The 57,671-nt window shown below is 64.9% G+C and carries 52 protein-coding genes (1 of these 52 only partly in view); 25 read left to right on the forward strand and 27 right to left on the reverse strand.

Annotated elements, in window-relative coordinates:
* Both ACIBG0_RS09805 and ACIBG0_RS09810 read right to left on the reverse strand, forming a co-directional pair.
* The coding region (locus tag ACIBG0_RS09805; protein WP_397030986.1) for a hypothetical protein at positions 1-187 on the reverse strand (187 nt) is incomplete at its 3' end.
* A 21-nt stretch (positions 188-208) separates the two neighbouring features.
* A complete protein-coding gene (locus tag ACIBG0_RS09810; RefSeq protein WP_397030988.1) occupies positions 209-355 on the reverse strand; it encodes a hypothetical protein in 147 nt (48 codons plus the stop codon).
* Between the two features lie 316 nt (positions 356-671).
* Between ACIBG0_RS09810 and ACIBG0_RS09815 the strand changes: the two genes are divergently transcribed.
* The 3 genes from ACIBG0_RS09815 (at position 672) to ACIBG0_RS09825 (ending at position 6,864) form a co-directional block, all read left to right on the forward strand.
* Positions 672-4,811: an SDR family NAD(P)-dependent oxidoreductase gene (locus tag ACIBG0_RS09815; RefSeq protein ID WP_397030989.1), complete on the forward strand. Its 4,140-nt coding sequence runs from the start codon at positions 672-674 to the stop codon at positions 4,809-4,811.
* The gene (locus tag ACIBG0_RS09820) at positions 4,808-6,493 is read left to right on the forward strand and encodes a fatty acyl-AMP ligase (RefSeq protein ID WP_397030991.1); all 1,686 of its coding nucleotides are present in this window, start codon (positions 4,808-4,810) and stop codon (positions 6,491-6,493) included. The genes ACIBG0_RS09815 and ACIBG0_RS09820 overlap by 4 nt, the downstream gene beginning before the upstream one ends.
* Positions 6,494-6,666: 173 nt before the next feature.
* Positions 6,667-6,864: a hypothetical protein gene (locus tag ACIBG0_RS09825; protein ID WP_397030993.1), complete on the forward strand. Its 198-nt coding sequence runs from the start codon at positions 6,667-6,669 to the stop codon at positions 6,862-6,864.
* A 204-nt stretch (positions 6,865-7,068) separates the two neighbouring features.
* Here ACIBG0_RS09825 and ACIBG0_RS09830 read toward each other — a convergent pair whose 3' ends face one another.
* The 3 genes from ACIBG0_RS09830 to ACIBG0_RS09840 form a co-directional block, all read right to left on the reverse strand.
* Positions 7,069-7,488 carry an RNA-binding S4 domain-containing protein gene (locus tag ACIBG0_RS09830; RefSeq protein ID WP_397031232.1) on the reverse strand — a complete coding sequence of 140 codons (420 nt, stop codon included), beginning with the start codon at positions 7,486-7,488 and terminating at the stop codon, positions 7,069-7,071.
* A 53-nt stretch (positions 7,489-7,541) separates the two neighbouring features.
* Entirely contained in the window at positions 7,542-8,210 is a 669-nt protein-coding gene (locus ACIBG0_RS09835; protein ID WP_397030995.1) for a C40 family peptidase, read from the reverse strand.
* A gap of 384 nt (positions 8,211-8,594) precedes the next feature.
* Positions 8,595-8,861 (reverse strand): hypothetical protein, encoded by a 267-nt coding sequence (locus ACIBG0_RS09840; RefSeq protein WP_397030997.1) that lies wholly within the window; start codon positions 8,859-8,861, stop codon positions 8,595-8,597.
* A 92-nt stretch (positions 8,862-8,953) separates the two neighbouring features.
* On the opposite strand from ACIBG0_RS09840, the gene ACIBG0_RS09845 reads away from it, so the two are divergent.
* The gene (locus tag ACIBG0_RS09845; protein ID WP_397030999.1) at positions 8,954-10,135 is read left to right on the forward strand and encodes an AAA family ATPase; all 1,182 of its coding nucleotides are present in this window, start codon (positions 8,954-8,956) and stop codon (positions 10,133-10,135) included.
* A 110-nt stretch (positions 10,136-10,245) separates the two neighbouring features.
* Here the strand turns inward: ACIBG0_RS09845 and ACIBG0_RS09850 are convergent, their stop codons facing one another.
* Positions 10,246-11,625: a protein kinase gene (locus ACIBG0_RS09850; RefSeq protein WP_397031001.1), complete on the reverse strand. Its 1,380-nt coding sequence runs from the start codon at positions 11,623-11,625 to the stop codon at positions 10,246-10,248.
* A 274-nt stretch (positions 11,626-11,899) separates the two neighbouring features.
* On the opposite strand from ACIBG0_RS09850, the gene ACIBG0_RS09855 reads away from it, so the two are divergent.
* From ACIBG0_RS09855 to ACIBG0_RS09880, 6 genes are all read left to right on the forward strand, one after another.
* The gene (locus ACIBG0_RS09855; RefSeq protein WP_397031003.1) at positions 11,900-13,858 is read left to right on the forward strand and encodes an acyl-CoA dehydrogenase family protein; all 1,959 of its coding nucleotides are present in this window, start codon (positions 11,900-11,902) and stop codon (positions 13,856-13,858) included.
* A gap of 410 nt (positions 13,859-14,268) precedes the next feature.
* Positions 14,269-15,267: an alpha/beta fold hydrolase gene (locus ACIBG0_RS09860; protein ID WP_397031005.1), complete on the forward strand. Its 999-nt coding sequence runs from the start codon at positions 14,269-14,271 to the stop codon at positions 15,265-15,267.
* Between the two features lie 228 nt (positions 15,268-15,495).
* Entirely contained in the window at positions 15,496-15,783 is a 288-nt protein-coding gene (locus ACIBG0_RS09865) for a hypothetical protein (RefSeq protein ID WP_397031007.1), read from the forward strand.
* Between the two features lie 366 nt (positions 15,784-16,149).
* Positions 16,150-16,980, forward strand: a complete 831-nt coding sequence (locus ACIBG0_RS09870; RefSeq protein WP_397031009.1) for a hypothetical protein — start codon at positions 16,150-16,152, stop codon at positions 16,978-16,980.
* A gap of 30 nt (positions 16,981-17,010) precedes the next feature.
* Positions 17,011-18,951: a fumarate reductase/succinate dehydrogenase flavoprotein subunit gene (locus tag ACIBG0_RS09875; RefSeq protein WP_397031011.1), complete on the forward strand. Its 1,941-nt coding sequence runs from the start codon at positions 17,011-17,013 to the stop codon at positions 18,949-18,951.
* 2 nt (positions 18,952-18,953) lie between these two features.
* Positions 18,954-19,700: a succinate dehydrogenase/fumarate reductase iron-sulfur subunit gene (locus tag ACIBG0_RS09880; RefSeq protein WP_397031012.1), complete on the forward strand. Its 747-nt coding sequence runs from the start codon at positions 18,954-18,956 to the stop codon at positions 19,698-19,700.
* A gap of 55 nt (positions 19,701-19,755) precedes the next feature.
* Here the strand turns inward: ACIBG0_RS09880 and ACIBG0_RS09885 are convergent, their stop codons facing one another.
* The 4 genes from ACIBG0_RS09885 to ACIBG0_RS09900 all read right to left on the reverse strand — a co-directional run bounded on the left by ACIBG0_RS09885 (position 19,756) and on the right by ACIBG0_RS09900 (position 21,479).
* Complete coding sequence (locus tag ACIBG0_RS09885) at positions 19,756-19,878, reverse strand: hypothetical protein (protein WP_397031013.1); 123 nt, start codon at positions 19,876-19,878, stop codon at positions 19,756-19,758.
* Between the two features lie 237 nt (positions 19,879-20,115).
* Entirely contained in the window at positions 20,116-20,343 is a 228-nt protein-coding gene (locus tag ACIBG0_RS09890) for a DUF397 domain-containing protein (protein WP_397031014.1), read from the reverse strand.
* A gap of 12 nt (positions 20,344-20,355) precedes the next feature.
* Positions 20,356-20,553 carry a DUF397 domain-containing protein gene (locus ACIBG0_RS09895; protein ID WP_397031016.1) on the reverse strand — a complete coding sequence of 66 codons (198 nt, stop codon included), beginning with the start codon at positions 20,551-20,553 and terminating at the stop codon, positions 20,356-20,358.
* A complete protein-coding gene (locus tag ACIBG0_RS09900) occupies positions 20,550-21,479 on the reverse strand; it encodes a helix-turn-helix domain-containing protein (protein WP_397031018.1) in 930 nt (309 codons plus the stop codon). Before ACIBG0_RS09900 ends, ACIBG0_RS09895 begins: the two co-directional genes overlap by 4 nt.
* 408 nt (positions 21,480-21,887) lie before the next feature.
* On the opposite strand from ACIBG0_RS09900, the gene ACIBG0_RS09905 reads away from it, so the two are divergent.
* Both ACIBG0_RS09905 and ACIBG0_RS09910 read left to right on the forward strand, forming a co-directional pair.
* A complete protein-coding gene (locus ACIBG0_RS09905) occupies positions 21,888-22,178 on the forward strand; it encodes a hypothetical protein (protein WP_397031019.1) in 291 nt (96 codons plus the stop codon).
* Positions 22,178-22,384, forward strand: a complete 207-nt coding sequence (locus tag ACIBG0_RS09910) for a hypothetical protein (protein WP_397031021.1) — start codon at positions 22,178-22,180, stop codon at positions 22,382-22,384. Before ACIBG0_RS09905 ends, ACIBG0_RS09910 begins: the two co-directional genes overlap by 1 nt.
* Positions 22,385-22,536: 152 nt before the next feature.
* Here ACIBG0_RS09910 and ACIBG0_RS09915 read toward each other — a convergent pair whose 3' ends face one another.
* Together ACIBG0_RS09915 and ACIBG0_RS09920 are read right to left on the reverse strand one after the other, a co-directional pair.
* Entirely contained in the window at positions 22,537-23,484 is a 948-nt protein-coding gene (locus ACIBG0_RS09915) for a DNA-3-methyladenine glycosylase family protein (RefSeq protein ID WP_397031023.1), read from the reverse strand.
* Between the two features lie 313 nt (positions 23,485-23,797).
* A complete protein-coding gene (locus tag ACIBG0_RS09920; RefSeq protein ID WP_397031234.1) occupies positions 23,798-26,560 on the reverse strand; it encodes an FAD-binding and (Fe-S)-binding domain-containing protein in 2,763 nt (920 codons plus the stop codon).
* Between the two features lie 280 nt (positions 26,561-26,840).
* Between ACIBG0_RS09920 and ACIBG0_RS09925 the strand changes: the two genes are divergently transcribed.
* The gene (locus tag ACIBG0_RS09925; RefSeq protein ID WP_397031025.1) at positions 26,841-28,721 is read left to right on the forward strand and encodes an ABC transporter ATP-binding protein; all 1,881 of its coding nucleotides are present in this window, start codon (positions 26,841-26,843) and stop codon (positions 28,719-28,721) included.
* A 42-nt stretch (positions 28,722-28,763) separates the two neighbouring features.
* On the opposite strand, the gene ACIBG0_RS09930 is transcribed toward ACIBG0_RS09925, so the two are convergent.
* Positions 28,764-29,759 carry an oxidoreductase gene (locus tag ACIBG0_RS09930; RefSeq protein WP_397031027.1) on the reverse strand — a complete coding sequence of 332 codons (996 nt, stop codon included), beginning with the start codon at positions 29,757-29,759 and terminating at the stop codon, positions 28,764-28,766.
* A 57-nt stretch (positions 29,760-29,816) separates the two neighbouring features.
* Positions 29,817-30,887 carry a DNA polymerase IV gene (locus tag ACIBG0_RS09935; RefSeq protein ID WP_397031029.1) on the reverse strand — a complete coding sequence of 357 codons (1,071 nt, stop codon included), beginning with the start codon at positions 30,885-30,887 and terminating at the stop codon, positions 29,817-29,819.
* 212 nt (positions 30,888-31,099) lie between these two features.
* On the opposite strand from ACIBG0_RS09935, the gene ACIBG0_RS09940 reads away from it, so the two are divergent.
* The 3 genes from ACIBG0_RS09940 to ACIBG0_RS09950 are packed head-to-tail and all read left to right on the forward strand — an operon-like array spanning position 31,100 to position 32,776.
* Complete coding sequence (locus tag ACIBG0_RS09940; RefSeq protein WP_397031030.1) at positions 31,100-31,699, forward strand: DUF1707 domain-containing protein; 600 nt, start codon at positions 31,100-31,102, stop codon at positions 31,697-31,699.
* Between the two features lie 60 nt (positions 31,700-31,759).
* Entirely contained in the window at positions 31,760-32,320 is a 561-nt protein-coding gene (locus ACIBG0_RS09945; protein ID WP_397031032.1) for a TetR/AcrR family transcriptional regulator, read from the forward strand.
* Positions 32,321-32,332: 12 nt separating this feature from the next.
* Positions 32,333-32,776, forward strand: a complete 444-nt coding sequence (locus tag ACIBG0_RS09950; RefSeq protein WP_397031033.1) for a PaaI family thioesterase — start codon at positions 32,333-32,335, stop codon at positions 32,774-32,776.
* 47 nt (positions 32,777-32,823) lie between these two features.
* Here ACIBG0_RS09950 and ACIBG0_RS09955 read toward each other — a convergent pair whose 3' ends face one another.
* Together ACIBG0_RS09955 and lon are read right to left on the reverse strand one after the other, a co-directional pair.
* Positions 32,824-34,443, reverse strand: a complete 1,620-nt coding sequence (locus tag ACIBG0_RS09955) for an FAD-dependent monooxygenase (protein WP_397031035.1) — start codon at positions 34,441-34,443, stop codon at positions 32,824-32,826.
* Between the two features lie 107 nt (positions 34,444-34,550).
* Entirely contained in the window at positions 34,551-36,884 is a 2,334-nt protein-coding gene (gene lon, locus ACIBG0_RS09960) for an endopeptidase La (protein ID WP_397031236.1), read from the reverse strand.
* Positions 36,885-37,123: 239 nt separating this feature from the next.
* Between lon and ACIBG0_RS09965 the strand changes: the two genes are divergently transcribed.
* From ACIBG0_RS09965 to ACIBG0_RS09990, 6 genes are all read left to right on the forward strand, one after another.
* Complete coding sequence (locus tag ACIBG0_RS09965; protein ID WP_397031037.1) at positions 37,124-38,479, forward strand: hypothetical protein; 1,356 nt, start codon at positions 37,124-37,126, stop codon at positions 38,477-38,479.
* 130 nt (positions 38,480-38,609) lie between these two features.
* Positions 38,610-39,395: a TIGR03084 family metal-binding protein gene (locus tag ACIBG0_RS09970; protein ID WP_397031039.1), complete on the forward strand. Its 786-nt coding sequence runs from the start codon at positions 38,610-38,612 to the stop codon at positions 39,393-39,395.
* Positions 39,396-39,733: 338 nt separating this feature from the next.
* Positions 39,734-40,444, forward strand: a complete 711-nt coding sequence (locus tag ACIBG0_RS09975; protein WP_397031041.1) for a hypothetical protein — start codon at positions 39,734-39,736, stop codon at positions 40,442-40,444.
* An 18-nt stretch (positions 40,445-40,462) separates the two neighbouring features.
* Entirely contained in the window at positions 40,463-41,641 is a 1,179-nt protein-coding gene (lhgO, locus tag ACIBG0_RS09980; RefSeq protein WP_397031042.1) for an L-2-hydroxyglutarate oxidase, read from the forward strand.
* A 151-nt stretch (positions 41,642-41,792) separates the two neighbouring features.
* A complete protein-coding gene (locus tag ACIBG0_RS09985) occupies positions 41,793-42,263 on the forward strand; it encodes an SRPBCC family protein (protein WP_397031044.1) in 471 nt (156 codons plus the stop codon).
* A 10-nt stretch (positions 42,264-42,273) separates the two neighbouring features.
* A complete protein-coding gene (locus tag ACIBG0_RS09990; protein WP_397031046.1) occupies positions 42,274-42,852 on the forward strand; it encodes a ribonuclease H in 579 nt (192 codons plus the stop codon).
* Between the two features lie 101 nt (positions 42,853-42,953).
* Here the strand turns inward: ACIBG0_RS09990 and ACIBG0_RS09995 are convergent, their stop codons facing one another.
* From ACIBG0_RS09995 to ACIBG0_RS10035, 9 genes are all read right to left on the reverse strand, one after another.
* Complete coding sequence (locus tag ACIBG0_RS09995; protein ID WP_397031048.1) at positions 42,954-43,688, reverse strand: hypothetical protein; 735 nt, start codon at positions 43,686-43,688, stop codon at positions 42,954-42,956.
* Positions 43,689-43,871: 183 nt separating this feature from the next.
* Positions 43,872-45,050 (reverse strand): MlaD family protein, encoded by a 1,179-nt coding sequence (locus ACIBG0_RS10000; RefSeq protein ID WP_397031049.1) that lies wholly within the window; start codon positions 45,048-45,050, stop codon positions 43,872-43,874.
* 73 nt (positions 45,051-45,123) lie between these two features.
* Positions 45,124-46,230 (reverse strand): MCE family protein, encoded by a 1,107-nt coding sequence (locus ACIBG0_RS10005; protein WP_397031050.1) that lies wholly within the window; start codon positions 46,228-46,230, stop codon positions 45,124-45,126.
* Positions 46,227-47,333 carry an MlaD family protein gene (locus tag ACIBG0_RS10010; RefSeq protein WP_397031052.1) on the reverse strand — a complete coding sequence of 369 codons (1,107 nt, stop codon included), beginning with the start codon at positions 47,331-47,333 and terminating at the stop codon, positions 46,227-46,229. Before ACIBG0_RS10010 ends, ACIBG0_RS10005 begins: the two co-directional genes overlap by 4 nt.
* Positions 47,330-48,325, reverse strand: coding sequence for an MCE family protein (locus ACIBG0_RS10015; protein WP_397031238.1), 996 nt, complete (start codon positions 48,323-48,325; stop codon positions 47,330-47,332). The genes ACIBG0_RS10010 and ACIBG0_RS10015 overlap by 4 nt, the downstream gene beginning before the upstream one ends.
* Positions 48,325-49,368, reverse strand: coding sequence for an MCE family protein (locus ACIBG0_RS10020; RefSeq protein ID WP_397031054.1), 1,044 nt, complete (start codon positions 49,366-49,368; stop codon positions 48,325-48,327). The genes ACIBG0_RS10015 and ACIBG0_RS10020 overlap by 1 nt, the downstream gene beginning before the upstream one ends.
* Positions 49,365-50,864 carry an MCE family protein gene (locus ACIBG0_RS10025; RefSeq protein WP_397031055.1) on the reverse strand — a complete coding sequence of 500 codons (1,500 nt, stop codon included), beginning with the start codon at positions 50,862-50,864 and terminating at the stop codon, positions 49,365-49,367. The genes ACIBG0_RS10020 and ACIBG0_RS10025 overlap by 4 nt, the downstream gene beginning before the upstream one ends.
* A gap of 6 nt (positions 50,865-50,870) precedes the next feature.
* Positions 50,871-51,734, reverse strand: coding sequence for an ABC transporter permease (locus ACIBG0_RS10030; RefSeq protein WP_397031057.1), 864 nt, complete (start codon positions 51,732-51,734; stop codon positions 50,871-50,873).
* A 4-nt stretch (positions 51,735-51,738) separates the two neighbouring features.
* Positions 51,739-52,557, reverse strand: coding sequence for an MlaE family ABC transporter permease (locus ACIBG0_RS10035; RefSeq protein WP_397031059.1), 819 nt, complete (start codon positions 52,555-52,557; stop codon positions 51,739-51,741).
* A gap of 598 nt (positions 52,558-53,155) precedes the next feature.
* On the opposite strand from ACIBG0_RS10035, the gene ACIBG0_RS10040 reads away from it, so the two are divergent.
* Complete coding sequence (locus ACIBG0_RS10040; RefSeq protein ID WP_397031061.1) at positions 53,156-53,830, forward strand: serine protease; 675 nt, start codon at positions 53,156-53,158, stop codon at positions 53,828-53,830.
* Positions 53,831-53,875: 45 nt separating this feature from the next.
* On the opposite strand, the gene ACIBG0_RS10045 is transcribed toward ACIBG0_RS10040, so the two are convergent.
* Both ACIBG0_RS10045 and ACIBG0_RS10050 read right to left on the reverse strand, forming a co-directional pair.
* On the reverse strand, positions 53,876-55,396 hold the full coding sequence (locus ACIBG0_RS10045; protein ID WP_397031063.1) for an MFS transporter: 1,521 nt from the start codon (positions 55,394-55,396) through the stop codon (positions 53,876-53,878).
* Positions 55,397-55,435: 39 nt separating this feature from the next.
* Entirely contained in the window at positions 55,436-56,089 is a 654-nt protein-coding gene (locus ACIBG0_RS10050) for a hypothetical protein (RefSeq protein WP_397031065.1), read from the reverse strand.
* A 258-nt stretch (positions 56,090-56,347) separates the two neighbouring features.
* Here ACIBG0_RS10050 and ACIBG0_RS10055 point away from each other — a divergent pair, with 258 nt between their 5' ends.
* On the forward strand, positions 56,348-56,902 hold the full coding sequence (locus ACIBG0_RS10055; protein ID WP_397031067.1) for a DUF6764 family protein: 555 nt from the start codon (positions 56,348-56,350) through the stop codon (positions 56,900-56,902).
* Between the two features lie 84 nt (positions 56,903-56,986).
* Positions 56,987-57,671, forward strand: the 5' portion of a protein-coding gene (locus ACIBG0_RS10060) for a serine hydrolase domain-containing protein (RefSeq protein ID WP_397031240.1). 539 nt of this gene lie beyond the right edge of the window; the window shows 685 of its 1,224 coding nt (coding positions 1-685); the start codon lies at positions 56,987-56,989; its stop codon lies beyond the right edge, outside the window.

Below are 57,671 nucleotides of genomic sequence, written 5' to 3' on the forward strand. Positions count from 1 at the left end.
ACATGAACACCGCGCCGCACACCAAGCTCAACAGCGCCGCACACCAAGGCATGAACACCGCGCCGCACACCAAGCTCAACAGCGCCGCACACCAAGGCATGAACACCGCGCCGCACACCAAGCTCAACAGCGCCGCACACCAAGGCGTAAACACCGCGCCGCCCAACAGCGCCGCACGCGAAGACATGAGTAGCGCCGCGCGCAACAATTACAGCGAACCCTCCGCCGCCAGCAAGATCACCGCTTCGGATAATGACACCGGCTGGACATCGCACGAAAACATCAGCAACAGTTCGGACAACGCCGCGAGCAGCGCCTCGCGAGACGGCACCGGCAACGCTCGATGGGAGGGCATCAGTCGTGTTTCGCGCGAGGGCACAAGCGAAGCGGACGAGGACACGAGCGACGATTCACGCAGCCGGCCCAACAGCGCCGGGCACGATCGCATGAACACCGTTTCGGGTATCAGCGCAAGCAGCTCCGCACCTGACAAAACCGGTAACCGCCGGGGTGAGGTCACTTGTCGCACTGTGCACAATCGCATGAGCGACTCGCGCGACGGCACAAGCGGTGGTTCCCGCGAGGGCCCTAGCAGCCAGTCATGTGAGGGCTCTAGCGAGCGCACAACCAGCGGCTCACACGAGCGCGCAACCAGCCCCTCGCGCGAAGGCATGGGCGCGACCGAGGCGATTGTGGCGAGCTACTTGGGCGCAGGGAATGGCAGTCGTGAAATCCTTCGGCAATTCGCGGCGGCCGCGGCGCGGTTGATACCCGAGAATGCCCGGGCGGCGGTGGTCGCGCGGGATCTGGGTGATGCGGTGGATCGGTTGCGGGCGTTAGCGCGTGGGGAATCCGGGGGCGGGGTGATCGGCGCTGGTTCGGTGCGGCGGCGGGGAGGTGTGCTGTTCCTGTTCTCTGGCCAGGGCGGGCAGTATTCCAAGATGGGGCGGGGTCTGGCGGCTCGCTATCCGGTCTTCGCGAATGCGGTGACCGCTGCCGCGGATGCGGTTGCGGCGGCCGGTGGCGGACGAGTGTGGACACCGCGCAATGGGTTCGCACTCAGCAGTTCGGCGAGCAACAGCGCGACTGAGCTCGTGCAACCCTCGATCTTCGCCTTCCAGGTCGCCATTGCCGAACTGCTCGCGTCGTGGGGCATCGAACCGGATGCGGTGGTAGGCCACAGTCTCGGCGAAGTGGCCGCGGCCGCGGTGAGCGGTGCGTTATCACTTTCGGATGCGGGCCGAGTCGTGGTGCAGCGCAGCCGAATTCTGGCGCGGCTCGACGGGCACGGTGCGATGGCGCTGCTGGAGGCGACAGCGGATGAGGTCGCGCGGCTGGTCGAGCCACTGCACGCGACAGTAGCGATCGCCGCTGTCAATGGACCGCGTTCGGTGGTGATCTCCGGCGCGCCACGTTACATCGACGCGCTTGTCCGCCGGGCCAAGCGCAGGCAGATATTCGCGCAGCGGATCGCCGTCGACTTCGCCGCACACAGCCCACAGGTCGGCGCACTGCTCCCCCAATTCGTCGACACGCTCGACGGACTCACCCCCCAGGTGCCGCGCGTTCCGGTGTACTCCACGGCACGTCGCCGCGAAACGATAACCACGGCCGCGATGGACGCCGACTACTGGGCCGAAAATGCCTCGAAACCTGTCGAACTGGCCGCCGCATTGCAACAATCCGCTGACGATGGATTCGCGACGGTCCTGGAACTCGCACCCCATCCGGTACTGACACCCGCGATCCGCGAGTTCCCCGAATTCGCCGACGCCACCCACCCGGTCACGACCCGCGACAACGAGGCCGAAACCTTCCTGACCTGCCTCGGCAAACTCTACTTCGAAGGCCGCCCACTGAATTGGGCCGCCAACGGCCCCTTCACCACCCCTCCCCCACCCCGCCAATGGCTCCACCGGCGGTTCCCACTGATCACCACCCTCGACCCCGACACCACCCGCAGCACTGTCACCGAATCCGACACCATCCGGGACGCCGCCACGGAGCCTGGCACCTCGTCCGTCGCGGCGACAGAGTCGCGCACCGCCCGCGACACTGCCACCGAATCCGATACCATCCCCGACACCACAATCCACGTCACAGCGTCCGGAACCAGCCATCGCAGTGCCACCGAACCCGCCATCAACGGCCGCGCTATCGACGACTCCTCGGTCTCCGACTTCGGCGCAGGCATCGGAGTTGATGGCGTCCGCAGTCGAAATGCCCACGACCCGGACACGACCGGACACGACGTCATTCACGGTCGAGATACGCGCGACCCGAATAAGACCGCCCAGCTCGATACCCGTCGCGGCCGAAACGCCCAGGACACGAACACAGCCACCGGGCCCAGCATCAGCCGCAGACGGGATGCCGCCGATACGAGCGCATCCGGAGTCTTCGAATCCGAGTTCCCCGCCGACGATCTCCATGATCACGTCGTGCAGGGCGTGCCGACCGTCCCCGCGGTCTTTTGGCTGCTCAGGCTGCTCGGTCTGGCTGAAAACGGGCCGGCTATCGCCGATTTCGTGGTGCACGAGCGGACCGGGCTCGGCGCGCTGTCCGCTGTTACCTATCGCACCGATGGTGCTGGAAGGTTGCAGGCGGAGGTCACAGGCGCCGGGACGCTGGCTTCGGCACGGTTGGCCGGTGACCCCACACCCGGGGATATCGTCGCATGGATGCGGGTGGTCGATGCAAATCGGGCCGCGCGTCGGCGGATGCGAGTGCTCACGCCAGGTGTTTTCTACGACTCGTTGCGCGCACGGCAACTCGACTACGGTCCCGGTTTCCGCGTGCTGCGCGATATCGAGGCCGGGTCCGATTGTGCGGTCGGATTGTTCGATTCGGCACCGCTACAGCGCTCGGCGACCCTCGATGGCTGTCTGCATCTGCTTGCCGCCGCGAGCTGGGACCATCTGCCCGCCGATGCCATTCCCCTGCCGATCGGCATCGAATCGGCCTGGCTGTCCACGGAACCGGACCTGGTGCTGCTGGAAGCCCATGCGCTGGTGCGTGATCGATCGACGACCGAACTGACCGGTGACATCATCGGCACCGATCAGCACGGCGTCCCGGTGCTGGCGCTGTCGGGTGTCCGCATCCGTTTCGTCACGGTCGAATCCACAACGCAGTTCCGCCCCTTCCGCCATGAAACGTGGATACCGTTCCGGCACAGTCCCCAGCGCAACGGAAGCACGCACCTGCGGCGCGCGTTGGTTATCGGCGAATCCCAACTCGCCATCCGGCTGGCCAGCGAACTCGACCGCACGCTGCCGACCGAACGCGTCGCCCGCGAACCGGATGCCGCCGGTCCGATCGTCTCCGCCGTACTCGCCGGACGCACCGGCACCGCGAATACGGCAGTCGTCGTGATCTGGCCCGCCGAATCCGGCGCGACGCACCACGAGACCGAGCCCGCGAATAGTGTCATCGCCACCACCGGACGTGTGCTCGATCTTCTGCAACGCGTCCAATCCGAAGCGGCCACAGCATCCTTGACGATCGTCCTGCCATCCCCCAGCGCCACCGACCGCCAACGGTCCGCTAGGAGCCGACAGGAAATACCGATGGCAATCGCTGGTCTGGTGCGATCGATGCAGCTCGAATCGGGCCGCGAAGTGCGACTCGTGTGGACCGATACATCACCGACCGTGGTGTCGCGACTGCAAGAACTCATCACTACCCCACTCCCCGATGAGTTGCGAATCTCAGTCGATACCACTACCACCCGCCGTTTCGTGCACTGTCGCCCCCGATCAACCACCCCGACGCGGATCGACCCCAACGGCACCTATGTGGTCACCGGCGGTCTGGGTGCGCTCGGCTCGGTCGCGGTGCGCTGGCTGCTCGATGCAGGTGCACACGATGTCGTTGTGCTCACCCGTGCACCGAGGCCAGTTCCCGCACTCCTGGACGGACTCGAAGACCGCATAGTCGTAGTGCGTTGTGATGCCGCAGACCGCGATGATCTCGCCAACGCGCTCGACGATGTTCGCGAATGCGGTTCCACCATCCGCGGTGTCGTGCACGCCGCGGGCGCACTCGAAGACGCCGCCTTCGAAGCAGTAACCACCCGCCAACTCGCCCGCATGTTCGCACCGAAAGTCATCGCCGCGGGCAATCTCATCGATCTCACCGCCACCGATCCAACCGACTTCGTGCTGCTGTTCTCCTCCGCCACCGGCACGCTCGGCGCACCAGGACAGGCCGCCTACGCCAGCGCGAATGCCGCGATGGACGCACTCGCCCACGCCCACCCGGGGCGGCGTGTGTCGAGTATCGGTTGGGGTGTCTGGGATGCGGGCCTCACCGAGGGCGCGGGCGGCGCGAAACATCTACGACGCGCCGGAATTTCCGCATTCGATATCCCACGCGGCGCCGAGTTACTGGCCCAGACCATGTATTACCACGAGCCCTACCTGCTCGTCTTGAACTACACGCCGACCACTGATCCCGATCCGATCGCCACCCGCCTGCGAAGTCTGCTCACCGACCAACGGGCGACAGCAGACCCCACACCGCCGAATCCGGCACCCCAGCAGCACGGTCCGACCGAGCCGCTCACCACGACCATCCGCACCGCCCTCGCCGCCACCCTCGACCTGAGTTCCGACCATCTCGATCCGGAAGCCGATTTCAACGAATTGGGCCTGAGTTCACTGCTCGGTATAGAAATGCGCCGCTACCTCGAAACCCGTCTCAATATCCGCATCTCGACCACCGAACTGTTCCAGCACCCGACCATCACCGCACTCGGCGCCGCCTTGGCCGAGCGAGTCGCTGCCGTCAGACCCGACGCAGTGCTGTGACTTCGCCGAATACGACACTGCGGACCAACGTTCTGGCCGAGCGGGTTGCCGAATGGGCGCGGACCAAACCCAACGACAGCGCGTACACCGAGTTGCGTTATCACGGACGGGATTGCGTTGCTGTCACGCTGACCTATGAACGACTACATCACGCAGCAGGCGCACAGGCCCAAAGACTCAGGGCAACAACCGATCCGGGCGACCGCGTGGCGATTCTATGCACGCACGGAATCGACTACGTCATAGCCTTTCTCGCCTGTCTCTACAGCAATCGCATCGCAGTCCCGTTATTTCCGCCGACGAGCAATAGAAATCGTCCCAGGCTCGATGGTGTACTCGCCGACGCCCGACCCGCGTTGAGCCTGATCTCTCCGACCGACACCACCACTACCGGCAAGATCCTCGGCCCGGAACTGGGCCGAGTGCTGAAACTCCCATCGCACACCACCACCCTGGCAACCGATCCGATCATCGAACGAACCGAGACGGCCTATCTCCAGTACACCTCCGGATCGACCAAGACCCCGGCAGGAGTCGAAGTAACCCACGCCAACCTCGCTGCGGCACTGGATCAACTGTGGACTGCTGTGCCAGCGGTGCGCACCGAACCCATCGTTTCCTGGCTCCCGTTCTTCCACGATATGGGCCTGATCCTGACCCTTTCATTGCCGCTCTACTCCGGTGTACACGGAATCACCATGGCGCCAGCCGAATTCGTAAAACGTCCCATTCGCTGGCTGCGCGCCCTCAGCGACTATCGCGCGGGAACCACCGGCAGCCCAAATTTCGGCTTGGCCCTGGCTGTCTCGGCAACCACTCCCGTAGAACGCGCCGGCCTGGACCTATCCCCCCTCGACGCACTCCTCAACGGTGCCGAACCGATCCGCGCCGAGGCCCTGACCGCCTTCACCGAAACTTTCGCCCCCTACGGACTCCGACACCGCGCCCACACACCTGGCTTCGGTCTGGCCGAGGCCACACTCTCGGTCACCGTCTGTGGTGTACGAGACGAGCCAGCCACACATCGCTTCGACCGTATGGCCTTGGCCCAGGGACGCGCACAGCCCGCACCGCGAGGTGTTCCACTCGTCGGCTGCGGCATACCCGTAGGTCAACAGGTTGCGGTGGTGGATCCCGATGAGCACACCGAAGTCGCAGCGGGCACCGTCGGCGAGATCTGGGTATGCGGTCCCAATGTCTGCGCCGGCTACTACAACAATCCAATCGCCACCGCGGCGACATTCCGGGCCACCCTGGACGGAAGTGAGGAATCCTGGCTGCGCACCGGTGATCTCGGCTTCTGGCACGAAGATCAGCTCTACATCGCGGGCAGACTCAAAGATCTCATCGTCATCGACGGCCGCAACCACTACCCGGCCGATATCGAATCCACGGTCTCGGACTGCGCGCCCGAAGTACGCGTCGGCCACGTAACCGCATTCGGCCACGATGACGGCCACCGCGAGGATCTGGTTGTCGTCGCCGAACTCGCCGACGCGGCGGCCACCGGATCAGCGGAATTGGCCCGCCGCATCCGCAATGCCATCGCAGCCGCCCACGAGGTGACACCGGGAGCCGTCGTCCTGGTCCAGCCGGGCCGGATCCCCAAGACCTCCAGCGGCAAACTGCGCCGCGGCGAATGCCGAGCGCTCTACCGCGCGGGCCACCTGACCCAGCCATAGCGGAAACGCCCGCCGACCTCCCCCTGCTCGTCCGCACCAGGCGCGATGATGTGCCAATGGCGACCGCAAGCATCCCGCGATGAGCTTCGCAACCCTCGCCCTGGTCATCGCGCTCGGACTGTGCGGACCGCTGCTCGCGCTGCGCGAGAACTTGCACATACCAGTGATCCTGTGTGGACAGCCGATCGCCTTCGGCACCCTCGCGGCGGCCCAAGTCGGGGGTGCCGGTCGCGGCCGTCACCGTCGGCGCAGAACTCCACGTCCTGGTACCCGGCGAAGCATCCGCGATGATGCTCGGCGCCCTGTGCACCATCGCCGCCGCCGCACTCGCGGCCAGTCGAATCGCAACCGTCGGCGCACACACCCGATAAGCACCCAGCCAGAAAGATCAGCCGTATCGAGCAATGGTTCGGACGGTTCCGATGGTGGTCGCCCACGCATGTATCGACCGCCGTTTCACTACGGCTCGGCGAGCAGCCGGAGCGGGTGGCGCAGCGAGCTAGCTGGACGCGGCACTAGCCGGGGCGACAATTGACTTCGCAAGTGCATGGGTGACTCGGCGGGCACGCCCGAATTCAGCCAGGACCCCAACGGTCAGCCCGCGACGGCGGCTGCTCGGCACCGACGACCGGCAAAATATTCGGGGAGGTCGGGGAGCGTAGGCGATCCGTCTCGCGACGTTCCCGTTTGGTGGGTCGACCGGAACCGCGATCGCGCCGCGGCATGGATAGGACAAGCTCGCGCGGCGGCGGTGGCGGGCTGTGGTCGATCAAGCACTGCGCGGCGATCGAAGGGCCGACACGCTTGGTGATGACGCGCTCCACGATAACGATGCGTTCGACGCCACCCGCCCGGACCCGTACCTCGTCACCGGGGCGAACCTGCTGGGCCGGTTTGGCCGCAACACCATTCACGCGGACGTGTCCGCCGCGGCACGCCTCCGCGGCCGCGGACCTGGTCTTGAAAAGACGCACCGCCCACGTCCAGGAGTCCACGCGGGCCTGGGTCGGGGCGGTGTCTTTGGTCGTCGGTTGGGCGGATGCCACCCTTAAACCATACGGCGTGCCGTCACAACCATGTCGGGGCGCAGGGGGGTGTAGGAGACCGGCTGACCGGACTGGACCGCATTGAGCAGCTTGCCGTCGCCCGCGTACAGGCCGACGTGGCCGCCGCCGTTGGTCACCACGATATCGCCGGGCTGCAGGTCCTCGAATGCGACCGGCGCGCCGACGTGCGACTGCTCGAAGCTGGTGCGCGGCAGTTCGATTCCGGCCTGCTTGTAGGCCCACTGGACCAGACCCGAGCAGTCGAAGCTGAACGGTCCGGAGGCACCCCAGGAGTACTGCGCGCCGATCTTGCTCTTGGCGGCGTCCAGTGCGATGTCATTGGCGGTGTTCTGGTGGAACATCTGCGGCATGGCGGGGGCGAACAAGCCGGGGAGCGACGGCGCGGCCTGCGGGGCAGCGGCCTCCGGGGCAGGCGCGGCTGGCATCGAGGCGAGTGCTTGGGTGAGCTGCTTACCCAGATCCTGGGCCTGCTGATCGAATTCCGGCGGAACCGGGACATCGAAATCGCCGATTCCCGGGACGTTGATAGTCGCTGCCATCGCGGGGATCGCGGGCATCGCACCCGTAGTTGCGGCGACCGCGCCCATGACGAGCGCACCCTTGACGGAATTCGGTAGCCGCGATTCCCGCTGCAAGCTGTGTTTACCCACCGAGCCGAGTCTCCGATCTTTCTGCTCTCCCGCCGACCGGGTCAGCTGTCGGTTCGGACCGGCAGAACGGCCCCAACTCCCAGTTGAATCTCTGGGTCCCGGTACGGCAGCCGGAATGGTGGTCCCGACAGCCGTTTTGGCGGTAACTCAGTGGCGCCGCTTCTCTTCCGAACCGACAGACTCCACTGGGTCACGAAGAGATTACGGCCAGGACGCGGTGTTGTCCAGCGCACAGACCAGGTGCTTCGTGGATGATCGAAAAATCCGAGGCCGAGCGGCGCAATTGCGACACGCCTACTTGGTCACGACACGGTATCGATGTCACGCCGCGCGTTATCGAACCGAGGTCCCGGCCGGAAAGTGACATCGGGTCCACCGGATTCGCTACCCGTCGGATCCGGCACCGCGCTGACCGAGTGCCCGCTCCAGTTCGTCGATCCGCCGCCGCGCATCGGCCAGGCCGACTTCCAGCCGACCGAGCGCCACCACCAGCGGCCCTACCGCGATATCCGCGACGAGTTGCGGATCATCGAGACCGCTCTCGATCGCCTCCAGGATGTTGGACCGAATGTGGCCGGCCACAGGGGCTTCGGCGGGAACTTTCCAGGATTCGACCAACTCGGCGAGGGTGGGAAGTGGTTCCGTGGGCATGCCCTCAGCATGCGACAGTTTGCTAGCAATATCTAGGACTCGCCGTATATATAGCCAGATTCGGCTCACGAAACGCGCTACGGTTTGTGGGCATGGACCCCGTGCGGAATCCGTATGCTCCCGGAGCCGGACAGCGCCCACCCGAATTGGCCGGGCGCGATAAGCAACTCACGGCATTCGACATTGTGCTGGAGCGGATCGCGCGTGGTCGGCCGGAACGCAGCGTCATGCTCACCGGATTGCGCGGTGTCGGAAAGACCGTTCTGCTCAATCAACTTCGCTCCGCCGCTGGCTCACGCGGTTGGGGCACCGGCAAAATCGAGGCCCGCCCGGATCAGGAACTGCGCCGCCCGCTGTCGTCCGCACTGCATATGGCCGTGCGCGCCATCGCGATGGCGCACCGCAACCAGGAGCGTGTCGACGACTTCCTCGGCATACTCAAGGCTTTCGCACTGCGCTCCACCGCGGACAAGGGCATGCGCGAGCGTTGGCAGCCCGGTATCGACGTGCCAGCTGTCACCGGTCGCGCCGATTCCGGCGATATCGAAATCGATCTGATCGAACTGCTCAAGGAGGCGGCCGCACTCGCCAGCGATATCGGCGTCGGCATCGCGGTCTTCATCGACGAGATGCAGGATCTCGGTCCCGCCGATATCTCCGCGATCTGCGGCGCCTGCCACGAATTGAGCCAGGACACCGCGCCTTTGATCGTGGTCGGCGCCGGACTGCCGCACCTGCCCGCGGTGCTGTCCGCCTCGAAAAGCTACTCCGAGCGACTGTTCAGCTACCACCGCATCGACCGGCTGGACCGCGAATCGGCCGATCGAGCCCTCATCGCACCGGCCGAGCGCGAAGAGGTGAAGTTCACCGAGGAAGCGCTGGATGCCCTGTACCAGCGGGCGGATGGCTATCCCTACTTCGTGCAGGCCTACGGCAAGGCCGCCTGGGATCAGGCGCCGGAGAGCCCGATCACCGCCGAGGATGTCGAGGTGGCGGCACCGAGCGCCGAAGAGGAACTCGCCGTGGGATTCTTCGGTTCCCGGTACGAGCGAGCCACCCCCGCCGAACGCGAATATATGCGCGCCATGGCCGATTTGGCGGGCGATGACGGTCCGGTGCCGACCGCGGCGGTGGCCAATGAACTCGGCCGCAAACCCGCTTCACTCTCCCCGGCGCGCGACGGTTTGATCAAGAAGGGCCTGATCTATTCGGCCGAGCGCGGCACCATCGGATTCACGGTGCCGCACTTCGGTCGCTATTTGCGCAGCGTGTAGCCCAAGGCTCAGAACGGCAGAGGATAGCGGTAGTCGCAATTCCCCTGCCACGTGCTCGAATTCCGCGGCGACGGCCGAGTGGCGGGACCGACCACGCCGTCATCGTAAATTCACGGCGCCGGGGCGCATCGGCCGTCGTAGCTGCCGTCCTCGACCCGGTATACCGGCCACAACGTGGCTTTTGCCCGGGTCTCCGGTCCGAAGATGCCGTCGACCAGTGCATCGTGATCGGCCTGCAGATGCCGGATCGCACGCTTCATCGCCAGGTCGTAGGCGGCCGACGGTGCGAGTTCGATGCCGTGGCACAGCGTCAGCGCCTGGCGCAGCGCGGTCACCGAATCACCCTGATCACCTTCATTGAGTATGCAGCGGGAATCGTCGTGATCGGCTGCGCCGCTGGGTAATTCGAGGAAGTTTCCGGTGCCGAGCGGTACCCGAACACGCCAATAGCAACGCCGTGTCGGTGGCGTCGCGGTAGTACCGGTCGTCTGCGGCACATGCGCTGATACCGCTCCATCGGACCGTTGCGGAACGAGCCAGAATACGACCGCGAGTGCCGCGATAGCCAAGGCCGCCACCGCGGTCGAAGCGGCAAGACGACGGCGCGGGGCCGCTCGTACCACTCGTGCCAACCCCCACCGGTGCGGCCAGCGCGCGGTATCGCTGACCGCCGACTCGACCGCCCGCGCGAATTCCAGACAGGTCCGATACCGCAGTTCCGGCTCCGCCGCCATGGCCCGTGCGATGACCTCCTCCAGCGGCGGCGGAACATCCGGACGTACCCGAGTCGGCGCGAGGGTGTCGCGCACCGTCTCGGTGCCGCCGGGCGACGGTGTTCCCCCATTCGGATTCGCCCCGGTGAGCAGTGCCAACAGGGTCGCCCCGAGGGAATAGACATCCGCGCGTCGATCGACCGCTAGACCGCGCAACACCTCCGGCGCGGCGAAAGCGGGAGTGCAAGCGCGCCAACCTGTTTCGGTGACCGTCGCGGCATCCTCGATGGTGCGGGCCAGTCCGAAATCGGCGACCAGCACACGCTCACTGTCGACACCGTCGGCGACCAGGATGTTCGACGGTTTGACATCGCGGTGCAGCAGATTCTGCTCATGCGCATGATGCAGCCCCTTCGCGGCCTCGCACACGATGCGCGCCGCCCGCTTCGGCTCCAATCCGCCAGGCTCCGAGTGCATGAGCTCACCCGCATCGGTGCCATCCACATACTGCATCGCCATCCACAGGGCCGTACCCTCCTCGCCCCGGTTGTAGACCGAAACGACATTCGGATGGTCCAGACGGCAGACCAGATCGGCCTCACGCCGGAAGATACTGCGATAACGATGATTGGCGCCGAGATTCTTGGCTAGTACCTTGAGTGCAACCTGCCTCGGCAGCGCCGGATCATCGGCCAGATAGACCGCCCCCATCCCGCCGGAACCGAGGGGCCGCACAATCGAATACCCTGCGAATACCTGCCCGGGCCGCAATGACATCCCCACCCTCCAAGGGAACTCGGACCACGTTCTCTGGCGCGTTCGAGCCCACTACCCCACATCCGAAGCTCGGTGTCAAGGCAACTCCCGCCCCGGGCGCACGGCAGGCGTCAGCTGACCTTTCGAGCGATCTGCGAGCAACCGTCACAGCGCATTTGCCTATCTATCAAGATCATTAGAGGTTGATAGATAACGCTCTACCTGAACATCTACCGGTCGGTAACAAACCCTCCTACACTCTTATGTGATCCTGATCACGTCCGAGGAGGACATCATGGCGACTACCGCGAAAGTCGACGCCACCGAAGAACAGGCCCGCGCACTGGTCGAGGAATCACGCGAAACCAGTTGGGCGAAACCATCGTTCGCCAAGGAGATGTTTCTAGGACGATTCCGGCTCGATCTGATCCACCCCTATCCCCAGCCCAGCGACGAGGACGCCGCGCGCACCGAGGCTTATCTGGCCCGGCTGCGGCCGTTCTGCGAATCGCTGGACGGCAGCGTCATCGAGGCGGAATCCAAGATTCCGGACGAGTACGTCAAGGGTCTGGCCGAACTCGGCTGCTTCGGCCTGAAAATCCCACAAGAGTACGGCGGCCAGGGCCTGTCCCAGGTCGGTTACAACCGGGCCCTGATGCTGGTCGGCTCCGCGCACCCCAGTCTCGGCGTCCTGCTTTCGGCGCACCAGTCGATCGGCGTGCCCGAACCGCTCAAGCTGGCAGGCACCCCAGAACAGAAGGCCGAATTCCTGCCGCGCTGCGCGGCGGGAGCGGTCAGCGCATTCCTGCTCACCGAACCCGATGTGGGCTCCGATCCGGCCCGCATGGCCAGCACCGCCACCCCTACCGCGGACGGCGAGGCCTACGAGATCAACGGCGTGAAGCTGTGGACCACCAACGGCGTGGTCGCCGAATTGCTGGTGGTCATGGCCCGGATTCCCAAGAGCGAGGGGCACCGGGGCGGCATCTCGGCCTTCATCGTCGAGGCCGATTCGCCCGGCATCACGGTCGAGCGGCGCAATTCGTTCATGGGATTGCGCGGTATCGAGAACGGGGTCACACGACTGCACAACGTCCGTGTGCCGAAGCGCAATCTGGTCGGTCGCGAGGGCGACGGCCTGAAAATCGCGCTGACCACGCTTAATGCTGGCCGCCTCGCCATCCCGGCGCTGTGTACGGCCGCCTCGAAGTGGTCGCTGAAGATCGCCAGGCAGTGGTGCACCCAGCGGGTGCAGTGGGGTCGGCCGGTCGGCGAGCACGCGGCAGTGGGGGAGAAGATCTCCTTCATCGCGGCCACCACCTACGCACTCGAGGCCGCACTAGACCTTTCGGCCACCATGTGCGACGAGGCCCGCAACGATATCCGCATCGAGGCGGCTCTGGCCAAGCTCTGGGCGAGCGAAATGAGCTGCCAGATCGCCGACGAACTCGTGCAGATCCGCGGCGGGCGCGGTTACGAGACGGCGGCCTCGCTGCGCGCCCGCGGTGAGCGCGCGGTCGGTGCCGAACAGCTGGTCCGTGATCTGCGGATCAACCGGATCTTCGAAGGTTCGAGCGAAATCATGCGGCTGCTGATCGCCAGGGAGATGGCCGATGCCCATATGGCCGCCGCCGGTGCGTTGGTCGATCGGAATGCGGAGCTCAAGGACAAGGCCAAGGCAGCGGTCGGCGCGGGTGGTTTCTATGCCAAGTGGTTCCCGCAGCTTGCGGTCGGCGCGGGTACGGTGCCCGCGACCTATGCCGAATTCGGGCCGCTGGCACGGCATTTGCGTTTCGTCGAGCGCAGTGCCCGCAAGCAGGCCAGATCGCTGATGTACGCGATGGCGCGCTGGCAGGCGGGCCTGGAGTACCGGCAGAACTTCCTCGGACGCATCGTCGATATCGGCGCCGAACTGTTCGCGATCTCGGCCGCCTGCGTGCGCGCGCAGGCGCTGGGTTCCGCGGGCGCGCCGGAGGCCAAGGCCGCCGAGGAACTGGCCGACGCCTTCAGCAGGCAGTCCCGGATTCGGGTGAAGCAGTTGTTCGACGCGCTGTGGGACAACACCGACGACGACGATCGCACCCTCACCCGCAACGTCCTCGACGGCCGCTACGACTGGCTGGAGGAGGGCATCTTCGATCCGAGCGAGGGCACCGGACCGTGGATCGCGGAATGGCAGATGGGTCCGTCGACCGAGACCAATCTGCTACGGCCGTTCCTGCCGTCGACCCGTGGTAGCCACGCGGGTACATAGGCGCGAAGCCGCGACGAGCCGTCACCCATCAGTGGGTGACGGCTCGTTTCGTGACGAGTATTTACCTATCTCCGAAATTTTCTAGATATAGACATACTCTCGATACTCCACGTATGGTTACGGTCACATAACAATTTCTAGCGGACTCTAGGAGATCCGATCGATTACCCGATAGACGGCAATGCCGCGGGGTCGATCACGGACGTCTACCCGGAATCTAGCGCCTGAGCTATCCATTCATAGATTCACCGATCCAAGGGCCCACGTGCCGGATCAGGTCGATCAGCGGCGTCATTTGGACAACGCGTACATAACGGACGGTATGGCGCGCTAACGAGGCGGGAATTCCGCTCGACAACCGGGCAAGAACGCTCCGAACCGGGTGTCCTACCAGACACAGGAGAATCGTCATGTCCACGACGACTGCCCGCCGAGCCGCCGACCACGACGGCCACCGGATCACGGTATCGGCCGACGACGGCACCCCGATCGCCGTCCGCACCTTCGGCGCCGATGATGCGCAATTGACCGTCGTCTTCGCGCACGGTCACTGCCTGCGCACCGAGTCCTGGTCTTTCCTGCGCGATCAACTGCAGCGGCACTGGGGCACGGCAACCGGCGGGGCGGGTGAGTACAGCGGTTCGGATGTACGGATGGTCTTCTACGACCACCGCGGGCATGGTGAATCGGGCGTCGCCCACCCATCGACCTACACCATCGATCAACTCGGCCACGACCTCGATGCCGTACTTCGCTCGGTCGTGCCGACCGGCCCGATCGTGCTCATCGGACACTCCATGGGTGCGATGGTCACTCTCGCCTACTCCCGCCTGTTCCCGGCGACCATCGGCACCCGGGTGGTCGGACTCTGCCTGATCGCCGGGGCTGCTAATGGCATCACCGAGGTCGGGCTCGGCCGTTTCCTGAATCGGCGCGCGGTGAACTCGTTGCAGTTCGCGGTGCTGCGGGCGCCCCGGCTCATGCAGGCCTCCAAGCGCCTGTCGCGCCGGATCTTGGAGCCGATCACCCGCGAGGCGAATATGGGCACCAGGCGAACCAATCCGCGCATGGTCGCGGTGGCCGCGGCGATGATGAACGACACCCCGCTGCTCACCATGTCGAGCTTCCTGACCTCGATGATCGCCTTCGACGAGAGCGCGTCGCTGCAACAACTCGGCAGCATTCCGGCACTGGTGCTGGCCGGTTCGGCCGACATCGTGGTGCCCTTCGCGCATTCGGTGGTACTCGCCTCGCAACTGGCGGGCTCGCAGTTGGTCCGGCTCGAGGGCGCGGGGCACAGTGTGCATCTGGAGCGGGCCGAGGAGGTGGCGTCATCCATCGTCGCCCTGGTCGATCGGGTCATCGGCGCCATAGACGGTCACGGCCCCGGGTACGCCACCGCCAGCTGACCGGCGTTCGTCGAAACTCACAACAGCCGGGTCGCCCACGCTGGGCGATATTCGGGCGAACCACCGAAATTGTGGGCTCCACGAGCCAAAACGTGAATTCTCACGTACTGTGTGAAAGATCACGTTGTGTGGTGAGTCACACGACTCGGTAGAGCGCGTTCCCGGGCAGACCACGGAACCAACCAGCCATCGAGTTCGTCTGTCCGCCAAGGAATACAGGAGGTATCGATGACACGCAGCGACATAGCGGAACTGCGTTACGCGGTCGGCCAGCTCCGGCAATCCATCGGCGCACTGCGCTCCCACTACGGCGACGCCAATTCGGTGCGACGACTGGAAAACGATCTCGAGCGACTCGTCATCGATGCCGATGAACTCGAGCAGTCGCCCCCGCAGGAGATCGTGCGCCGCCCGCAGGAGACCATCTACGTACCGGACAGCAAATCCGACGAAGCGGCATGGATGGGCGCACAGGACGAGGGCCTCGGCTTCCACTCCCGCCCGCGCACAAAGTAATTCGGTTCGCGGTCCCGACGCTCCCGCGCCTTTCGTCGGTCGTAAGCGCGTGGGAGTTCGCCGCCGCGGCCGGCGGTGGAGTACGTGGCGCCCCCTTGGGCGTGCCCGCCGAATTACCCATGTCCTCGTGAAATCAGTTGTTGCGTCGAGCGCGGTTGCGACCTGACCTGCGCAAAGGTCGAGTTGACGAACCGGTGTTGCGACCAAACCTGGATCGAATGTGGCACAAATCACGGCCCGCTGGGCGGGCCGGCTTTGTCAGGACCCCGTTGAGCGATAGCGGGGGTGTCGTATGGTGCTCAGCATCACATTCGACTGCGGAGGTCGCGGGACCATCCGCACAGCAGATCAGCGAGGCATCCACCTGTGAGTGCCGCACCGACCGCCGCCCCGGAAACGGGCACCGGCGTCTTCAACAAGACCAGGGCCGCCATCTCCGCGCGCACACTGCGTACCGACCGGTGGTGGGTCCCACCACTGGTGACGGCCGTCGGACTAGCCGCGTTCGTCATCTACGCGACGATCAGATCGTATGTGCGAACGGCATATTGGGTCCCGGAGTACCACTACCTGACCCCGTTCTACTCACCTTGTGTGAGCAGCGACTGCGTCGAGGGTTCCAGCCATTTCGGCGCATGGTTCGGCCATATCCCGGCCATCCTGCCGCTGGGCTTCCTGGTGCTGCCGTTCCTGCTCGGCTTCCGGCTCACCTGCTACTACTACCGCAAGGCCTACTACCGCGCGGTGTGGTTCTCCCCGCCCGCGTGCGCGGTCGCCGAACCGCACGCCAAGTACACCGGCGAGACCAAACTGCCGCTGATCATCCAGAACGTGCACCGCTACTTCTTCTATGTGGCCGTGCTGGTTTCGCTGATCAACACCTATGACGCGATCACCGCGTTCCATGGCAAGACCGGCGGCTTCGGCTTCGGTCTCGGCAACATCGTGCTGGTCGGCAATGTGGTGCTGCTGTGGGCCTACACGGTGTCGTGCCATTCCTGCCGGCACATCATGGGCGGCAAGCTCAAGCACTTCTCCGCCCACCCGGTGCGGTACTGGTTCTGGACCCAGGTCTCCAAGCTCAATACTCGGCATATGGCGCTGGCCTGGACCACCCTCGGCACGCTGGTGCTGACCGACTTCTACGTCATGTTGGTTGCCAGCGACACGATTTCGGATCTGCGGTTCATCAACTAACCGCCCTCACAAACCAGGAGTTTCGCGGCCATGCCAGAAGTGGAACGGCACAAGTACGACGTCGTCGTCATCGGTGCCGGGGGCGCCGGACTGCGCGCGGTGATCGAAGCACGCGAACACGGTCTTTCCGTCGCGGTGGTGTGCAAGTCGTTGTTCGGCAAGGCACACACCGTGATGGCCGAGGGGGGATGCGCCGCCTCGATGGGTAATGCCAATGAAAAAGACAACTGGCAAACCCATTTCAAGGACACCATGCGCGGTGGCAAGTTCCTCAACAACTGGCGCATGGCCGAATTGCATGCCCAGGAGGCGCCCGACCGGGTGTGGGAACTGGAAACTTATGGGGCGCTGTTCGATCGGACCGCCGACGGCCGGATCAGCCAGCGCAACTTCGGTGGCCACACCTACCCGCGGTTGGCCCACGTCGGCGACCGCACCGGACTCGAGATCATCCGCACCATGCAGCAGAAGATCGTTTCGCTGCAGCAGGAGGATTTCGCGGAGACCGGCGACTACGAGTCGCGCATCAAGGTTTTCGCCGAATGCACCATCACCGAATTGCTCAAAGACGGCGACCGGATCGCCGGTGCGTTCGGATACTGGCGCGAGTCCGGCCGGTTCGTGCTGTTCGAGGCGCCGGCGGTGGTCGTCGCGACCGGTGGCATCGGCAAGTCCTACAAGGTCACCTCGAACTCGTGGGAGTACACCGGTGACGGCCACGCGCTGGCACTGCGGGCCGGTGCGACGCTGATCAATATGGAATTCCTGCAGTTCCATCCGACCGGCATGGTCTGGCCGCCCAGTGTGAAGGGCATCCTGGTCACCGAGGGCGTGCGCGGTGACGGCGGGGTGCTCAAGAACACCGAAGGCAAGCGGTTCATGTTCGAGTACATTCCGCCGGTCTTCAAGGGGCAGTATGCCGAGACCGAGGAAGAGGCCGATCAGTGGTTGCGCGATAACGACTCCGCCCGCCGCACACCGGATCTGCTGCCACGCGACGAAGTGGCCCGGGCCATCAACTCGGAGGTCAAGGCGGGACGCGGCACCGAACACGGTGGCGTGTACCTGGATATCGCCTCGCGCCTGCCCGCCGAGGAGATCCGGCGGCGGCTGCCCTCGATGCACCATCAGTTCAAAGAGCTCGCGGACGTGGACATTACGAAGGAGCCGATGGAGGTCGGCCCGACGTGTCACTACGTGATGGGTGGCATCGAGGTCGATCCGGATACCGGTGCGGCGACCGTGCCCGGTTTGTTCGCGGCGGGCGAGTGTTCCGGCGGTATGCACGGCTCGAACCGACTCGGCGGCAATTCGCTGTCCGATCTGCTGGTATTCGGTCGGCGGGCCGGACTCGGCGCCGCGACCTACGTCGAACAACTGTCCGCGCGCCCCGCAGTGGCCGATGCCGATATCGACGCGGCCGCGAAAGCCGCGGTGGCGCCGTTCGATCCGCCGACCGAAGGGACCGGGGAGAACCCCTACACCCTGCACACCGATCTGCAGCAGGCCATGAACGATCTGGTCGGCATCATCCGCAAAGAGCACGAGTTGCAGGAGGCCATCGAGCGCCTCGCCGAACTGCGGACCCGCTTCAACAGCGTGACGGTGGAGGGCCATCGGCAGTTCAATCCGGGCTGGCATCTCGCCCTCGACCTGCGCAATATGCTGCTGATCAGCGAATGTGTCGCGCAGGCGGCACTTTTGCGAACCGAAAGTCGCGGCGGACACACCCGCGATGATTTCCCCGCAATGGATCCGGAGTGGCGCAACAGGTTGCTGGTGTGCGCGATCGATCCCGCCGATGCGGACGGACCGGTGCCCGGCGTGCGGGTCACCCCGGAGGACCAGATCCCGATGCGGGCCGATCTGCTCGCGCTCTTCGATCTGGGTGAGCTCGAAAAGTATTACAACCCAGCCGAACTCGCCTCCCATCCGGCAGGTTCGGTTTCAGCCACGGAAGGCGAGGCGTAGGAATGGGTTACGACGCCAAATTCCGCGTGTGGCGCGGTGATATCGACGGCGGGGAATTGCAAGACTTCACCGTGCAGGTGAACGAGGGTGAGGTGGTGCTCGACATCATCCACCGCCTGCAGGCCACCCAGGCCCCGGATCTCGCGGTGCGATGGAATTGTAAAGCGGGTAAATGCGGTTCGTGTTCGGCCGAGGTGAACGGTCGGCCACGGCTGCTGTGCATGACCCGGATGTCGACCTTCCAGCCGGACGAGTTGATCACCGTCACGCCGATGCGCACCTTCCCGGTGATCCGGGATTTGGTGACCGATGTGTCATTCAACTACCAGAAGGCCAGGGAGATACCGTCTTTCACGCCGCCGGTGGATCTGAAGCCGGGCGACTACCGGATGCAGCAGGTCGATGTGGAGCGCTCCCAGGAGTTCCGCAAGTGCATCGAATGCTTCCTGTGCCAGAACACCTGTCACGTGGTCCGCGACCACGAAGAGAACAAGGAGGCGTTCGCCGGACCGCGGTTCCTGATGCGGATCGCCGAATTGGAAATGCATCCGCTCGATGTGGCCGACCGTCGCGAGCTGGCGCAGGAAGAACAGGGGCTCGGACTCTGCAATATCACCAAATGCTGTACCGAGGTCTGCCCGGAACATATCAAGATCACCGATAATGCCCTGATTCCGATGAAGGAACGGGTGGCGGACAAGAAGTACGATCCGCTGGTCTGGTTGGGCAACAAGCTCTTCCGGCGCTGATCAACCGAATCGGAGCACCGGCCGGGGTAGGAATACCCGGCCGGTCGGCGCACCCTTATATCAACGCGACAACACTCACGGCGACGACCCACACAAGCACGCCGACGAAAAGTGCCGACAGGAACGACCCGGTCAGGACGAATACCCCGACCGCGGACACCGCGAAAAGCAATGCCACGATCAGCCATTCAATCCAATCGCCCGGCCGCAGTTTCTTGTACCGCGGATGGGAACTCTTGAGCCCACGGTCCACAAGAAGTGGGCTACCCGTAATAGCCTTCGGCAAACGCAATTTCGTTGTCGAATCTGCGCTATTTCGTGATCTTCGGCGAGCACATCCGATCAAATACAGCGGGGCTCGATCCGCCGTCACACGACCGGACCCGGCGGGCAGGGCACCGCCGGGTCGATCGCCCTACGACTTGGGCCGGTCGAACTCACCATCGTGCACACCCGCCGTGAAGGCGGCCCACTCACCGGGAGTGAAGACCAGAACCGGCCCGTCCGGATCCTTACCGTCGCGCAGCGCGACGTGCCCGGCATCCAATAGCGCCACCTCGACGCTATCTTTACCCGCGCCCTCCCCGGCCTTACGCCAGACCGCGCCGGTCAAATCTACTTTCGCGCCCTCATTGATGCTCACGCCCGCAACTCCTCAGAACTCGCCGCCCGCAACACCTGCGGTGAAAGCGTCCCATGCGCCCCTGTCGAAGACCAGGGCAGGTCCGCCGGGATTTTTGCTGTCACGCACGCCGACCCCGCCGCCCGCTAGAAAGGCGACCTCGACGCAGTCCTTGCCGGCACCGCTGCGGGTGCTCTTGAACCACTGCGCGCCAACCAAATCCGAACTCATGCCACATACTCCTTCGCTATCTGCCGGAGCAGATGTCTACTGGGTTGAATATCCAGCGCATAGCGCTGGAGGCACTCGTGCGCACGATCGTACCGCCGAACATCAGCATGTCTTTCGAGGTAGAGATCCCCCGTAAAACCCTCCGCGTACACCACCGGCGGCTCGATCGGCTGGCCCTTGCCATCGATACCGAATTCGAGAATCGTGAACGGTCCGGTGGACACTCCGAGCGGAACACCGGCCGCGAACGGCAGGATACGCAGGGAGATATTGGGTTGGGTGCTGATATCGGCAAGATGACGTAGCTGCGCCGCCATCACTTTGGCGCCACCGACCACGCGATGCAAAACCGACTCGTGCAGGATCACATTCACCGTCGCCGGTGCGACCTTGCGGGTGATCAACGCTTGGCGCTGCATCCGCAATTGGACCCGGCGCTCGATCTCGATTTCCGAATCATCGGGATAACCAAGACGATTGAGGGCTCTGGCGTAGTCGGCGATCTGCAGCAGGCCGAGTACGATTTCGGACTGGTAGGAGGTGAGCTTCTGCGCCGACGCCTCCAAACCGACATAGACATCGAAGTTTTCGGGGATGAGATCGCCGTAGGCATGCCACCAGCTCTTGACGGCGGCTTGCTGGGCCAGGCCCTTCAGACCGTCGGACAATTCGTCCGGTATGCCGTAGATGCGACACAGTTCTTGGATATCGATGGTTCGGATGCGGTCGGCCTGGCCTTTTTCCAAGCGCTGCAACGTGCTTGCGCCCCACTCCATCAACCTGGACGCTTCCGCGATGGTGAGACCCGACTGGGTGCGCCAGTCTCGGAGGTACCTGCCGAGCTGGCGCCTGGGTAGAGTGGAGGCGGCGTTCTCTGAGGTTGGCCGATCCGGGGTTTCCGACGCTCTTGCCGAATTCGCTGACACAGCACGCTCCGTTCTGTATGCAACTGCGACTACTCGGGTCCCTGGCGTGGTAACGCAGGCTCCCACCTCCTGGCCCGCCGCTCACGTCGCGGGCGCGGATGCAAACCCAGCGGTTGCTCCGGGGTGACCCCACAAGCTCGGTTCCCCGTCACTTCGCTTGGGCAGAGGGCTCTTTCGTCCACTATGGAGAATCCTCCCTTCCGTGCTGGGTTTTGTGCTGGGAATTCGCCTCAAATCTTTGGATATCCACGAAGGACGCTGTTCGCGACCCGCCGCGATGGTGTGCTGGGAGTGTGCCCGGAGCGGAACAGGCGCCTTTCCCTCCTCCTGTGAAACCTCCGGGCACGCATCAGGAATCGCACGTAGGAACGAGGAGTCATGGCTGTAAGTGTCATAGCGTCGTCCTTGATGACCAGCGATTTGACCCCACATCGCGCCCGCAGCGTCGGGCACGAGAGCTGGGTGGTTTCCTATTTGCCCGGACGCACGCTGACCTGCGACCAGGCGGTCGCCGCACTGAAGGTTGCTGAGGTGGTGCCATCGCTGTTCGCCGCGGTCGGCGATCTCGCGGACGAGGTCGGCCTGACCGTACTCGAGGCGTTGGGGATGGCGATTCGACAGGCACCCTGGGATCAGGGACCGATCTCCCGGTACACCCGACAAGTCCGGGCGGTGCGCCGCCGGGCGGAGGTCGCCTGATGCAACTCACCAACCTGCACCTGCCCGTCGCATCCCTATTGGCCTGCGGAAACGACCCCGGCGTGCTGACCAACCAACAAGCCCACGCCGCAATGCAGTTACATATCGACTGCACCGTCGACCGATGCCTGGTCCGCCGTGCGGCGCGGACCACGCTGGTCGAGGCGGGCAGATGTGTGCTGGACGAGCGCGCCCTGCCGTTATGAGGCCCGTTGCCGAGCCACCGGGCATACCCGAGGTGCTCGCCGACTGCCTTCGCGTGCTGCGCTGGGTGACCGCCGAATCCCTGGCACATCGACGTAACACTGTCGCGCGGACGAAATACGGCCTGCCGAAACGAGTGGTCCGGCGGATCCGTTCAGTGCCAGGTGTGATCGGTGAGCGGGGTGCGCGGACCGAACTTCGGCTTGTGCGCGTAACCGCTGATCTCCAGCAGGCGGACAGCCCGATAGCGATGTGGCCGTAGCGGTTCCAGATATTCGATCATGGCGTCGTCGTCGATGGGCTCGCCGAGCAGCGTCCAGCCGACGATGGCAGCCAAGTGGTAGTCGCCGACCGAGAGGGCATCCGCGTCGCCGAAGGCGCGCTGCCCGATCTCGGCGGCGGTCCACACCCCGATACCGGGCACCGTGCGCAGGCGACGGGCGGCTTCGGCCGGACTTTCGGCCGCCGCCCGTTCCAGCGCGTCCGCCACCCGGGCCGCGCGCACGATCGTCTGCGCGCGCTGTGGTCCGACATTGGCGCGATGCCAGGTCCAGGACGGGATCTTGCGCCAGGTGTCGGCATCAGGTGGCAACAGCAGTCCGGCGGGTGCCGGGCCGGGCGCGGGAGATCCGAACTGTCGCACCAGCTTTCGCCAGGACGCACGGGCGGAGACGGTGTGCACCTTCTGTTCCAGCACGGCAGGTACCAAGGCTTCGAATACCAGGCCGGTGCGTAGCATGCGTAGTCCGGGGAAACGGCGGTGCGCGTCGACGAGCTTCGGATGTTCGGGGGCGAAGTCGGAGACATCCTCGTCCAGGCACAGCATGTGGTCCAGACCGTCGAGGAATTCGGCCGCACCCGGACCCCAGGCGCGGGCGTCGACGGTGTGGCGATCGCCCTGGGTCAGGCGGTAGGTGACCGGGCCAGCGGGCATCCGGGAGGCGTGCCAGTGCGCGCCATCGTGGGTGACCTGGTGACATGGGTCGCCGTGGCCGCGGGAAAGGGGCGCTAGGGTGGACGCGAGATCGATCGGCCGTTCGGCCGTGATCGTCCTGGTCAGGCTGGTCGGGCTCAGGTCCGGCGCGGCCGTCTGATTGCGCACCGCCTCATTGTGCCCCGGAGGGTGCGCGGCGAGCACGCCGGCCTGCAATGTTGCCCGGCTCACAATTGTTTCGGCCCGAATGTGCGATTTTCCATACAGATTCGGCATAATCGCAGATAGCCGCCATTTTGTAACGCGCCGAATAAGTGCGGCGATATTGTTGCGTTCGGCAAACAGCTGGCAGTCGCCATAACGGAGGTATGAAATGATCACCAACGTGCTCAACTGGTTGCTCAATGCCTGGGGCGGGGTTTCCGCGGGCAGCTCGGGCTACCAGATTCCGCCCGGCACGCTGCCGTTCGGCAGCTGAGTCTCATTCGCCGAGCAGGAATTGCGCGAGGTGTAGTCCTCGGCGGCCGCTCAGCTGCATGGCCTGGGTTCGGCACGAGAACCCATCGGCTATCAAGATCGAATCGCCGTCGGCATTCCGCAATGCCGGGAGCAAGCCATTCTCGGCAACCGCGACCGAAATGTCGTAATGGCCGGATTGCATTCCGAAGTTTCCGGCCAGACCGCAGCATCCGGTGACCTCAGTCACATTTATCCGCATGCTAGCTAATATTCGGCGATCTTCGTCGAAGCCGAGTACGGCATGGTGATGGCAATGCGGTTGGACGACTACCGACTGTCCCGGTCGCGCTGGCGGCCGCCAGTTCGGCTGTTCGGCAAGGAATTCGGCGAGGGTGCGCACGGCGGCGGCGGTCGCGGTCGCGCGTGGGTCCTCCGGTAGCAGTTCCGGCAGATCCACGCGCAGCACCGCGGTGCAGGACGGCTCGAGGCCGACGATAATGCCGCCGCCGCGCACATGTTCGTCCAGTTCGGCCAATGTCGCGCGCAGCCGGGCCCGAGCGCCATCGAGTTGTCCAGTACTGATCCAGGTGAGGCCGCAGCACACGCGTCGCCGTGGTATTCGGACTCGGTAGCCGAGGGATTCCATCAGTTGTACTGCGGCCTGGGCTACCTCGGGGTCGAAGGCATCGGTGAAGGTATCGATCCACAGCAGCACTTCGGGGGCCCCGGCCGACTCGCCCCGGGCCTGCCAGATCCTGCGGAAACTGCGGTCGGCGAGTCGCGGTAGGTCACGTCTCGGATCAATTCCGCCCACGCGCAAGCCGATTCGACGCAACCATCCGATTTCGGCCAGCGCGTTCGCGGCTCGCGGCATGCGACCCGCGACACCGAGCCAGCGCGGCAGCCATCCCAGTGCGTAGTGATCGATGGGCCGCGGCCGGTGCCGGTAGCGGCGGTGGAGTACCTCGGATTTATAGGTCGCCATATCGACCCCGGCCGGGCAGTCGGAGCGACACGCCTTGCAGGACAGGCACAGATCGAGCGATTCGGCGACCGCATCCGACGACCACGGGAGTGCGCCGCGCACCACCTCCTGCAGCACGCGCGCGCGGCCGCGGGTGCTGTCCTTCTCGTCGGCGGTGGCCAGATACGACGGGCACATGAAACCACCGGACGCGCGGGTGTCGGCGCGGCATTTGCCGATACCGACGCAGCGATGCACGGCGGTGGCGATATCGGCATTGTCGTGCGGAAATGCGAAACCACGCCCACCGACCGGCCGCACTCCGACGAGCCGCAGATCGGCATCGATGGGCCGCGCAGCGACCAGGACGCCGGGGTTCAGCGCATCGTCCGGATCGAAAAGCGCCTTGTAACCCGCGAATACGTCGAGTGCGTCCTGGGAGTACATGAGCGAGAGCAACTCCGAGCGGGCCCGGCCGTCGCCGTGCTCGCCGGACAGCGAACCGCCGTAGCGGACCACGAGCTCGGCCGCATCGTGGATGAAGTTCCGAAAGCGTTGCGGCGCATTCGCGATCGGCAGATCGAGGCGGACGTGGATGCAGCCGTCGCCGACGTGACCGTAGAGCAGTCCGTCCACGCCGTGGTCTTTTGTCAGCGCGGCGAAGTCACGCAGATACGCACCGAGATGCTCCGGCGGGACGGCCGCATCCTCCCAGCCCGGCCAGGCCGGATGACCCGCCGGAGTGCGACCCGCCAGTCCGGCGCCCTCCGCCCTGATTCGCCACAGTGCCGCGGCGACACCGGGATCGGTGACGATCCTGGAGTCCAGCGCATCGACGCTCCGGCAGAGCTTCTCGGCCGCGGCATACGCCTCGGCGGGCGTATCACCGGCGGACTCGACGAACAGCCAACCGCTACCGCGCGGCAGTTGCGGCACACCGCTGGTGGCCCCGCGATGTACGCGCACGATATCGACGAGTCGCGCATCGATGCCCTCCACGGCAATCGGATCGCAGGCCATTACCGCCGCGACATCGTCTGCGGCCGTGGCGATATCGGGATAGCCGAGCACGGTGAGGACGGTTGCCCGCGGTAGCGGGACCAGATCTACCGTCGCTTCGAGCAGCAAACCGCAGGTCCCCTCGGTGCCGACGAATGACTTCGCGACCGCCGAACCACGTTCCGGCAGTAGATGTTCCAGCCCATAGCCGGAGGCCTGCCGATCGAATCGGCCGAGTTCGGTGCGGATCACCGCGAGACTCGACCTGGTGAATTCGGGTAGGCCCGGAATTTCGGACAGGTCGCCCGCAAGCGTCCGCTCGGCTCCCGTCCCATCGAGAACGCGCAGCTCACGCACATTATCCGAGGTGCGCCCCCACGCCACAGCATGCGGTCCGCACGCATTGTTGCCGATCATCCCGCCCAGCGTGCAGCGATTCTGCGTCGACGGATCGGGCCCGAACCGCAGCCCGTGCACCCCCGCCTTGCGCTGCAATTCGGCAAGGACGACACCGGGCTGGACGCGCGCGAGGCGCCGTTGCGGATCCAGCTCACCGATGCCATTCATATACCGACTGAAGTCCACCACGATCCCTGGCCCGACAGCATTACCCGCGACCGAAGTCCCCGCACCCCGCGCGGTAACCGTCAGACCATTACCGCGAGCGAATTCGAGCGTGCGCGCCACATCCTCGCCACCCCGCGGAAAGACGACCGCGACCGGGAGCACCCGATAGTTCGACGCATCGGAGGAGTACTCGGCACGCCGACGCAATGACGTGTCGACCTCACCCGCGATCTTGCGACGCAACGCATCGGACATCTGGTCCTCGCTCACCCCACCAGCCTATGCACGCACATCCGCGACCACGCGCCGCATCCGGCCCCTTTGTCCCGAGCCGTACTCTGCTCCGAATCGGCACTCATGTCCGGATCCGGACACCCTTGCCGGATCCGCACCCTGTGGCGGGTGCCGGGGACCGGGTGCGGTGGTTTCGCTGTACGCGGAATTCGGATGGAAACAGCTTGCACTCAACCATGGTTGAGGTCTTAGTGTCGGTGGCCAGGTGTTCGATGGGTGGGGAGCGAGAGGGAGCAGCACGGTGAGTATCGAATCGGTGGCCTGGAGCCAGATGTATCGGCGGGCGAACGCGCCGCAGGAGCAGCGGCCGTTCCGGCTCGCGACGGCGCGGCGCATTCTGCGGTTCGCGCGGCCGCACCGCCGCCGAATCGGCGCGTTCTTGCTGTTCAGCGTGGTGTCCGCACTGCTCGCGGTGGCGACGCCGGTGCTGGCCGGTCGGGTGGTCAACGACATCGTCGGCGGCGCGGCGCCGCGCGTCGTGGTGACCCTCGCGATTCTGATCGCCGGGCTCGCGGTGATCGATGCCGCGCTCGGGGTGATCATCCGCTGGCTGTCCTCGCGGATCGGTGAGGGGCTGATTCTGGATCTGCGCACGGCCGTGTTCGATCATGTGCAGAAAATGCCCGTCGCGTTCTTCACCCGGACCCGCACCGGCGCGCTGGTCAGCCGCCTGAACAGCGATGTGATCGGAGCGCAGCGCGCGTTCAGCGACACACTCTCCGGTGTCGTCACGAATCTGGTCACCCTCGCGCTCACCCTTGCCGTGATGGTCCGCATCTCCTGGCAGATCACACTGCTCGCGCTGGTGCTGCTGCCGGTTTTCGTGGTTCCGGTGCGACGGATGGGCAATCGCCTGGCCGCATTGCAGCGGGAAGCCGCTGGCCTCAATGCGGCCATGAGTACCCAGATGACCGAACGCTTCTCCGCACCCGGCGCGACGCTGGTGAAGCTGTTCGGACGACCGCAGCAGGAGTCGGACGAATTCGCGCTGCGGGCGCGTCGAGTGCGCGATATCGGAGTGCGCACGGCCATGCTGCAGACGGTTTTCGTCACCTCGCTGACCCTGGTCTCGGCGCTGGCGCTGGCACTGGTCTACGGCCTCGGCGGATGGTACGCGCTACGAGACCAGCTGGATGCCGGTGCGGTGGTGTCGCTTTCACTGCTGCTGACCCGCCTCTACACGCCGCTTACCGCATTGGCCAGCGCGCGGATGGAAATCATGTCCGCGCTGGTGAGCTTCGAGCGGGTCTTCGAGGTACTGGATCTGAAGCCACTGATCGAGGACGCACCGGATGCCGTCACGGTGCCCGAAGGCCCGGTCGCCGTGGAACTGGATAACGTCACCTTCGGCTACCCGTCGGCCGATAAAGTGTCGCTCGCCTCGCTGGAGGATGTCGCGACACTGGATACCCGCGGCGGGGTCGAGGTGCTGCACAATGTGTCGCTACGGGCCGAGCCCGGTCAGCTCGTCGCGCTGGTCGGTTCCTCTGGTGCCGGGAAATCCACTGTGGCCCAACTCGTTTCCCGCCTCTACGACGTAGATGGGGGAGCGGTGCGGTTGAACGGTACCGACGTGCGCGACCTGACCACTACCTCGATCCGAGACACCGTCGGCCTGGTCACCCAGGACGGCCACCTGTTCCACGACACCATCCGCGCCAATCTGCTGCTGGCCCGACCGGATGCGACCGAGGCCGAGCTGTGGGATGCGTTGCAGCGGGCCCGGTTACGTGAGCTGGTGACGTCACTGCAAGACGGCCTGGATACCGTCGTCGGCGAACGCGGCTACCGCCTCTCCGGCGGTGAACGCCAGCGACTGACCATTGCCAGGCTACTGCTCAAGCAGCCACGCGTGGTGATCCTCGACGAAGCGACCGCCTCACTGGACTCGACCTCGGAAGCCGCTGTCCAAGAGGCGCTTTCCGAGGCGCTGGATGGCCGGACCGCACTCGTCATCGCACATCGCCTCTCCACCATTCGCGCCGCCGACCAGATCCTGGTGCTCGAGGACGGCCGGATCGTGGAACGCGGCACGCACACCCAACTGCTCGCCGCCGACGGACGCTATGCCGAGCTCTACCGCACGCAGTTCGCGGACGAACCGGTCGAAGTCGCGGCCTGAACACATCGAAGCCCGGCTCGAGCCGGGCTTCGATGTGTACTGTCAGAATTCCCCGGCGACGCCGAATACGGTGCGGCCTGAGTGACCGCCATGCTGAATGGCGTGCAGGACCTTTTCGGCCTCGGTGATCGGAGCGAAGTTCTCGATGGTCGAAAGGTGTTGGGGTCGTAGCTCATCGGCGAGTCGAGCCCACAGCGCACGCCGCTTGTCGATCGGGACGTACGCGGAGTCGATGCCGAGCAGCGATACGCCACGGAGGATGAACGGCAGGACGGTGGTCGGCAGATCCGAGCCGCCGGTAAGCCCGCTGACCGCGACCGCACCGCCGTAGCCGATCGCGCTGAGGATATAGGCGAGGGATTTGCCGCCGACGCTGTCCACCGCACCGGCCCAGGTGGCTTTCGACAGTGGCCGCAGTTTCGCATCCGGATCCTCGGGCAGCCGGCCGATCACCTCGTTCGCGCCGAGTTCGGCCAGTCGATCACCCGCATCGGTCTTCCCGGTCGAGGCGATCACCTCGAAGCCGAGGCCGGACAGGATATCGATGGCCACGCTGCCGACACCGCCCGTCGCCCCGGTGACCAGCACCGCGCCGGTCTCCGGAGTGAGTTCGTGATCGAGCAGACCCTGCACGCTGAGCGCGGCGGTGAAACCGGCGGTGCCGAGTGCGGCAGCGTCACGGGTGCTGAGACCGTCGAGCTTGACCACCCAGTCGGCGGGCACCCTGGCGTATTCGGCGAAGCCGCCGTGATGCGAAACGCCGATGTCGTAGCCGTGTGCCACCACCTGGTCACCGGGCGCGAAATCGTCGACCTCGGACGTGACGACCTCACCGGTGATATCTATGCCCGGGATGATCGGATAGTTCCGGACCACGCCACCGCCCGCGGTGATCGCCAGCCCGTCCTTGTAGTTCGCGCTCGAGTAGTGCACCTTGATCGTGACCTCACCCGGCCCGAGGAAGTCCTCGTTGACCTGCCGTCGCGTGAGCACGATCCCACTGTCCGATTCTTGTGCCACCATCGCCCAGAACTCCATGCCGACGAGCATACGAGCGTCGGCGGCCGCCGGGGTGGATCTTCGCCTCGGCCTCGGCTATTGCGGTAGGAGTTCGAGGCGGACGCCGAGCAGCCGGACCGGACGATCGATGTCGAATCGGTCGATGATGCGCAAAGCGGTTTCCACAATGGCCGCGATATCGGTGGTCGGCTCGGGGAGTTTCTCCTGTTTGCTGCGGGTGTAGAAGGTATTGCTGCGGACGGTCACCGAGACGCGCAGCGGGATGCGGCCCGCGGCGGCCATCTCCTCGCCCACCTCGGTGGCCAGTCTCGCCACCTGTGTGCGGATCTCCTCGGGGTCGGTCAGGTCGTGTGGGAAGGTCTCGGATTTGCTGCGGCCCACCGGAACTCGAGGTTCGGTGGTGACATCGGTATCGCCCTTACCGTGGCCGAGCACCCAGAAGTACGGGCCGGTATTCGGACCGAATTCGGCGGCGAGGCGCTGGCGGTCGGCAGCCATCAGGTCGGCGACGGTTTCGATGCCGAGTTCGGACATTCGCGCGGCGATCCGGTTTCCGATGCCCCATAGTGCGTTCGTCGGACGATGCGCCATTACCTCGACCCAGTTCGCGGCGGTGAGCCGGAAAATGCCCGCCGCCGCACCATCGGTATCCGCGGGTGCGGCCGAGGATTTGCCAGCGGATTTGGCGAAGCCGGTCGCCAGCTTGGCGGTGAGCTTGTTGTCGCCGATGCCGATCGCACATGTCAGCTCCAATTGCGCAATGGCGCTGCGGATTTCGCGCGCGAGCTGCTCCGGATCGTCGGTATCGGCGGCGAGGAAGGCCTCGTCCCAACCCCACACCTCGACGCGGCCGGGAAAGGTCCGCAGCAGCGCCATCACCTCTTCGGAGGCCTCCTCATAGGTGGCCATATCCAGCGGCAGGAAGATCCCGTCGCGACATTTGCGTTTGGCCGAGCGCAAAGCCATCCCGGCGCGTACTCCGAATGCCCGAGCCGGATACGACGCGCAGGTCACCACCTTGCGCGGTTCGTCGGGATCACCATTGCCGCCGACGATGACCGGCAGGCCGCGCAGCTCCGGATGGCGGCGGAATTCCACCGCCGCCTGGAACTGGTCGAGATCGACGTGCAGCAGCCACCTGGGCATGAACTAGGGCTTCCCTTTGTTCGGCTGCTGCGATCGTACGACGGGTGTATCGTCCAAACTCGACAACGCAAGAACTGATTTCGCACGGACATGGGTAACTCGTCGGGAACGTCCAAAACTGGGCCCAGCGACCAACCGGCGGCCCGCGACGTGATTTCGGATGCATCCCACGGCCGGCATAAGGCGCGGGGAGGCGGAGGAGCGCGTGTCGCATGACCGACGCACCGGACAACCTGCCCGCGGTTCGGGTCGGCGATATCGATCGCGAGGTCGTGGCCAAGCAGCTGCAACTCGCTGTCGACGAGGGGCAACTCGATCTGCTCGAACTGGATAAACGGCTGGTAGCGGTCTATTCGGCGCAGACGGCACAGGAACTCGTCGCCATCACCGCCGATCTGCCGGTGATCGCCGCTGCACGCGAACCCATCGAACTGCGCACCAGCAGTGGGGCGCGGGCGAAGGTCGGCGCGTGGATCGTCCCGGCCGAGATCACAGCTGAATGCAGCTCCGGCAGCATCAAAATCGACTTCACACAGGCACTGTGCCCACATCGCGAGGTCGTGGTGCATGTCGCCGTGGGTTCCGGCAGGGTCCAATTGATCGTGCCGCGCGGCTGGCGGGTCGACCTCGATCGGGTGCAGGCCAGCAGCGGCACCGTCAAGAACAAAGCGACCGAGGGCAGTCTGCCCGGATCGCCGCTGCTCCGAGTCGACGGGGCGATCGGCTCTGGGGCCGTGGTGGCGAAGTATCCGCGCCCGCCGCGGCGATCGTTCCTGGCCTGGCTGTTGCGCCGGCCCCGTCCGACCGTCTGACCGTTCCGCGCTGACCGGCCTGGCATTGCGCCGCCCACAAAACAGAACTAAATTCTGGTCATGAAGATTCGAGATCGGTTGCTGTTGGCGGCCGAGCGACAGTTCGCGGAACGGGGGACGCTGGAGACCACGCTGACCCAGATCCGCGATGCGGCGGGGGCCAGTGTCGGTGCGCTCTACCACCACTTTCCGGATAAGGCGGAGCTATATCGCGAGGTGTGGACGCATGCGCTCGCCGACTATCAGGAGCACTTCTGGGTGGTTGTCGGCGAAAGCACCGATGCACGCGCGGGGGTCAGCGCGGGCGTCACCGAACATCTGCGGTGGGTTACCGAAAATCAGTACCGAGCCAAGGTTCTCACCTCGGCTCGGCCGCCCGGCGTCCGCGATAGCGACAGCAACCGCGAATTCCTGCGCAATGTATTGCGCTGGTGGCGTACCCACGCCCGCTACGGCGCGGTGCGCGATCTCGAGTTCGACCTTGTCTACGCACTGTGGCTCGGCCCGGCGCAGGAGTACTCGCGACACTGGCTCGGCGGTGACATCCGCACCGCCCCAACCGATGTCGCGCGCGAACTAGCCGATGCCGCCTGGCAGGCGCTGGGCACAACCAACGACTGAACGGAGTCATCCATGCCAACGATCACCCTCGACCTGGAACTCGCGAAGCAGGTGCTCGCCGCGCAGCCGTTCGCGCAGTTGGTCGGCACCGAGATCACCGCATTCGGCGACGGCGCGGCGACCCTCATCATTCCCGTCCGTCCCGAGCTGGGCCAGCAATTCGGCTTCGTACACGGCGGTGTGGTGTCCTACGCGGCCGACAACGCCCTCACCTTCGCCGCGGGCACGGTGCTCGGCGCCAATGTGCTGACCGGCGGCTTCACTATCACCTACCTGCGGCCTGCCGCCGGTACCCGGCTGCGCGCCGAAGCCACCGTCACCGGGTCTACGCGGCGGCAGGCCGTCGTCGTGTGCGAAATCTATGCCGAGACTGCGGACGCCGAACCAGTGCTGTGCGCGGTCGCCCAGGGCAATGCACGCTCCGTCGAGCGCGAACTAGGGGCCGACGGCAGCTGAGGTCCATTGCGGATCACTGTGCGGCACACCGGAAACGCCCCTCAGGATCAAGCCGTCGCCTTGGTGTCCAGCACCGACGCCGACCAGCCCATGAGCGACCGTAACGTCGCGACCAGCGACCTGGGATACAGGCCCTGATCCGAACGTGCCGCCACATGCCCGTCCGGACGCACCAGCAGCGCCCCACCCTCCGGCAGATCGGTGCAGGCACCCCATTCGGCGCCCAAGCCGTGCACCGCGATCTCGATACCGGTCTCGCGCTGCGCATCGGCCGCGGCATCGCGCCAGGCAGCCGAGTTCCCGGCGATCAGTATCGCGTAACCGGGTCCACAGAGATCCAAGGTCGAGGTGGTGTGCTCGGCGTCGAGCCACAGGTGCGGCAGTCGCGTTCCGACCTGTCCGGTCAGCCGATCGACGTGCGGTTCGACCCATTCGATGCAATCCGCTGGCTTACGCGATACCGCGCTCGACGCGTACCGGAAGCGCGACATTACCGCCCCGAAATCCAACCGCCGCGCCAAAATCCCTGCGTTGTCAGGGGTTTCGATGCCGTAGCGGGTTTCGAAGTCGTCTCCGAGATTGGCCTGCTCGGCGGCGATGATCGCACGTGACCAGCGTTCGGCCTGATAGGAATCGAGCAGTGCGGGTCCGCCGGTACCCGAAAGCACGGCGGCCAGTTTCCAGACCAGATTATGTGCGTCGGCGACACCGGTATTGCCGCCGAAACCACCCCACGGCGCGTGCCGGTGGGCGGCGTCACCGGCGAGGAAGACCCGGCCGCGCCGATACTCGTCGGCCACGAAACTGCCGGTGTCCCAAGCACTTCGCGCCAGCACCTCGACCTCGATATCGGGCACGCCGATCGCGGCGCGGATCAGCTCGACGCAGCGTTCGTCCGGATAGTCCGCGGCCGTCTCACGGGTCGGATCGTATTCGAGCTGGAAGGACCATTCGTCGGTGTTGTTCTTGGATAAGACGAGTCCGCGCATGGTGTCGTTGCTGATCTCGCACTGGCTGAAGGTGCGACCGCCCAGCACCCCGGTAAGATCCGTCCGCACAAAGGCATTGATGTAGTAGCGCGTCGGCGGCAGTTCCCAGCCATCGATACCCAGTGCCCGACGGATCGGGCTGGCCGCACCGTCGGCCGCGATGAGGTAGTCGGCCCGGATAACCGAGCGGTGGCCCGACTCGTCACGCAGGGTTGCGGTGACACCCGCGTCATCGGTTTCGAAGTCGACGAGCTCGACCCCGAATCGGAGGTCACCACCGCGTTCGCGTGCCTGCTCCGCGAGCACCGGCTCGAGCAGTACCTGGGGCAAGAAGCAGAACTGCGACGGGCTGGGGTCGGCCGCCGCCATTGCCGCCCGCAAGTGACCGAGGTCGAGCGGCTCGGCGGTGATCAGGCTGGTGCCTCGGCTCGCGCCACCGAAGCTGCCCGCCCGCAGTGCGGTCGCGGCGGCCTGCTCGACCCGCCCCTCGACGCCGACCTGACGGAACAGCTCGGTGGTCCTGGTATGCAGGCCGCGCGCCTTCGGCAACGCCGACGCCTTGGTCCGTTTTTCGACGAGAACATAGGGGACATCGTGATATTCGAGGAACAGCGCGGCCGATAGTCCGACCAGGCCGCCGCCGACAACGAGAACGGGAATCCGCTGCGTAGAAGTCATGCCAGGATCATGTGCGCGCGGGCTTGCATCGCCCTTGCGTCGCGGTCACGGCGACCATGCATACGGAACGGGCCGTACCCGCAGGTACGGCCCGTTCGAGGCGGATATCAGGCGCTCGCCGCGAAGGCGGGAGTCGCCGCCGCCGGTTCGACGACCGGCTCGATGGCGTAGGCCAGGATGTCGGCCACATCGGCGACCGGGCGCACATCCAACGCGGCCAACACATCCGCGGGCACGTCGTCCAGATCCGGCTCGTTGCGGGCTGGGATGAATACCGTCTTCAGCCCCGCGCGCTGCGCTGCCATCAACTTCTGCTTCACCCCGCCGATCGGCAGCACCCGGCCGTTCAGCGTGACCTCACCGGTCATGCCGACATCCGCGCGCACCTGCCGACCGAGTGCCAGCGACACCAGGGCGGTGACCATGGTGACACCCGCCGAGGGCCCGTCCTTCGGCACCGCACCCGCCGGGAAGTGGATGTGGATATTGCGATCCAGCACCGACGGTTCGATGCCGATCTCCGCCAGGTGCGAGCGCACGTAGGTGAGGGCGATCTGCGCCGACTCCTTCATGACATCACCCAGCTGACCGGTCAGGGTGAGCGCACGCTCGCCCTCGGCACCATTGGCCTCGATGTAGAGCACATCGCCGCCGAGACCGGTGACCGCCAGACCCGTTGCCACACCGGGGACCGCGGTGCGTTCCACCGAATCCGGGGTGAAACGCGGGCGGCCCAGGTAGTCCTTCAGGTTGTCCAGATCGATGATCAGCGAGTCGTAGCCCAGCTCGGTGTCGTAACCCAGCGACACCACATTGTCGGCCGAACCTTCGCCGTCCTCGGAAAGCCGAGTCGCGGCCTTGCGCAAGGCCTTCGCGATCAACCGCTCCATCTGCCGCACACCGGCTTCCCGGGTGTAGTTGGCAGCGACCTCACGCAATGCCGCCTCGGTGATCGAAACCTCCTCGGCGGTAAGCGCATTGCGCTCGAGCTGCCGTGGCACCAGGAAGTCGCGGGCGATGGCCACCTTGTCGTCCTCGGTGTAACCGTCGACGGTGATCATTTCCATGCGGTCCAGCAGCGGACCGGGAATGGTCTCCATGACATTCGCGGTCGCGATGAACAGCACATCGGACAGGTCCAGATCCAGATCCAGGTAGTGATCGCGGAACGTATGGTTCTGCGCCGGATCCAGCACCTCGAGCAGCGCCGCGGCCGGATCACCGCGGAAGTCCGAGCCGACCTTATCGATTTCGTCCAGCAGGACAACGGGATTCATCGATCCCGCCTCCTTGATGGCACGCACGATCCGGCCCGGCAGCGCGCCGACGTAGGTGCGCCGGTGACCACGGATCTCCGCCTCGTCGCGCACACCACCGAGGGCGACGCGAACGAACTTGCGGCCCATGGCCCGCGCCACCGACTCACCGAGCGAGGTCTTGCCGACACCGGGCGGGCCGACCAACGCGAGCACGGCGCCCGAACCACGTCCGCCGACGACCTCGAGCCCGCGCGCGGCGCGGCGGGAGCGCACAGCCAGGTACTCGACCATACGATCCTTGACCTCGTCCAGGCCGTGGTGATCGGCGTCGAGCACCGCGCGGGCGGCCGAAACATCGGTGCTATCCGTGGTTTTCACGGTCCACGGCAGGTCTAGGACGGTATCGAGCCAGGTCCGGATCCAGCCGGATTCCGGGCTCTGATCGCTGGCCCGCTCCAGTCGACCGACCTCGCGCAGCGCCTCGGCGCGCACGTCATCGGGCAGGTCGGCCTGCTCGACCCGGGTTCGGTAGTCGTCGGCGCCGTCGGGTTCGTCCTCGCCGAGTTCCTTGCGAATGGCATTGAGCTGCTGGCGCAGCAGGAATTCGCGTTGGCTCTTCTCCATGCCCGCGCGGACATCTTCGCTGATCTTCTCGGTGACCTCGGCCTCGGCGATATGTGCTTTGGTCCACTCGATCAGCTTGGTCAAACGCTGTGCGGTATCGGGGGTTTCGAGCAGTTCACGCTTCTCGTCGGCGCTCAGGTACGGCGCGTAGCCCGCGGTATCGGCGATCGCCGACGGATCGGTCAGCTGATTGACCGCGTCGATGATCTGCCAGGCCTCTCGACGCTGCAGCACCGAAACGACCAGCTTCTTGTACTCGGCGGCAAGCTCTTTGGTGCGACCGTCGGCGGCGGGAGTTTCCACCGGTTCGGCCTCGACCCACAGCGCGGCACCCGGTCCGGTGACCCCGTGACCGATCTTGGCCCGCCGTTCGGCCTTCAGTACCGCGGCGGGCGCGCCACCGCGCATCCGGCCCACCTGTTCGATGGTGGCGACGACACCGTAGGAGGCATAGCCCTCGGTTAATCGGGGCGCGAGCAGCACCGCGTCGGTATTCGCGGCGCGCGCGGCGTCGATGGCGGCCTGCGCCGATTCGTCCAGTTCGATGGGCACGACCATGCCCGGCAGCACGATCGGATCGGTCAGGAACAGGACCGGCAGGTTCTGTGGTGTAGTCACGTGTTCGACCCTTCCAAAAGTTGAGCGACGTCCAGTCAACCCCGGGCGTTCCACGTTTGTTCCGCACCGCTGCCCACGTTCGCTCACAGCGATCGGTCGCATTGACACCCTGTCGGAGCCAATGAGAATGTTGGCAGCTAGATATCTCAGCACCTGGGCGGCTTTAGGGGGATCCCACGATGACAACACTCACATCCGGAGTGTTCATCGATTGGGAAGAGCTGACCGGCCTGTCGAAGTTCTCCGTCGATCTGATCACCTTTCCGATCTTCAGTGCGCTCGCCGGGTGGCTCACCAACTGGACCGGTGTGTTGATGCTGTTCTGGCCGGTCGTCTTTCGCGGAATTCGGATTCCCGGCCTCCAGGTGTTGTATCCGTACTTTCCGCGCCGGGTCCAGGTGCTGCCGACGTTCTCCGGCGACGGCCGCCGGTTGGGATTCCAGGGATTTATTCCGGCGCGCGCGGAGAAGATGGCCAGTATTTGTGTCGACAAGGCGCTGATGCGCATCGGCAGTCCGCGGGATTTCATCCACGAGTTGGATCTGGAAAGTATTGCCGATTATCTCGCGCTACTGGCGAGCAAGCAGGTCAAACCGATCGTCGACCAGGTGATGTATCGCGAGAATCCAGACCTGTGGCGGGGCGTGCCGAGGGCGATGAAACAGGTCATCTATCAGCGGGTGGACCGCGAATTGCCCGCATTGACCAGGCGGGCCTTCGAATCGCTCGGCGAGAATGTCGATCAGCTCATCGATATCAAATCCTTCGTCATTCGGTATCTGCAGGAAAACCCGTACATCCTCAAGGATCTGACGACCACCATCGCCGCCCCCGAATTGCGTTTCATGGTGCGCATCGGTCTGCTCGGTGCGCCGTTCGGGCTGCTGCTGGCACTGTATATGCATGTGCACCACACCATTCCGGTGTTCGGTTGGGTGCCGGGTTGGGTGATCGTGCTGCTTGTCTCGGCGGCGATCGGCGTGATCGTGAATGTCATCGCGGTCAAAATGGTCTTCGAACCGGGAGACCCGCAGCCGCGTTACAAGTATTTGTGGAAGCAGGCGCTGCTGGCCAAGCGGCAACCGCAGGCGGCAACCGATCTCGCGCATATCCTCGCCTACCAGGTGCTGACGCTGCCGAACCTGTCCAAGGAGTTGCTCGACGGCCCGAACGGCGATAAGACCAGACAGTTGATCGAGCGGTTGGTCTCCGATGAGATCCATCGCCAACTCGGCCCTACGACGTCGATCGTGCGCGTCGCCTTCGGCCGCCGTCAATTCGACAATCTCAAGGTCGGCGCCGCGGGCGCGGCAGTCGGGTTGGCCCCGAGCCTGGTCGAGGACGAGGAGTTCACCCTCGAACAGGCCAAGAAGATCGACGAGTTCGCCGCGCGCAAGCTCCAGGACCTCACTCCGGGTGAGTTCATGGAGATGTTCTATGCCTCGGTCGAACAGGATGCCTGGCTGCTGTACCTGCACGGCGCACTGCTCGGCTTGGTGGTCGGAGCCGCGCACCTGACGATTTTCGGCTGGTAACCGGCCGGAATCCGGTCGACACCGAGGCTGCGCCAAATACAAGCACGCATGCTTGCATTTTTTCTGGACCGCTGCGATGCTGAACCGCGACGAAGTACGAAGCAGTACGCCTGGACGGGACAGGGATCAGATGGCCGACCTGAACGCGCTCCTGCGCGATTTCGCCGACGACTGCACGGAACTGGAACGGATCGTCGCGCCGCTGGCGGATTGGTCCACGCCGACACCCGCCCCCGGCTGGAGTATCGCCCATCAGATCGGCCATCTGGCCTGGACCGATGAGGTTGCCGCGCTGGCCGCCACCGATCCGGACGGTTTCGCGGAGCTGGTGGCGGAGGCGGGCCCGAAGGCATTTACCTTCGTCGACGAGGCCGCCGACGAGGCGTCCACCGCACCGGCCGCCGAACTGCTCGACCGATGGCGTCGCGGCCGTGCCGCTCTGATCGATGCCCTGCGCGCGGTGCCCTCCGGCACCAAACTGCCGTGGTTCGGACCGCCGATGAGCCCGGCGTCCATGGTCAGCGCGCGGATGATGGAGACCTTCGCACACGGCCAGGACATCGCCGACGCACTCGGGCTGAGCAGGACACCGACCGCCCGGCTGCGCACGGTCGCCCATATCGGCGTGCGGACCAGGGATTTCGCCTACACCGTGCGCGGCAAGACCGTGCCCACCGAGGAATTCCGGGTCGAACTCACCGCACCGGATGGCGGCGTGTGGTCCTGGGGTCCCGAGGACGCCGCGCAGTATGTGACCGGTCCGGCACTGGACTTCTGCCTGCTGGTGACGCAGCGCCGTCACCGTGACGATCTGGCGTTGGACGCAGTGGGTGCGGACGCCGCCGAATGGCTCACCATCGCACAGGCTTTCGCGGGACCGACGGGGGACGGGCGGTCGGCGAGCCAGTTCGCCTGACCCGCCGAATCGGGTCCGACCGGAATGCAGGTGCGGGCGAGCGCCACACTTGGGTGCGCCGTTCGTGTCGGCCGGACGCCGTTGGCCGGGTGTCTCGATGTGGCAGTCGAGAATGGCGCTCGCCAGCCAAGTATATTTACCCGCTTGTCAGCTGGTGGAAACATCGACGACGCCATCCGGTTCGAGTTCGGTATCGCGGGCGTCACCCGGCTTTGTGATGCTGATCTCTTCCATGCGGTGCTACCTGCGGCTGCCCCGGTAACCTGGACAAGCGTACGGCTTTCAACGATGCGGGCCGCGCGGTGAGGGGTTCAGGGGCGGACGGAAAGGAACGCATCGTGGCATCACGTAAGCCTGCCCAGATCGCTCGGCATACCGCCATCGTGCTCGCCGGCGCCGCCAGCCTCACTCTCACTGTCGCCTCCGGTGCCTACATCGTCCATCAGATGGCCGACGCCCAGCACGCCACCAACGATATCGCCGCACCACCCGCGGTCCGCATTCCGGATGTCGACACCGGCCGCGGACCCGTCCTCTCCGATGCCGTGCTGACCGGCGGAAGTCGCGATCTGCCCGCACTATTCGGCCGCTTTCCCGCCGAACCCAGTGACGGCACCATGAAAATCTCTCAAGCCCATACCGATTCGCCTGCCAACACCGGAATCAGTGGCAAACTGCGCCTCGGCAGCGCCTATGTCGGCGCACAGCTGGCACCCGGGCGTGCGAATACCGTCGCCTTCACCGTGGATACCAATGCGCTGACGGTACTGACGGATTTCCTGCTCACCGAACCGGTTCGGGACCGGCTCGGCATCCATGCCGACCCGGCCGCCGTCACCCAGTTGCGCACCGAGCTCGATACGCACAGCGGCGAAGTGATACTCACCTTCTCCGATCCGACCCTCGGCGAACACGGTGTGCGACTGAACCGCAATCCAGCGCCCAGCACCGGACACGCTGCGAGCGTTGAAGGTTCGGCCACTGAGGCATCGGTCGACGCCACCCCGAATCCGACCGTCACGACGGCGAACGACACCATCGCGATCTAGCCGCCTACGCTGCGTCCCATGTACGACTTCTGTGTCATCGGGGGCGGGATCGTCGGAGTCGCGACGGCGCATCGGATTCTGCGCCGTCATCCCGGTGCGAGCTTGGTGCTCGTCGACAAGGCCGACGCACTCGCGACGCATCAGACCGGGCACAACAGCGGCGTTATTCATTCCGGCATCTACTACCCGCCGGACAGTCTGAAGGCCCACCTGTGCCGCAAGGGCGCCGCCTGGACGAAGGAATTCGCCGCGGCACACGATATTCCGTTCGAGGTCTGCGGAAAGCTGCTGGTGGCCACCGATGCCGCCGAGTACCGGCGGATGATCGCGCTGCACCAACGCTCGGTCGCCAACGGCGTCGATGTCGAACTTATCGACACCGCCGAATTAACGCGCCGCGAACCGCATGTGACCGGTGTCGGCGCACTATTCGTACCCGCCACCGGCATCATCGACTTCACTCGCGTCACCACCGCACTCGCCGATGAGGTGCGGGCCGCCGGCGCTGAAATCGTGTTGAATGCCGAGGTCACCACACTCACCGAAACCGCCGAGGCGGTCACCGCGGCGGGCCCCGCAGGTTCCTGGACCGCGCGCACGCTGGTCGTCTGCGCGGGTCTGCAGGCTGACCGCATGGCCGCTCTCGCCGGCCTGCGAAGTGACTTCCGCGTCGTGCCGTTCCGCGGTGAGTATTACCAGCTACCGCCGAGCCGATCCGGACTGGTGCGCACGCTGATCTATCCGATTCCCGATCCGAATCTGCCTTTCCTCGGGGTGCATCTGAGCCCGATGATCGACGGCACCTTGACCGTCGGCCCCAATGCGGTGCTCGGACTGGCCAGGGAGGGCTACCGCAAGGGCAGCTTCGACGCCCGTGACGCCCGCGCGGTGCTCGGGTTTCCCGGCTTCCACCGAGTCGCCCGCGCGCATGTGCGCACCGGACTGCGCGAATTGCGCAACTCCCTGTTCAAACGCGGCTACCTGGCCGAATGCCGACGGTACTGTCCGGAGCTGACGCTCGCTGACCTGCGACCGCGGGAGGCGGGCATCCGCGCGCAGGCGGTGCTGCGCGACGGCACGCTGGTGCACGACTTCCTGATCGAGCGAACTGCCCGCTCGATTCATGTGCTCAACGCTCCGTCACCCGCGGCGACCTCCGCCATGCCGATCGCCGAATACATCGTCGACCAACTGTGACCGCGGCGAGTTAGCTGGGTTGCGCGTCCCAGCAAACCAAGCGACCACCCGGTCATCAATGTGGTAAGCCCGCCAACCAAATTCCCGGCAAACCCTCGAATAAAGAGGAGAGCTGTAGTACTTTTAGCGGCAGCCAACAGGGAGGGGCCCGATGGGCCACATCAAATACGCGAGCGACGTCGGAGCCCCGGTCGAGGTGGCCTTCACCTATACCGACAACCATCTGTTCGTACCGGATTGGATGTTCGCCGTCGCCGCGTTCGAGCCGAAAGGCGAGCTCGACCAGGGTCTCGGTGCGGTCTTCACGACTCGGATCAGGCTGGGACTGTGGCGGCCGACCGTCGAATGCGAGATCACCGAATACCGGCGCAACGTGGTGATCGGCTACACATTGCGCGGCCGGTTATCCGGAACTTTGACGCTGCGCTTCGACCCGCTCGGCTACGGACGCTCGGTGCTGACCTCGGAAGCGGAGTACGCTCCACCGGGTGGGCTGTTCGGTCGGCCGTGCCTGCGTCCGGTGGATTTCGCCGTGCGCTCGGCGTTGCGCCACACCGAATCCCAGTTGCGAAGGGAGATAGAGCAATTCCACGGTACCGATCTTGTCGGTCGGATTGCGTAGGGTGCCATCTATGATCATCGTGAGCACCGACGGATCCTGCCTCCGCAATCCCGGCGGCGCTATCGGCTGGGCTTGGGTCAATCATCAGGGCGGTTCACGCAGCGGGGGAGCCGCCACCGGAACCAATCAGGTCGCAGAGTTGCGCGCGCTATTGGAGGCCGTACTCGCACATCCCGGCGAGGAACCGCTGTTCATCGAGAGCGATTCGCTCTACGCGATCAAATGCGCCTCGGAGTGGATCTTCGGCTGGCGCACCAATGGCTGGCGCACCGCCAGCGGCGGCGCGGTGAAGAACGTCGAACTCATCAAACAGATCGACCGGGCCATCGCCTCCCGGCCGGGACCGGTGCGGTTCCGTTGGGTGCGTGGACATGTCGGCAACTACTACAACGAAATGGCCGACACCCTCGCGGGTGAGGCGGCCAGGCAGGCCGCGGCGTCCGCAGCCGCCGGTGAGGTCTCGACCGCCGAGCTCCCCGAGCTGCAGCCGGTGCTCGAGGACTCCTCCGATAAGACCAAAAAATCCGCCCGGCCGCGGTCAGCGGGGAAGCCGGTCGCGCCAGCATCTCAGGCATTGACCCTGTTCTGAGTCCGCTGGGCGCGACCGGGTGCGAGACCGCCGGAAAGACCTCCGGGCGGGTGGTGCCATTCCCACCCGCCCGGAGGCGCTTTTCGGAGTAGATAATCCGATCAGTTGCCCATCTGCTTCAGGATGGGCAGGTCGAACTTGTTGACCAGCCACTTGTCGTCGACCTTTTTCAGCCCGGCCACCACCACAAGTTCCACCTTGCTCGGCGGCTTGTTCGCGGCGGCGATATTCACATTTGTGGTGGTCTGACCGATCACCACCAGCACATTCGCGTTCTCGGTATCGCCCGACTGGAAGCCGCACTGCATGTCGTAGGTGGACGAGGTGGCCTTTGCGTCGACCACGACCCCCTTGAGGTCCTGGCCGAGCTTGGTGAACTGATCCTTCCAGTCACCGGTCGAGGCGGCATCCACCTTCTTCAGGTACTCGTCGATAGTCTGCGGATCGTAGGTGGAGATCAGCTTGCCGTAATTGCACGCGGCCGCGGTGGCGGCTTCGTGCGCGTCCAGCTCGTCGCCGCGATTGCTGGCCTGCCGGTAGAAGACCACGACGGCGGTGACCGCCGCGACAAGCAGCACACCGGCGACGAACGCCGCGATGATCGGGACCAGTGCGCCCCGGTCCTTGGCAACGGTCTGGGCCGGGGATTGCGGCGCGCCCTTAGCCAGCTTGTCCTGCGCTGGCTTCGGTGCGGACTTCGGGGTCGGCTCCGCGGCTACCGCATCGCCCGCCTTCCCGATCTCGACCGTCTTGTCCTCGGCGGGCGCATCCGGCTTGGCGTCCTCTTTCGGGGCATCCGGGTTCTCGTTCTCGGCGCCGACATCATCAGTGGCCATCGATACAATCCTGCACTTTCCCGGCGCACCTGAGCGCACCGATATTGCCTTCTCGGTCCGCGTCGGACGAACCGTTCGCACTCTGCGGGGGAGTATTCCCGGCCCGGGATCGCAGGCCCTGGCCGGGGTAACTCACCATCGAATACGTACCGCTCGCTGTGTCAACTCACCGCAGTGTTCGGATCACCGCAGCGGCGGCGGGGTCATTTCATTTGGATCCGCACCCGGCGGCATTTGTGCGCCATTGTCCGGTACATTCGGCCGCGGCGCGTTCGCCGAACCGCGAACCTGCAGTCCGGGCGGCGGATTCTCGCAGTAGTTCCACTTGGGCAGCGAGCCGTCCTGGACGACCTCATTGCGGATCGGCACATGCTTGTACTGGCAGATCGGCCTGACCCAGATATCGGCGACAGCGTGGAACTCATTGTCGTGCGCGGGCACACCAGCGGCGGACAACCCGATGTTCAGCGATGGGAACAGCGCCTGCAGCGCCGGAATCCGCAGCTGCGCGGCCCTGGTCATCGCCGCGAAGTTGGCCGCGAGACTGGTGATCGGATCGGCCGTCTTGTCCAGTACCGCACCGAGACTGGTCAGCTGTCCAGGTGCCTTCTCCAGTATGGCCTGCAATTCGGCGTTGGCATTGTTGAACTGATCGAACAACTGACCCGAATTGCGGGTCAGCGTCCCGAGATCCGGCTGCGCATTCGAGGTGGTGTTCGCGATGGTGCGCAGGTTGGTAATCAGGTTCTGCGTCTGCGGCAGCAGATTGTCGAATCCGGCCATGGCCAGGCTGATGCCATTGACCATGCCGCGCAACTGATCCGGGCCACCGCTCAGTGCGGTGTCCAGGTTGGCCAGGATGACACTGAACTTATCCGGATCGACCTGGGCGATCAGCGCGCTGGCGTTGTCGAGCACCGACCAGATCGGAGTCGGAGTCTTGATCTTCTCCGCATCGAATTCGATGACCGAGCCGTCCTTCAGGAACGGCGCCTGCTCGGTATTCGGCCGGAAGTCGATGTACTGCTCACCGGCGCCGGAAAGCGCGCCCACCGAGACCTTGGTGTCGACCGGAATCTTGTACTTCGAGTCGATTTCGGCCTTCGCGGCGATGGACTGTCCGCGATCGACCAGCTCGATCGAGGTCACCTTGCCGATGCGATAGCCGCGCAAGGTGACATCGTTGCCTGGCTGCAGACCGCCGGAGCGGTCCAGGTCCACCGTGACGGCGTAGGTTGACTTCAGCGGATTCACCCGCATGACGCTCACCAGCAGGTAGCTGGCGCCGACAATCAACACCAGCACCAGGCCGATGGTGGACAGCAGCATTTTGCGCCGCATCAGTTTGCCGAGCCAGCTCATGCCCGCACCTCGCTGGCGCTCGGTTCCGGCATGCGCTGCGCGCGCTCGCACATGATTCGCTCGCTTCGCTCACTCATCGGTGTCCCCCCTGCAGTCGTCCCTGAATGGCCTGCAGGACGGTGATCAGGCTGCCCGCGAAGTCGCTGAGATCGCGTCCGTCGAAGAACTTGCCCTGCGCTGGATCCGACAACAAGCTGAAGTTGTGGATATTGGTGACGGTGGCGTAGACCGCGAGGCTGTTGCCGCGGAAGGAAGCGTCGATCGGACCGCGGATCTCGTGCAGCGCATCCAGTGCGGGACCGAAGTTCTGCTCGGTCTGTGACAGGGCGTTCATCAGCTTGTGCACATTGTCGAGGAGATCGCTCAGCTGGTCGCTGGAGGTATTCGCATAGTCGCCGAGCGCCGCGCTGGTCACCGAAATCTTCTGCAGCAGATCGCCGATGGCCCGGTTGTTCTCCGCGATAGCGCCGATCATCTGCGGCAGGGTGTCCGCGACCTGTCCCAACTCCGAATGCCTCGTCTCGATGGTGGTGGCCAGCGAGCCGAACTCGGCGAGCACACTGTCGATGCGAGCGCTGTTGTCGTTCAAACTGCCGACGACGCCGGTCATTTCAGTGATCAGATGCGCTATCTGGTCACCGCGGCCGCCGACGATGGAGTCCAGCTCCGAGGTCAGTTTGGTGAGCGCCGCGACGCCACCGCCGTTGAACAACATGGATACCGAGATCAGCAGCTCCTCGACGGTGGCGCCCGCCGAGGTCTTATCCCGGCCGAGGGTGTCGCCGTCGTGCAGCATCGGTGTGCCCGGATCCGCCTTGACCTTCGACACCGCGATGAACACATCGCCGAGCGGGGTGGCTTGCCGTAGTTCGGCCGTGCTGCCGACCGGAAGCTCGATGTCCTTGCTGATCTTCAGATCGACAATGGCCTCGAAGTTTTTGGTCTGGATATTCGAGACCACGCCGACATCGGAGCCACCGATCTTCACCTTGGCCTGATCCGGCAGGTTCAGCGCGTTCTCGAATTTCGCGTGCAGGGTGTAGGTTTCACCGGCCATGCCCGGTTTGGGCAGCGGCAGGCTCTCCACCGTGAGACCACAGCCGGAGGTGATGGCCACCCCGGATATCGCGGCCAGCGCGATCACCGCGCGGCGAGCTTTCACTGTGAACCGGTCGCTCATTTGGTCATCCCCAGCAGTGCCGCCGTAACACCAAGGTCCGGACCGAGGTCCTCCAGTTTGCCGGTACGGCAACCATCCGAGCGCATCTGAATCCGTTCACAGAACACACTCAGCAGTTCGCCGTTGAGGAAGGTCGGCAGGTTGCCGTGCAGCCGGACGTACCCGAGCTGCCGGTTCATCGACCGGTCCAGGTTCTGCATGAGCAGCGGCGCGAGATCGACGACCTCGGTGAGGCCGCGGGCGTTGGCCCGCAGTTGATCGGTCACCTTGGTCAGTCCCTCGAGCGAACCGCCCAGCTGATCCTGGTACTGCACCAAGGTCGAACTGGTATTGGCCAGGAAGTCGTTGAGCTGCCGCAGCGTGGCCTCCAGACCGGGTGCCTGATCGCTGAGCAAACCGGTCATTTGTGTCATCCGATTACTGAAATCGCGTACCGACTGGTCGTTTTCGGCCAGCATGGTGGTCAACTCGTTCAACTTCACGATGATGCTGGAGACCGCGTCCTTGTTGTCGACGCCGACCTTCAACGCACCGGAGAGCGCATTGAGGGTGTCGCGCATCTTCTCGCCGTTGCCGTTCAGCATCGGATAGAGCACCCGACCCGACAGCGGACCGATGCCTTCGGTACCCGGTTCCGGCTTGAGCGCCGCGGCGAACTGATCGATGGTCTTGAGCATCGTGTCCAGCTCGACCGGTGTCTTGGTCTTCGCCTTCGGCAGATGCGCGCCATTGGACATGGTCTCGCCCTGGGTGTAGGCCGGGGTGAGTTCGACATGCCGGTCGGTCACGATGGACGGCGAAACGATCGCTGCCATCGCGTCTTTCGGGATCTTGACGTCCTTGTCGATCGTCATGTGTACCTCGACCATGGTGCCCTTGGGAATGATCTTGTCGATCTTGCCCACTTGCAGCCCGAGCACCGTGACCGGATTGCCCTCGAAGACACCCGCGATGTTCTCGAAGTCCGCGGTAATCGTCATCGTGTTGCCCAGTGCGCGGTCCACCGAACTCGGCACCAGCGAGCAACTGCCGACGGCAAGGGCGGCCGCGCTGATCATCAGTGGTTTGGCCAAACGCCGCAGGTCGATTCGCATCAGTCTCATCCCTGGCACCCCTCGATCAGGTGGGCGAAGCACAGCCAGTTGTCGGGGAAGAGCCAGGGGAGGCCGACCTCACCGTACGGACCGTTGCCGAACGCGTTGTTGAAGGTGCGCACCGACACCGGCATGATCTGCAGCATCCGGTCGAGGTTGTCCTTGTTCTTCTGCAGGCCCTCGGCCATGATGTTCAGCTGGTCGATGGTCGGGCCGAGCTGGTTGTTATTGGCCGCGCCGATCTCCTGCAGCTGACGGCTCAGCGTCGACACATTGTCGAGCAGTTGGCGCAGCAGGCTCTGCCGTTCCATCACCCGGTTGGCGATGGCCTCGCCCTGGGTGATCACCAGCAGCACACTGTTGCGGTTGTCGCCGAGAATCCTGGTGACCCGGTCGAGATCCTTGAGCAGGCTGTCGACCTCCGCCTTGCGCGAATCCATCACCTTCGCGAGCGCGCCGATGCTGTCCAGCGCCTGCGCGGTCAGCGCGGGCGAATCGCCCATCTGCTTATTGATCAGATCGAGCGAGGTGGCCAACTGCTTGGTGTCGAGCGCCTCGAACTTCGGAGTGCCGTACTCGACCACATCGGCCAGGTTGTACGGAACCGAGGTGTTGGACAACGGAATTCGGCCGCCCTTCAACCCCGACCCGTCACCCGGATCGAGATCGACATAGCGCGCGCCGAGTAGCGTCGCCATCTTGATCGATGCCCTGGCATCCGGTCCGAGCTTCACATCGTCGTTCACGCTGAGGGTGAGCAGGATGTGCCCGTTCTCCAGCTTCGCACCGGCCACATGGCCGCTCGGGACACCGGCCACATTAACCTTGTCGCCGACCTTGACCCCGGCGGTCTGCACGAATTCGGCCTTGACCGTCTTCTCACCGACGCCGATCAGTTTGTAAGCGCTCGAGCCGATCAACAGCACGATGATGAGGACACCACCGATGACACCCAGCCAGAAGTAGCGGTTGCCGTTGAACCTGTCCTTGATCTTGGTCATCATGGGCGGCACACCGCCGACTGTCCGTTGCCACCGATCTGTGGGAGCAGACCGCGGGGGAGCAGGATGCCGTACAGCGAGACGTCCAGCTTGCAGAAGTACGCGTTGGCGTAGGCGCCGTCCTGGGTGAACTTGCCGAGGGCCGACAGCGCCGCGGGCAGGTCGATCGCGGCCTGATCCAGCTTCGCGCCATTGGCGATCAGCATCGTCAGCGCCGCACTCGTCGAATCCTGTGCGGTCACCAGCTTCGGCTGGATCCTGCCCATCATGTCGACAAGACCGCTGGTCGCGTCCGCGATCTGCACCGTGGACGCTTGCAGCGACTGGCCCTGGTCGTACAGGCCGCCGATCAGTGCCCGGGTCTGGGTAACCAGGGTCTCCAATTCATCACCTCGCTTGGCCAACCCGGACATCACGCCGCTGAGGTTGGTGATCACATCGCTGAGAATCGCGTCCCTGCGCTGGAAATCCGTGGCCAGGGTCGCGGCCTGGGTGATGAACGAGCTCAACGAAACACCGTCACCCTGCAATGCCTGGATGAAGGTTTCCGAGAGCCGGTTCACCTGTTCGGGCTGCAACACCTGGAACAGCGGCTGGAATCCGTTGAGCAGACCCGAGACGTCGAAGGACGGTTCGGTGCGCTCGAGCGGAATAGTGGCCTTATTCTTCAGCGCCGCCGGACTCGCCGCCTTACCGGGCGCCAGCGCGATATAGCGCTGGCCGATCAGGTTCTGGTAGCGCACCAGCGCCTTGGTGTCGTCGTACACCGTCTGGTTGCGCTGCACGATGAACGTCACATCGGCGAGGGACTTCTTGGTCTTGGGATCGCGGGTGACTTCGATCTTTTCGACCTTGCCGACCCGCACGCCCGCCATTCGGACGTCATCGCCCTCGCGCAGACCGAGCACATCGCTGAAGGTCGCGGTGTAGGTATTGGTAGCACCCTCCACAACCCGCGCCAGCGTATTCCAGACGACGACGGTGACCAGGATCGAGACGATCGCGAAGAGACTGAAGCCGATGAGTGGTTTACGAATGCTCATTTAGCGGTACCGCTTTCGCCGACCTGCAGGGTGCCCCCGCGCATTGCCGAACTGAGCAGCAGATATTCTGCCGCCGTCGGACGACGACCGAGCAGGGCCACAATGGCGGCATCTCCTTGGTACGAAATCGGACCGGCGGTTACGGGCGCACTCGCCGGCTGGACGGGTACGGCCGGAGCCGCGGGCTGGTCGGCGGAGGGCTGTGCATTCGGCGCCGGTGGCGTCGGATTCGGGAACAACCCCTCCAGCGGCGTACCCGCGAACGGGCTGGCCGGCTTCGGCTCGGCCGAGGCCGCCGCGAGCGGATCACCCGGCGAGGTCAGACCAGGTATCTCCGGGAAACCCGCGGGCAGTGGCAGTTTCGCCAAACCCTGCGCCGTTTCCAGCGAACGCGGCTTCATCGAGTCCGGCAGGTAGCCGGGATCGGAAACCACGGGTGCGGTGGCACAGCTGGGTCCGGCCAGATTGCCGTAGCGCGGGCAGTCCGCCTGTTCGTAGGGCCGGTACGGGGTGAGCGTCGCACCGGCATTCCAGACCATCTGCCGCTGCGGCCCCCAGTGGAAGGTCGTGCTCAACTTGCGCAGCGAATTGTTCAGCGAGGCAATGGTGTCCGGGATCGAATTCGCATCCGCGGCGAGCGCGCCGAACATATCGCTGGTACCCGCGGTCACCTGCTTGCCGATATCGCCGTTGCGGGCGAACAGCGAGTTGACCGAATCGACCGTGCCTGCCGTACCGCTGATCAGGGCGATCAACTGGGACCGGTGATCGGCGATGGTCTGCGCGGTCTGCACCGACTTGCCGAACACGTCGAGCAATTCGGGTGCGGACTCATTGAGCGCATGCGCCGAGGCCGAGAAATCATCGAGCAGCACACCGAGATTCGGGATGGACTCGTCCACAGAGGTCAGCCACCTGTCCAGCCGCTCGATGGTGGATCCCGGCATCCGGCCGCTGCCGTCCAGCGCCTGGGACAGCGTGCCGAGCACCCGGCCGAACTGCACCGGGTCGAGTTTGGTGAGGACCGTGCGGACCTTGGTGAGGGTGTCCTGCAGCGCGATGGTGCCCTGGCTCTGGTCCTCTTCGATGACCGAACCCTCGTGCAGGTACTTGTCCGCCGGACCGTTGAAGACCAATTCCACCGAGGTGACGGCGAACAGGTTGCTCGGCACCACCCGGGCGGTCACGTTCGACGGGATATCGCCGGCGAACTCCGGTTTCAGGTCGATCTGCACCTTCTGCCGCTCACCCTTGGCGACGACCTCGACATCCTTGACCGCGCCGACCAGCACGCCGCGGAACTTCACGTCGGCCTCGCTGGGCAGTCCGTCACCGGTGCTCTTCACATCGGCGACCACATGCACCTTGGGCACGAAATAGCCTCGGTATCTGGCCATCAGGAAGCCGAGGAGCAGCGCGAAGACGAGGAGTCCGCATACGCCGGCGACCAACAGTTGTCGCATGGTGGGGCCACGCCCACTGGGATCGATGATCATCTCGTCCTATCCCGAGATCCGGATGCCGGGATTGACTCCCCAGATCGCCAATGTCATGAACAGGTCCGCGAAAACCACGATGATGATGCACATCTTGATGGCCCGACCGGCCGCGACACCCACACCCTCCGGACCGCCCGAGGCGAAAAATCCGTAGTAGCACTGGATGAACGTGGTGATCGCGACGAACACCATCGCCTTGAGCAGCGAGTAGAACACGTCTGTTGGTATCAGGAACTGATAGAAGTAGTGCGCGTAGGTACCGCTGGAGGTGTTGCCGATCAGCTGCACCGTGAGCGAGCACGAAATGTAGGCCATGGCAAGGCCGAGGCAGTAGAGCGGAACGATGGCGATCATCGCCGCGAACATCCTGGTGCTCACCAGATACGGCAACGGCCGGATCGCGATCGACTCGAGCGCGTCGATCTCCTCGGAGATCCGCATCGCGCCGAGTTGCGCGGTGAATCGACAGCCGGCCTGGGCGGCGAAGGCGAGTGCCGCGAGCAGCGGCCCCAACTCCCTGGTGGTCGCGAACGCGGAGATGGCGCCGGTGATCGGGCTCAGACCGAGCAGGTTCAGGGAGGTATAGCCCTGAATGCCGACCGTCATCCCGCCGAACGCACTGAGGATGAGGATGACGCCGATGGTGCCGCCACCGACGACCAGGCTGCCGTTGCCCCAGGTCACATCCGAAAGCAGCCGCCAGACTTCCTTCGGATAGTGCCGCAGCGCCAACGGGATCGAGCCCACCGACCGCAGGAAGAAGAACACCTGGTGACCCAGGCGCGCAACCATATCCACCGGGACCTGCGCGGACTTCTTTATATGCCGAAGTGGCCGCAGCAGCGGCGGTACATAGGTTGTTGACACCGGCTCAGACCACCTGTGGGGGGAGGAGAACGTTGTAGATCTGGGTGATGATCAAGTTCACGCCGAACAACATGATGGCGGAACTGACCACTGCGGAGTTCACCGAGTTGGCGACGCCGCCCGGACCACCCCTGGTATTGAGTCCGGTATCACAGGCGATGATCGCCGCGAGCAACCCGAAGATCAACGATTTCACCAGTGCGACAAGCAGATCGATGGTGACCGCGAACGAGGAGAAGGTGCCGATATAGGAACCCGGGGTTCCGTTCTGCGCGAAAATATTGAAAATGTAGCCAGTCAAAAATCCGACGAATACGACAAACCCGCAAAGCAATACGCTGACCAGCATGGCCGCACCGAGACGGGGCGCGACCAGACGACGCAGCGGATCCACACCCATCACCCGCATCGCATCGATCTCTTCGCGGATGGTGCGCGAACCGAGGTCGGCGGTGATCGCCGAACCGACCGCGCCCGCGATCATCAGCGAGGTAACCAGCGGCGCGCCCTGCTGAATGATGCCGAGACCGTTCGCCGCGCCGATGAACGAGGTCGCACCGACCTGGCTGGCGACCGCGCCGACCTGGATGGAAACGATCACGCCGATCGGGATGGCGACCAGCAGCGTCGGCGCGGCGGCGACACTGGCCATGAACGCGCACTGGCGGATGAACTCACGATAGGGAAAGCGGCGTCGGAATATCGCGATGAACAACTCCGCGACCGCAGCGAACCCCATCGTGATCTGTCTACCAAAGGTCTCCAGGGAACGCTTCGGATGGTCTTCCCAGTAGGCCTTCGTCCAATCGGCCGCATCACTCATCCGTGATTGCGCTGGTGGACTCTTGGTCGACTGCACTGGCTAACCCCTCTCGACGCCGGTAACCAACCCCGACGACTTGTTTGCTTGACGCACCTTACTACGGAGTAGTGCAGAACACACCATCACCGTGTGATTGCAGTCATAGATTGGAGTCACTGTCGGGAAAACGCTATGAGCAGTGGCCGGAGACTTGGGATTGGTCCCAAAGTTAACGGTGATACTTCTAGAACAAGTTACAGTTCTGTCGGCGGTCATCAGCCCCGCATATAGCCGGTTCCCTATTTTCGCGGATAATATTCATGCAAAATCTTGGCGCGATTCGAATAGCTTCTGCGACACCGATCAACATACAACTGAAACGCAATCAGGCACATTGCGACGATTACAGTAATAGAGTTCAGCTATCGCGAGAAAATGAGACGCTGCATCTGAAACGTCGAAAAGTGAGTGCCCTGCCGACACGTTCGTCATCGAAGGGCCGACTGTCTCGAGCGCCCCGCAAGCGCTCGCTACGGACATAGGACGCGCCCGGAGCCGAATACTGACACGATGGGTGCGACAGATTGATATCGTGCGGACTTCCGACGTCTGGAGGGACATGTTCAGCAAACTCGCCAAGGTGGTCAACGCCGCCTTCGCCGTAGCTCTTGGTGCGGCACTGGTCGCGACGGGGGCCGGGACCGCGGACGCCGCGCCGGGGCCACCCGTCATCGGCGGTGGGTCGGGAATCATTATCGATAATCAGTTCGAATGCACTGTTACCACCGTCGGTTACGACGGCGCGGGCAGGTTGGTCGGTCTGACCGCAGGCCACTGCGGCGACCCGGGCGCTCAGGTGTACGCCGAACTCGACCGCGGCGCAGGCGTGATCGGCCGGTTCGTCTACTCCAACCACGATCTCGACTACGCCATCATCCAGTTCGATCCGAGCAAGATGATCCCGGTCAACCGGATCGGCAATGTCACCATCACCGGGCTCGGTGGCCCGGCCCAGTTCCCGATGATCGTCTGCAAGGAAGGCCGCACCACCGGTAACACCTGCGGCCTCGCCTACGGCGATATCTTCGGCACCAATATGGAAACCTGGTCGCAGATGTGTGTGGTCGAGGGCGATTCCGGGGCACCGGTCGTCGTCGGCACCACACTGGTCGGGATGGTGAACGCCTATCTCGCCATCGCCTGCTTCGGACCCGAGGTCGGCACCAATATGAGCTCGATCGTGGGCGATATCAATGCACGTGGCGGCATCGGAGCGGGCTTCAACCCGATCTAGCCCGGCGCGAGCCGAATGCTGAATGAGCGGGTCGAATCGACCCGCTCATTCTGTTTTGTGGAGCGGGGCCAGCGCCGGACCAGCCACCCCGCACTGCGGCATGCAGTCGACGTTGTCCAGCGTCGCCGCGCGTCGCGGCGTGCGCAGTAGTACCGCCGCGATCAGCGCACCGGCAACCAGCAGGCCGACGCAGATCCACATCGCGACGCCGAAACCGCGGTCGAACTCGACTGGGTCGCCCAGCGATCCGGAGAGTCCGGCGAGACCGGGCAGCGCGGCCACGGCCAGCAGCTGGGCGGTACGGGCGACCGCATTGTTCACACCGGAGGCAATGCCGGCTTCACTGGAAGGCACCGCGCCAAGTACCGCGCCGGTGAGCGGGGCGACCAATACCGAAAGACCGAGACCGAAGACCAGCACGCCCGGTAATACATCGGTCAGATAGGTGGTGTCGGGCCCGATACGCAGCAGCAATACCAGGCCGAGCGCGGCGAGCAAAGGACCGAGCGTCATCGGAATGCGCGCGCCGTGTGCCTGCGCCCAACGACCGGCGGGCGCGGAAAGCACCAGCATGATCAATGTGACCGGTACGGTGGCGACCCCCGACATCAACGGCGTGTATTTCGCCACGAGTTGCAACTGCATCACCAGAAGGAAGAAGACACCGCCGAGCGCGGCGTAGACCGCGAGGGTGACGAGGTTCGCGGCGGTGAAGATCCGGCCACCGGAAGCGACGGGCCCGGAGGAGGCAGCTCGGGTAACCATGGAGTGCCCCGCGCCCCGCGAAAATGTCCCGGCGAACAGCGACGGCGGCACCAGCGGATGATCGCTGCGCATTTCGATCACCACGAAGACCGTGAGCAGCAGCAGACCGACGACCACCAGCAGCGGCATCGCATCGATCAGACCGAAGGTCAGCGCGCCGAGCGCCAGCGCGACCACAATCGCACCTGGAATATCCAGTCGCGCTGAGGCATTCGGGTCGTGGCTTTCCGGCACATGTCGCAGCGTGACGAGTACGACGACCACCGCGAGCGGCACATTGATGAAGAAGATGGACTGCCATCCGGCCAGTTCGATGAGCCAGCCGCCGAGGAATGGACCGAGTGCGCCCGCGACACCACCGAACCCGGACCACAGGCCGATCGCCGCACCTTGATCGCGTTGATCGATGGATGAGGAGATCAGGGCCAGGCTGCCGGGGGTGAGCATCGCGCCCGCCACACCCTGCACGATCCGGGCGAAGACGAGCATCTCGATATTCACAGCGGCGCCGCAGAGTATCGAGGCCAGCGCGAAACCGATGACACCCCAGACGAACACCTTGCGGCGGCCGAGATGATCGCCGAGCGAGCCGCCGAGCAGGATGAACGAGGCCAGGGTCAGCGTGTAGCCGTTGAGCGTCCACTGCAGACCCGCGACATCGGTGTCGAGGGATTCGCCGATGCGCGGCAGCGCGATATTGACAACGGTGGCATCCAGCGAGGCCACCGACGAACCGAGGATGGTGGCCAGCAGGATCCAGCGGCCGGTTGCCGAACCCAGGCGGGGTAGCTCAGAACTCACCGCCCCAACGTAGCCTTCAGAGCGGGGTTTTCGTGGCGGTCAGAGATTCTGGACGCAGACCACGAAGTGCCGCGTCGGGTATTCGAAGCCACTGCTGCTGCCGCAGACGCTGGCATCATCGGCGCCCTGCTGGATATTGGTTACCTTCACGCCCTGGCTGACCCGTTCGGTGCAATCGATACGCTTGGGATCCTCGCCGCCGATATCCATGCAGCCACCGACGACCCAGTCGATATCCAGGCAGATCGCGCCCTGCTGCACGCCGTTGAGGGTTTCGAAGTAGGCGGAGTCGCGGTCGGCGACGCACTGCGAACTGGTCGGCGCCTTGCCGATGACCTTGTAGTTCGAGGCCCGGCTGCCGCAGGAGGCCTTGGCGATGGTGGCGTTATCGGTGGTGCCGCCGAGCGTCACGCAGTCACCGACGTTGGCCTGGAAGTCGGTACTGCCGCCCTTGGTCGCCGAGGTGGTCGTCGTCGGCTTACCCGAAGTCGGGCGAGCGCTGGTGGTGGGCCGGGCCCCTGAGGTTTTCGGCGTGTTGGTGGACGAGACCGCATCGATGGTCCCGTTACCAATGGCGGGCTGGGCGTTGCCGCTGATTTTATTGCCACAGCCCGCTAGCGAGAGCGCGGCGACAACGGCGACCGCGGCGATGGCCGCCGTCGCGAGGCGACCCGAGATCGGTTGACGAGACACTTACAGTCCTCCCGGCTGTAACGCTCCGAACTCATACCCCCGTCGGAATCCGAAGTGATCTAGCAATACGTGAAATACCACGCCATGCATACACCACCGGGCGCGGGCGCGTCGAGTCGACAGCATCCCCATCGCGACAGCACAGTGCCCGCCGAAGTGTTGGTTCGGTCACTGCCGCAATGCGGCCAGCCAGTGGAATCGGCTTACCAGCAACCCATCTGGGTATGGTGGGGTTTCCGGTGTGAAAGGGGCTCGTCCGTGAAGCTGATCAGCGCAATCACCTGCACTACCGCCGCATTCGGCGCCGCGCTGATGCTGCCAGCGGGGGCCTCGGCAACCGATATGCACTGCGCCTCCGACGGCGGGACGGATGTCACCCTGATCGATGGAAGCACCGCATGCCGGGCTACCGCCGAAACCCAGGGCCGGGCACGGGCTGCCGGATACGACGGCGTCGGCTACGCCCATGCCGGTTCCGATGCCGCCGCACTCGGTATCGGCGCCGCGGGCGGGGTGGGTGCCAGCGACGGGGTCGGCGGAATTCCGATCGCGCTCGGCTACGGCGCCGATGCCGTCGCGCTGACCTCGATCGCCGCTCGGGCAGCGAATTCCGAGACCGACCAACCGAACCCGTTCGCCACGCTGTTCGCGGTATCGATCGCCCTGGACGGCTCGCGCGCACAGGTCACGACCGCCGACAGCATGGTGGTGTGCCTGGGCACTGCGGCCTTCGCGTGGAGTTCGGCAACCGGCGCGACCTGTCTGACCACGCCTTTCGGTCGCTGGCAAACGCCACGATCCGAGCTAGGCTGAGAATTCGGCCCAAACCAGCAGGAGGTGTGACCCGTGGTTTCAGCCTTCCCCGCACCGGATCGGTGGCCAGCGGCGCCACGGGAGATGCTCGTCGATCCGAGGTTCGTCCGCCTGGCCGACCATTTCTTCGGCATGTTCGCACAGCCAACGCGCGGGGGCGGCGCGCTCGCGATCTATCTCGACGGTCGACCCGTCGTCGATATCTGGGCGGGCTGGGCGGCCAAGGATCGGCGCTGGAACGGCGACAGCGTGGCACTCACCTTCTCCACCGGCAAGGGGGTCGCCGCGACCGTGGTGCACCGGTTGGCCGAGCGTGGGCTGATCGAATACGAAGCTCCGGTCGCGACCTACTGGCCGGAATTCGGCGCACACGGCAAGGACGACATCACGGTGCGCGATGTGCTCTCGCACCGCGCCGGACTGCATCGGGTGCGCGGCCTGGTCCCGGGACGGGAGGGCATCCTCGACTACGACGCGGTGGTGGCGGCGCTGGCCGAGAGTCCGGCCGATCCACGGCGCATCCGCACCTCGGGCTATCACGCGATCACCTTCGGCTGGCTGGTGGCCGAGATCGTGCAGCGCGCCACCGGTGAACCGTTCACCGATATGGTGCGGCGCGAGATCGCGGAACCAATCGGCTATGACGAATTCTGGTTCCGGGTACCGGAATCCGAGCGCCGCCGGATCGCCAAGATCTTTCCGCATCTGAATCCACCCGGAATCCGTTGGAATACCGCGTCATCGGTGCTTTCGTGGGTGCGCCCGATCC

The organism is Nocardia sp. NPDC050630 (assembly GCF_044457245.1).
In the GTDB taxonomy this organism is placed as follows: Bacteria; Actinomycetota; Actinomycetes; order Mycobacteriales; family Mycobacteriaceae; genus Nocardia.

Bases quoted from the DNA above. Each gene is read 5' to 3' on its own strand.
- ACIBG0_RS09810 (WP_397030988.1), bottom strand. From the start codon at position 355: ATGCCCTCCCATCGAGCGTTGCCGGTGCCGTCTCGCGAGGCGCTGCTC.
- ACIBG0_RS09815 (WP_397030989.1), top strand. From the start codon at position 672: ATGGGCGCGACCGAGGCGATTGTGGCGAGCTACTTGGGCGCAGGGAAT.
- ACIBG0_RS09840 (WP_397030997.1), bottom strand. From the start codon at position 8,861: ATGCCCACGGAACCACTTCCCACCCTCGCCGAGTTGGTCGAATCCTGG.
- ACIBG0_RS09845 (WP_397030999.1), top strand. From the start codon at position 8,954: ATGGACCCCGTGCGGAATCCGTATGCTCCCGGAGCCGGACAGCGCCCA.
- ACIBG0_RS09850 (WP_397031001.1), bottom strand. From the start codon at position 11,625: ATGTCATTGCGGCCCGGGCAGGTATTCGCAGGGTATTCGATTGTGCGG.
- ACIBG0_RS09855 (WP_397031003.1), top strand. From the start codon at position 11,900: ATGGCGACTACCGCGAAAGTCGACGCCACCGAAGAACAGGCCCGCGCA.
- ACIBG0_RS09860 (WP_397031005.1), top strand. From the start codon at position 14,269: ATGTCCACGACGACTGCCCGCCGAGCCGCCGACCACGACGGCCACCGG.
- ACIBG0_RS09865 (WP_397031007.1), top strand. From the start codon at position 15,496: ATGACACGCAGCGACATAGCGGAACTGCGTTACGCGGTCGGCCAGCTC.
- ACIBG0_RS09875 (WP_397031011.1), top strand. From the start codon at position 17,011: ATGCCAGAAGTGGAACGGCACAAGTACGACGTCGTCGTCATCGGTGCC.
- ACIBG0_RS09880 (WP_397031012.1), top strand. From the start codon at position 18,954: ATGGGTTACGACGCCAAATTCCGCGTGTGGCGCGGTGATATCGACGGC.
- ACIBG0_RS09895 (WP_397031016.1), bottom strand. From the start codon at position 20,553: ATGAGTTCGGATTTGGTTGGCGCGCAGTGGTTCAAGAGCACCCGCAGC.
- ACIBG0_RS09905 (WP_397031019.1), top strand. From the start codon at position 21,888: ATGACCAGCGATTTGACCCCACATCGCGCCCGCAGCGTCGGGCACGAG.
- ACIBG0_RS09910 (WP_397031021.1), top strand. From the start codon at position 22,178: ATGCAACTCACCAACCTGCACCTGCCCGTCGCATCCCTATTGGCCTGC.
- ACIBG0_RS09920 (WP_397031234.1), bottom strand. From the start codon at position 26,560: ATGTCCGATGCGTTGCGTCGCAAGATCGCGGGTGAGGTCGACACGTCA.
- ACIBG0_RS09930 (WP_397031027.1), bottom strand. From the start codon at position 29,759: ATGGAGTTCTGGGCGATGGTGGCACAAGAATCGGACAGTGGGATCGTG.
- ACIBG0_RS09935 (WP_397031029.1), bottom strand. From the start codon at position 30,887: ATGCCCAGGTGGCTGCTGCACGTCGATCTCGACCAGTTCCAGGCGGCG.
- ACIBG0_RS09940 (WP_397031030.1), top strand. From the start codon at position 31,100: ATGACCGACGCACCGGACAACCTGCCCGCGGTTCGGGTCGGCGATATC.
- ACIBG0_RS09945 (WP_397031032.1), top strand. From the start codon at position 31,760: ATGAAGATTCGAGATCGGTTGCTGTTGGCGGCCGAGCGACAGTTCGCG.
- ACIBG0_RS09950 (WP_397031033.1), top strand. From the start codon at position 32,333: ATGCCAACGATCACCCTCGACCTGGAACTCGCGAAGCAGGTGCTCGCC.
- ACIBG0_RS09955 (WP_397031035.1), bottom strand. From the start codon at position 34,443: ATGACTTCTACGCAGCGGATTCCCGTTCTCGTTGTCGGCGGCGGCCTG.
- lon (WP_397031236.1), bottom strand. From the start codon at position 36,884: ATGGTCGTGCCCATCGAACTGGACGAATCGGCGCAGGCCGCCATCGAC.
- ACIBG0_RS09965 (WP_397031037.1), top strand. From the start codon at position 37,124: ATGACAACACTCACATCCGGAGTGTTCATCGATTGGGAAGAGCTGACC.
- ACIBG0_RS09970 (WP_397031039.1), top strand. From the start codon at position 38,610: ATGGCCGACCTGAACGCGCTCCTGCGCGATTTCGCCGACGACTGCACG.
- lhgO (WP_397031042.1), top strand. From the start codon at position 40,463: ATGTACGACTTCTGTGTCATCGGGGGCGGGATCGTCGGAGTCGCGACG.
- ACIBG0_RS09985 (WP_397031044.1), top strand. From the start codon at position 41,793: ATGGGCCACATCAAATACGCGAGCGACGTCGGAGCCCCGGTCGAGGTG.
- ACIBG0_RS09990 (WP_397031046.1), top strand. From the start codon at position 42,274: ATGATCATCGTGAGCACCGACGGATCCTGCCTCCGCAATCCCGGCGGC.
- ACIBG0_RS09995 (WP_397031048.1), bottom strand. From the start codon at position 43,688: ATGGCCACTGATGATGTCGGCGCCGAGAACGAGAACCCGGATGCCCCG.
- ACIBG0_RS10000 (WP_397031049.1), bottom strand. From the start codon at position 45,050: ATGAGCTGGCTCGGCAAACTGATGCGGCGCAAAATGCTGCTGTCCACC.
- ACIBG0_RS10005 (WP_397031050.1), bottom strand. From the start codon at position 46,230: ATGAGCGACCGGTTCACAGTGAAAGCTCGCCGCGCGGTGATCGCGCTG.
- ACIBG0_RS10010 (WP_397031052.1), bottom strand. From the start codon at position 47,333: ATGAGACTGATGCGAATCGACCTGCGGCGTTTGGCCAAACCACTGATG.
- ACIBG0_RS10015 (WP_397031238.1), bottom strand. From the start codon at position 48,325: ATGACCAAGATCAAGGACAGGTTCAACGGCAACCGCTACTTCTGGCTG.
- ACIBG0_RS10020 (WP_397031054.1), bottom strand. From the start codon at position 49,368: ATGAGCATTCGTAAACCACTCATCGGCTTCAGTCTCTTCGCGATCGTC.
- ACIBG0_RS10025 (WP_397031055.1), bottom strand. From the start codon at position 50,864: ATGATCATCGATCCCAGTGGGCGTGGCCCCACCATGCGACAACTGTTG.
- ACIBG0_RS10035 (WP_397031059.1), bottom strand. From the start codon at position 52,557: ATGAGTGATGCGGCCGATTGGACGAAGGCCTACTGGGAAGACCATCCG.
- ACIBG0_RS10040 (WP_397031061.1), top strand. From the start codon at position 53,156: ATGTTCAGCAAACTCGCCAAGGTGGTCAACGCCGCCTTCGCCGTAGCT.